Annotated in this window: 49 protein-coding genes and 1 pseudogene (2 of these 50 only partly in view); 32 read left to right on the top strand and 18 right to left on the bottom strand. The window is 65.9% G+C overall.

Features of this window, described 5'->3' with window-relative positions; all coding sequences use genetic code 11:
• Together AB3X99_RS17635 and AB3X99_RS17630 are read right to left on the bottom strand one after the other, a co-directional pair.
• On the bottom strand, positions 1-1,143 hold the 5' portion of the coding sequence (locus tag AB3X99_RS17635) for a DEAD/DEAH box helicase (protein WP_368617651.1). The gene continues 570 nt to the left of window position 1, outside the view; only the first 1,143 of its 1,713 coding nucleotides appear in the window; the start codon lies at positions 1,141-1,143; its stop codon lies off the left edge, out of view.
• Between the two features lie 412 nt (positions 1,144-1,555).
• Complete coding sequence (locus AB3X99_RS17630) at positions 1,556-1,825, bottom strand: acyl-CoA-binding protein (protein ID WP_028204087.1); 270 nt, start codon at positions 1,823-1,825, stop codon at positions 1,556-1,558.
• A gap of 196 nt (positions 1,826-2,021) precedes the next feature.
• Between AB3X99_RS17630 and tsaB the strand changes: the two genes are divergently transcribed.
• Genes tsaB through AB3X99_RS17610 form a run of 4 tightly spaced genes read left to right on the top strand, consistent with a single transcriptional unit; the run spans position 2,022 to position 5,374 of the window.
• Positions 2,022-2,831: a tRNA (adenosine(37)-N6)-threonylcarbamoyltransferase complex dimerization subunit type 1 TsaB gene (tsaB, locus tag AB3X99_RS17625; RefSeq protein ID WP_368617650.1), complete on the top strand. Its 810-nt coding sequence runs from the start codon at positions 2,022-2,024 to the stop codon at positions 2,829-2,831.
• A complete protein-coding gene (gene rimI / locus AB3X99_RS17620; protein WP_069265597.1) occupies positions 2,828-3,322 on the top strand; it encodes a ribosomal protein S18-alanine N-acetyltransferase in 495 nt (164 codons plus the stop codon). Before tsaB ends, rimI begins: the two co-directional genes overlap by 4 nt.
• On the top strand, positions 3,309-4,331 hold the full coding sequence (locus AB3X99_RS17615; protein ID WP_368617649.1) for a uracil-DNA glycosylase family protein: 1,023 nt from the start codon (positions 3,309-3,311) through the stop codon (positions 4,329-4,331). The genes rimI and AB3X99_RS17615 overlap by 14 nt, the downstream gene beginning before the upstream one ends.
• Positions 4,328-5,374 carry a DUF1853 family protein gene (locus tag AB3X99_RS17610; protein ID WP_368617648.1) on the top strand — a complete coding sequence of 349 codons (1,047 nt, stop codon included), beginning with the start codon at positions 4,328-4,330 and terminating at the stop codon, positions 5,372-5,374. The genes AB3X99_RS17615 and AB3X99_RS17610 overlap by 4 nt, the downstream gene beginning before the upstream one ends.
• 16 nt (positions 5,375-5,390) lie before the next feature.
• Here AB3X99_RS17610 and thiD read toward each other — a convergent pair whose 3' ends face one another.
• Both thiD and lplT read right to left on the bottom strand, forming a co-directional pair.
• Positions 5,391-6,197: a bifunctional hydroxymethylpyrimidine kinase/phosphomethylpyrimidine kinase gene (gene thiD / locus AB3X99_RS17605; RefSeq protein ID WP_368617647.1), complete on the bottom strand. Its 807-nt coding sequence runs from the start codon at positions 6,195-6,197 to the stop codon at positions 5,391-5,393.
• Between the two features lie 116 nt (positions 6,198-6,313).
• The gene (gene lplT / locus AB3X99_RS17600; RefSeq protein WP_069265601.1) at positions 6,314-7,624 is read right to left on the bottom strand and encodes a lysophospholipid transporter LplT; all 1,311 of its coding nucleotides are present in this window, start codon (positions 7,622-7,624) and stop codon (positions 6,314-6,316) included.
• Between the two features lie 220 nt (positions 7,625-7,844).
• On the opposite strand from lplT, the gene alr reads away from it, so the two are divergent.
• The 3 genes from alr to AB3X99_RS17585 all read left to right on the top strand — a co-directional run bounded on the left by alr (position 7,845) and on the right by AB3X99_RS17585 (position 10,713).
• Positions 7,845-8,915, top strand: a complete 1,071-nt coding sequence (gene alr / locus AB3X99_RS17595; RefSeq protein WP_368617646.1) for an alanine racemase — start codon at positions 7,845-7,847, stop codon at positions 8,913-8,915.
• A 16-nt stretch (positions 8,916-8,931) separates the two neighbouring features.
• A complete protein-coding gene (gene radA, locus AB3X99_RS17590) occupies positions 8,932-10,308 on the top strand; it encodes a DNA repair protein RadA (RefSeq protein WP_069265603.1) in 1,377 nt (458 codons plus the stop codon).
• Between the two features lie 141 nt (positions 10,309-10,449).
• The gene (locus AB3X99_RS17585) at positions 10,450-10,713 is read left to right on the top strand and encodes a DUF2866 domain-containing protein (RefSeq protein ID WP_042265827.1); all 264 of its coding nucleotides are present in this window, start codon (positions 10,450-10,452) and stop codon (positions 10,711-10,713) included.
• A 68-nt stretch (positions 10,714-10,781) separates the two neighbouring features.
• On the opposite strand, the gene AB3X99_RS17580 is transcribed toward AB3X99_RS17585, so the two are convergent.
• Complete coding sequence (locus AB3X99_RS17580; RefSeq protein ID WP_368617645.1) at positions 10,782-12,020, bottom strand: CaiB/BaiF CoA transferase family protein; 1,239 nt, start codon at positions 12,018-12,020, stop codon at positions 10,782-10,784.
• A gap of 66 nt (positions 12,021-12,086) precedes the next feature.
• The gene (locus tag AB3X99_RS17575; RefSeq protein WP_368617644.1) at positions 12,087-14,036 is read right to left on the bottom strand and encodes an ATP-binding cassette domain-containing protein; all 1,950 of its coding nucleotides are present in this window, start codon (positions 14,034-14,036) and stop codon (positions 12,087-12,089) included.
• A 161-nt stretch (positions 14,037-14,197) separates the two neighbouring features.
• Between AB3X99_RS17575 and AB3X99_RS17570 the strand changes: the two genes are divergently transcribed.
• Positions 14,198-14,680, top strand: coding sequence for a glutathione peroxidase (locus AB3X99_RS17570; RefSeq protein WP_069265605.1), 483 nt, complete (start codon positions 14,198-14,200; stop codon positions 14,678-14,680).
• Between the two features lie 24 nt (positions 14,681-14,704).
• On the opposite strand, the gene cls is transcribed toward AB3X99_RS17570, so the two are convergent.
• The 6 genes from cls to dapC all read right to left on the bottom strand — a co-directional run bounded on the left by cls (position 14,705) and on the right by dapC (position 21,008).
• The gene (gene cls, locus AB3X99_RS17565) at positions 14,705-16,147 is read right to left on the bottom strand and encodes a cardiolipin synthase (protein ID WP_342945842.1); all 1,443 of its coding nucleotides are present in this window, start codon (positions 16,145-16,147) and stop codon (positions 14,705-14,707) included.
• A gap of 167 nt (positions 16,148-16,314) precedes the next feature.
• On the bottom strand, positions 16,315-17,211 hold the full coding sequence (gene prmB / locus AB3X99_RS17560) for a 50S ribosomal protein L3 N(5)-glutamine methyltransferase (protein ID WP_342945841.1): 897 nt from the start codon (positions 17,209-17,211) through the stop codon (positions 16,315-16,317).
• Positions 17,212-17,244: 33 nt separating this feature from the next.
• The gene (gene dapE / locus AB3X99_RS17555) at positions 17,245-18,384 is read right to left on the bottom strand and encodes a succinyl-diaminopimelate desuccinylase (protein WP_321925410.1); all 1,140 of its coding nucleotides are present in this window, start codon (positions 18,382-18,384) and stop codon (positions 17,245-17,247) included.
• A gap of 125 nt (positions 18,385-18,509) precedes the next feature.
• The gene (locus AB3X99_RS17550) at positions 18,510-18,875 is read right to left on the bottom strand and encodes an ArsC family reductase (RefSeq protein ID WP_028204073.1); all 366 of its coding nucleotides are present in this window, start codon (positions 18,873-18,875) and stop codon (positions 18,510-18,512) included.
• Positions 18,875-19,702, bottom strand: a complete 828-nt coding sequence (gene dapD / locus AB3X99_RS17545; protein ID WP_069265609.1) for a 2,3,4,5-tetrahydropyridine-2,6-dicarboxylate N-succinyltransferase — start codon at positions 19,700-19,702, stop codon at positions 18,875-18,877. Before dapD ends, AB3X99_RS17550 begins: the two co-directional genes overlap by 1 nt.
• Before the next feature lie 82 nt (positions 19,703-19,784).
• Complete coding sequence (dapC, locus tag AB3X99_RS17540; protein WP_342945840.1) at positions 19,785-21,008, bottom strand: succinyldiaminopimelate transaminase; 1,224 nt, start codon at positions 21,006-21,008, stop codon at positions 19,785-19,787.
• Positions 21,009-21,319: 311 nt separating this feature from the next.
• Here dapC and AB3X99_RS17535 point away from each other — a divergent pair, with 311 nt between their 5' ends.
• The 5 genes from AB3X99_RS17535 to def all read left to right on the top strand — a co-directional run bounded on the left by AB3X99_RS17535 (position 21,320) and on the right by def (position 30,437).
• The gene (locus AB3X99_RS17535) at positions 21,320-22,411 is read left to right on the top strand and encodes a DMT family transporter (RefSeq protein WP_368617643.1); all 1,092 of its coding nucleotides are present in this window, start codon (positions 21,320-21,322) and stop codon (positions 22,409-22,411) included.
• 169 nt (positions 22,412-22,580) lie between these two features.
• The gene (smc, locus tag AB3X99_RS17530) at positions 22,581-26,099 is read left to right on the top strand and encodes a chromosome segregation protein SMC (protein ID WP_368605062.1); all 3,519 of its coding nucleotides are present in this window, start codon (positions 22,581-22,583) and stop codon (positions 26,097-26,099) included.
• Between the two features lie 144 nt (positions 26,100-26,243).
• Positions 26,244-27,539, top strand: a complete 1,296-nt coding sequence (locus tag AB3X99_RS17525; protein WP_069265610.1) for a cell division protein ZipA C-terminal FtsZ-binding domain-containing protein — start codon at positions 26,244-26,246, stop codon at positions 27,537-27,539.
• Between the two features lie 298 nt (positions 27,540-27,837).
• A complete protein-coding gene (gene ligA, locus AB3X99_RS17520; protein ID WP_368617642.1) occupies positions 27,838-29,907 on the top strand; it encodes an NAD-dependent DNA ligase LigA in 2,070 nt (689 codons plus the stop codon).
• A complete protein-coding gene (gene def, locus AB3X99_RS17515) occupies positions 29,904-30,437 on the top strand; it encodes a peptide deformylase (RefSeq protein ID WP_069265612.1) in 534 nt (177 codons plus the stop codon). The genes ligA and def overlap by 4 nt, the downstream gene beginning before the upstream one ends.
• Positions 30,438-30,515: 78 nt before the next feature.
• Here def and AB3X99_RS17510 read toward each other — a convergent pair whose 3' ends face one another.
• From AB3X99_RS17510 to map, 5 genes and pseudogenes are all read right to left on the bottom strand, one after another.
• Complete coding sequence (locus AB3X99_RS17510) at positions 30,516-31,085, bottom strand: pseudouridine synthase (RefSeq protein ID WP_368610271.1); 570 nt, start codon at positions 31,083-31,085, stop codon at positions 30,516-30,518.
• A gap of 99 nt (positions 31,086-31,184) precedes the next feature.
• Positions 31,185-31,247 (bottom strand): annotated as a pseudogene (locus AB3X99_RS17505) (hypothetical protein); the annotation flags it as partial.
• Positions 31,248-31,450: 203 nt separating this feature from the next.
• Positions 31,451-32,461: a hypothetical protein gene (locus AB3X99_RS17500; RefSeq protein ID WP_368617641.1), complete on the bottom strand. Its 1,011-nt coding sequence runs from the start codon at positions 32,459-32,461 to the stop codon at positions 31,451-31,453.
• 308 nt (positions 32,462-32,769) lie between these two features.
• On the bottom strand, positions 32,770-35,349 hold the full coding sequence (locus AB3X99_RS17495; protein ID WP_368617640.1) for a [protein-PII] uridylyltransferase: 2,580 nt from the start codon (positions 35,347-35,349) through the stop codon (positions 32,770-32,772).
• A 271-nt stretch (positions 35,350-35,620) separates the two neighbouring features.
• Positions 35,621-36,442 carry a type I methionyl aminopeptidase gene (map, locus tag AB3X99_RS17490; protein ID WP_069265615.1) on the bottom strand — a complete coding sequence of 274 codons (822 nt, stop codon included), beginning with the start codon at positions 36,440-36,442 and terminating at the stop codon, positions 35,621-35,623.
• A 439-nt stretch (positions 36,443-36,881) separates the two neighbouring features.
• On the opposite strand from map, the gene rpsB reads away from it, so the two are divergent.
• The 16 genes from rpsB to AB3X99_RS17410 all read left to right on the top strand — a co-directional run bounded on the left by rpsB (position 36,882) and on the right by AB3X99_RS17410 (position 53,248).
• Positions 36,882-37,637 (top strand): 30S ribosomal protein S2, encoded by a 756-nt coding sequence (rpsB, locus tag AB3X99_RS17485; protein ID WP_069265616.1) that lies wholly within the window; start codon positions 36,882-36,884, stop codon positions 37,635-37,637.
• Positions 37,638-37,847: 210 nt separating this feature from the next.
• Entirely contained in the window at positions 37,848-38,729 is an 882-nt protein-coding gene (tsf, locus tag AB3X99_RS17480) for a translation elongation factor Ts (RefSeq protein ID WP_368617639.1), read from the top strand.
• A 256-nt stretch (positions 38,730-38,985) separates the two neighbouring features.
• Positions 38,986-39,702, top strand: a complete 717-nt coding sequence (gene pyrH, locus AB3X99_RS17475) for a UMP kinase (RefSeq protein ID WP_042265870.1) — start codon at positions 38,986-38,988, stop codon at positions 39,700-39,702.
• Between the two features lie 92 nt (positions 39,703-39,794).
• On the top strand, positions 39,795-40,355 hold the full coding sequence (frr, locus tag AB3X99_RS17470; protein WP_069265618.1) for a ribosome recycling factor: 561 nt from the start codon (positions 39,795-39,797) through the stop codon (positions 40,353-40,355).
• A gap of 71 nt (positions 40,356-40,426) precedes the next feature.
• Positions 40,427-41,203 (top strand): isoprenyl transferase, encoded by a 777-nt coding sequence (locus AB3X99_RS17465; RefSeq protein ID WP_069265619.1) that lies wholly within the window; start codon positions 40,427-40,429, stop codon positions 41,201-41,203.
• Positions 41,197-42,006, top strand: a complete 810-nt coding sequence (locus AB3X99_RS17460; RefSeq protein WP_069265620.1) for a phosphatidate cytidylyltransferase — start codon at positions 41,197-41,199, stop codon at positions 42,004-42,006. The genes AB3X99_RS17465 and AB3X99_RS17460 overlap by 7 nt, the downstream gene beginning before the upstream one ends.
• A 37-nt stretch (positions 42,007-42,043) precedes the next feature.
• On the top strand, positions 42,044-43,225 hold the full coding sequence (locus tag AB3X99_RS17455; RefSeq protein ID WP_042265799.1) for a 1-deoxy-D-xylulose-5-phosphate reductoisomerase: 1,182 nt from the start codon (positions 42,044-42,046) through the stop codon (positions 43,223-43,225).
• 109 nt (positions 43,226-43,334) lie between these two features.
• The gene (rseP, locus tag AB3X99_RS17450; RefSeq protein ID WP_368617638.1) at positions 43,335-44,723 is read left to right on the top strand and encodes an RIP metalloprotease RseP; all 1,389 of its coding nucleotides are present in this window, start codon (positions 43,335-43,337) and stop codon (positions 44,721-44,723) included.
• Between the two features lie 68 nt (positions 44,724-44,791).
• A complete protein-coding gene (gene bamA / locus AB3X99_RS17445) occupies positions 44,792-47,098 on the top strand; it encodes an outer membrane protein assembly factor BamA (protein WP_342945832.1) in 2,307 nt (768 codons plus the stop codon).
• Between the two features lie 71 nt (positions 47,099-47,169).
• On the top strand, positions 47,170-47,718 hold the full coding sequence (locus AB3X99_RS17440; protein ID WP_141710716.1) for an OmpH family outer membrane protein: 549 nt from the start codon (positions 47,170-47,172) through the stop codon (positions 47,716-47,718).
• Between the two features lie 37 nt (positions 47,719-47,755).
• Positions 47,756-48,829 (top strand): UDP-3-O-(3-hydroxymyristoyl)glucosamine N-acyltransferase, encoded by a 1,074-nt coding sequence (gene lpxD, locus AB3X99_RS17435; RefSeq protein ID WP_368617637.1) that lies wholly within the window; start codon positions 47,756-47,758, stop codon positions 48,827-48,829.
• Positions 48,830-49,069: 240 nt separating this feature from the next.
• Positions 49,070-49,534 (top strand): 3-hydroxyacyl-ACP dehydratase FabZ, encoded by a 465-nt coding sequence (gene fabZ / locus AB3X99_RS17430; RefSeq protein WP_028204052.1) that lies wholly within the window; start codon positions 49,070-49,072, stop codon positions 49,532-49,534.
• Positions 49,535-49,612: 78 nt separating this feature from the next.
• Positions 49,613-50,401 (top strand): acyl-ACP--UDP-N-acetylglucosamine O-acyltransferase, encoded by a 789-nt coding sequence (lpxA, locus tag AB3X99_RS17425; RefSeq protein WP_342921362.1) that lies wholly within the window; start codon positions 49,613-49,615, stop codon positions 50,399-50,401.
• A gap of 3 nt (positions 50,402-50,404) precedes the next feature.
• Complete coding sequence (gene lpxB, locus AB3X99_RS17420) at positions 50,405-51,574, top strand: lipid-A-disaccharide synthase (protein WP_368617636.1); 1,170 nt, start codon at positions 50,405-50,407, stop codon at positions 51,572-51,574.
• Positions 51,571-52,359 carry a ribonuclease HII gene (gene rnhB, locus AB3X99_RS17415; RefSeq protein WP_368617635.1) on the top strand — a complete coding sequence of 263 codons (789 nt, stop codon included), beginning with the start codon at positions 51,571-51,573 and terminating at the stop codon, positions 52,357-52,359. Before lpxB ends, rnhB begins: the two co-directional genes overlap by 4 nt.
• Positions 52,360-52,462: 103 nt before the next feature.
• Positions 52,463-53,248, top strand: coding sequence for a TrmH family RNA methyltransferase (locus AB3X99_RS17410; protein ID WP_368617634.1), 786 nt, complete (start codon positions 52,463-52,465; stop codon positions 53,246-53,248).
• Positions 53,249-53,315: 67 nt separating this feature from the next.
• Here AB3X99_RS17410 and AB3X99_RS17405 read toward each other — a convergent pair whose 3' ends face one another.
• Positions 53,316-54,131: a pyruvate, water dikinase regulatory protein gene (locus AB3X99_RS17405; RefSeq protein ID WP_028204047.1), complete on the bottom strand. Its 816-nt coding sequence runs from the start codon at positions 54,129-54,131 to the stop codon at positions 53,316-53,318.
• Between the two features lie 399 nt (positions 54,132-54,530).
• On the opposite strand from AB3X99_RS17405, the gene ppsA reads away from it, so the two are divergent.
• The 3 genes from ppsA to AB3X99_RS17390 all read left to right on the top strand — a co-directional run.
• Positions 54,531-56,930, top strand: a complete 2,400-nt coding sequence (gene ppsA, locus AB3X99_RS17400; protein ID WP_069265628.1) for a phosphoenolpyruvate synthase — start codon at positions 54,531-54,533, stop codon at positions 56,928-56,930.
• A 143-nt stretch (positions 56,931-57,073) separates the two neighbouring features.
• A complete protein-coding gene (locus AB3X99_RS17395; protein ID WP_141710708.1) occupies positions 57,074-57,559 on the top strand; it encodes an NfeD family protein in 486 nt (161 codons plus the stop codon).
• A 55-nt stretch (positions 57,560-57,614) separates the two neighbouring features.
• On the top strand, positions 57,615-57,671 hold the beginning of the coding sequence (locus tag AB3X99_RS17390; RefSeq protein WP_069265629.1) for an SPFH domain-containing protein. Its footprint extends 903 nt past the window's final position; 57 of the gene's 960 nt are visible here — the first part of the coding sequence; its start codon is at positions 57,615-57,617; the stop codon falls past the right edge of the window.

The following is a 57,671-nucleotide window of genomic DNA, read 5'->3' as shown; positions in this document are numbered from 1 at the left end:
CGTGATGCCGGGGATGTCGATACCGCGCGCCGCGACGTCGGTCGCGACGAGTACGCGCACGCGACGCTCGCGCAGCGCACGGATCGTGCGGTTACGCGCGCCTTGCGGCAGGTCGCCGTGCAGCGCGGCGCTTTCGAAGCCAGCGTCGGCGAGCTTGCCGGCGAGCTGGTCAGCGTCCATCTTGGTCGCCGTGAACACGACAGCCTGGTCGAGGCTCTCGTCGCGCAGCAGATGGTCGAGCAGACGATCCTTGTGATCGCGGTCGTCCACGTAGTGCACGGTTTGCGCGATGTTCGAGGCTGCCTCGACCTTGCGCACGATCTCGATGCGCTCCGGGTCCTTCAGCAGGCGGCCGGTGATCGAAGCGATCTTGCCGTCGAGCGTGGCCGAGAACAGCATCGTCTGACGCGTTTCGGGCGTAGCGGCGACGATCGTGTCGATGTCGTCGATGAAGCCCATGTCCAGCATGCGGTCGGCTTCGTCGAGCACGAGCATCTTGAGTTCGGACAGGTCGATGCGGCCGCGCTCGAGGTGATCGAGCAGACGGCCCGGGGTCGCCACGAGAATCTCGGGGTTCTTTGCGAGCAGCATCAGCTGCTGGCCGTAAGCCACGCCGCCGAGAATGCTGACCGTGCGCAGGCGGCGCAGGTGCTTGCCGTACGTCGAAGCAGCCGTGGTCACCTGCATCGCGAGTTCACGCGTGGGCGTGAGGACGAGGAGACCGGGGCGTGCCACCGGTTGCGGACGGCGCTGGCGGCGATCGCCTTGCGGGCCGTTCGCGCCTTGCGGGCGCGGCTCGCGCGGCTGGGCGGCCAGGGCCTTCTGGATCTGCGCGAAGCGCTCGATGGCGGGCAGCATGAAGGCTGCGGTCTTGCCCGAACCGGTCGGGCTCGAGACCAGCAGGTCGCGTCCGGCGATGGCGACAGGAATGGCGCGTTCCTGCACCGGCGTCGGAGCCTTGTAGCCCGCTGCGATCAGCGCGGAGACGATCTCCGGCGACAGACCGAGTGCCGCGAACGCCGCACCGTCGGTCACATCGGCGGCCTGCGCGGGGGCTTCAACGGAAGCGTCGGCGGCGGCGGAAAGACCGAGGGCCTGATCGGCGATTGCGTCCAGGGGGCTTTGGGTATTGCTCGAAGTCATGAAAATCCTTGTTACACAGGAAATAGAACGTCGGCGCCAATCGGCATACCCAAGTCGTCGGATTTTGCGAACAAATCGAAAAACGGGGGCAATCCGCACACAATGGCGGATTTTTCGTTAGAAGCTGTTTTGGGTGCGGCTCAGGCCGGGATTGGCCAGCCGCCAGCCTGATATTGACGGCCCCAAAAAAAGGGCCATGGCAGGGGGGGACAGGTTCTAAACTGGATTGGAGCTTAACGCTACGAGGCGTTGTGCTGATCGAACGAGCGACCGGAGCACAACGCAGCGCGCAGTATATCTCGTTTTGTTGCGACGCGCCAGAGCGACACACCGCGAGGGCACGGGTGCGGCGGTGTGACGCAGTGGGCGGGGCGCCTCAACTCGTCACGCGCGCCTTGTCAGTTGCGCGCGTTCAGCTCGTGGCGCCGCTCTTGAGCGATTCAACCAATTCTACGTATTGCTGCCTGGCCGTTTCCTGCGCGGTGCCTTGCAGCGCGGCCCACGCTTCGTACTTGTACTTGCCGACGATATCCGTGAAGCCGGGCTTGTCGCCGTGCACGTCGCCTTCGGTGGCCTGCTTGAAGAGTGCATAGAGGCGCAGCAGCGTCAGATTGCCGGGGCGCTCCGGCAGTTGCTGCACGTCTTGCTGGGCTTGGGCGAACTGAGTGTTCACGTCGCTCATGATTGTTTCCTCCGCATAGTGGTTCAGGTCAGCGCGCCGATGGTAGCAGCGCAAACCCCGGAAAAGCTGGAGCGATTCCTCCACTCGTGCCGGGCACGGGTGGGCCAGAGGAGGCCATGACGCCTGACCCTTGTGCATCCGCCGGTTGGCGAGAGCCCTGGGCCCGCGCGGAGGGCGGGGCATTACAATAGCGCTCATGACCGAAACCGTGCTGCTTGCCCTCGATACTTCGACCGAATATTGCTCGGTCGCGCTGCTTCGCGTCGCCCCTGGCGGCGCAGATCTTTCTCCCTCTACCGGCGGCGAGGCTGCTACCGCGTCGCGCTCGGAAGTCAGCGTCTGGGTGCGCCACGAAGCCACCGGTGCCGTCTCCAGCACGCGGCTCCTGCCGGCCATTGGCGAATTGTTCGACGAAGCCGGCCTCACGCTCGCCGACTGCGACGCGATCGCGTTCGGCGCGGGCCCGGGCTCCTTCACGGGGCTGCGCACGGCGACGGGCGTGGCACAAGGGCTTGCGTTCGGCCTCGATATCCCGGTGGTGCCCGTGGGCACGCTGCTCGTGTGTGCGGAGAGCGCGAGGCTGCGCGATCCCGCCGCGACCCGCGTGCTGGCCGCGCTCGACGCGCGCATGGACGAAGCCTACTGGGCCGACTACGCGTGGGATGCCGCAGCCGGCGACTGGCGCACGCTGCAGGCCGCATCGCTCGACTCGCCGGAGCATATCGCCGCGCCCGACGCGCCGTTCACGCTGGCGGGCAACGCCGCCGCAGCGTTCGGCGCGCGCCTGACGGCCGCCGCCGCCGCGCGCACGATCGACGCCGAGGCGCTCCCGCACGCGCTGCCGCTGGCGCACGCGGCGTTGCGCGCGTATCGCGCGGGCCACACGCAACCCGCCGACCAGGCTGCGCCCGAATACGTGCGCAACAAGGTCGCGCAGACCACGGCCGAGCGCCTGGCCGCGAAGGCTGCCGCTCACGGTGGCGCAGGCGGAGAGGGCGCGCAATGAGCGGCGTGCTCATGACCGACCGCTACCTGTCGCCGATGACCGAAAGCGACCTGGACGAAGTCGCGATCGTCGAGCGTTCCGCCTATGAGTTTCCGTGGTCGCGCGGCAACTTCGAGGATTCGCTGCGCAATGGCTACTACGGGCTGTGCATGCGCCATGTCACCGGCACGCTGATCGGTTATTGCGTGCTGATGCCCGTGGTCGACGAGATGCATCTGCTGAATCTGTGTGTTGCGCCTCAGGCGCAGGGCGCGGGCGCGGGGCTCGCCATGCTGCGCGAGGCGGTGCGCATTGCGCGCACGCAGGGGCTCGAAGGCCTGCTGCTCGAAGTCCGGCCTTCGAATCACCGGGCAATCCGGCTGTACGAACAGTTCGGCTTCGTCACGATCGGCCGCCGCAAGAACTACTATCCGGCCCGGCACCACAGCCGCGAGGACGCACTCGTGATGCGTTTTTCTTTTGCAGGGGAGGGCGCGGATGTCGCTCGATGAGATCGCGCTGGAGGAGCTTGGGCTCGCGCCGCGCTGGGTGCGCAAAGGGGCGCGGCGTGCTGCGCCGCTCGAAGCAGTGCGCGAAGATGAGGCCGCTGCGCCGCTCGAAGCAGCGCGCGAAGATGAGGCCGCTGCGCCGTCGTCCGCGGTGACACGCGCGCAAGCCGAGGCGCCGGCGGCGCCGGTGGTGCCGGTCGTGCATCGTCCGGTCGCTGCGGCGGAGCGGTCCGAAATACACCCGGCCGCCGCGGAGCGCTCGCAAGCACCGCAGCCCGTTGCGCGCGCTGCTTCGCCATCGACGCCCACACCGCGTTCATCGGACGAACCGCCGCCCCTCACCGACGAAGATTTCGCCTGGTTCGACACAGTGGCCCAGCCGGTTCTGCCTCACGACGCCGAGCCGGCGCAGGCTGACGGCGCACCGCGCAACGATGTCGCGACGCTCGACTGGGACGCGCTCGCCGAATGCGTGGCCTCGTGCACGCGTTGCCGCCTGTGCGAGAAACGCACCAACACCGTGTTCGGCGTAGGCGATCGCGCGGCCGACTGGATGCTGATCGGCGAGGCGCCCGGCGAGAACGAGGACCGCCAGGGCGAGCCCTTCGTCGGGCAGGCCGGCAAGCTGCTCGACAACATGCTGCGCGCGCTCTCGCTCGCCCGTGGCGAGAACGTCTATATCGCGAACGTCATCAAGTGCCGCCCGCCTGGCAACCGCAATCCGGAACCCGACGAGGTCGCGCGCTGCGAGCCGTATCTGCAGCGGCAGGTGGCGCTCGTGAAGCCGAAGATCATCGTCGCGCTCGGGCGTTTCGCGGCGCAAAGCCTGCTCAAGACCGATGGCAGCATCGCGTCGCTGCGCGGACGCGTCCACGAATACGAGGGCGTGCCCGTCATCGTCACCTATCACCCCGCTTATTTGCTGCGCAGCCTGCACGACAAGGCGAAGGCCTGGACCGACCTCTGTCTCGCCCGCGACACCTGGCGTGCGGCGTCCGGCGGCGAGCAATGAACGCCGCGCGGCCCGCGAACGTATCCGGCGCACAATGTGCCGGGGGCGACGGCGGGCCGCAAGACGATGCAGGTTCTCAGCGTGTGCCTGGTAGCGGCGCGAACCGCGACATACTCGATCGCCTCGCCGATCCGGCCGTGCGCGATCTCGCGTGGCTGCTTTTCAGTGCGGATCTGTTGCGTGCGCAACCACCGCTCGCTCCATTGGCGCAATGGTGCGCCGATGCCGATGAAGCGCGCGCCACACGCGACTGGCTCGCGCAACTCGATCGCGATCCGGCGCGGCTGCATGAAGCGCTCATGGCCGCGCCGACGCACCGCCTCGGCCGCTATGCCGAAAATCTGCTGGGATGGTTTCTCGCGCATGGACCGGCGGCGCAGCTCGTCGCGCAGAACGTGCCGCTGCGCCGTGCGGGGCTCACGCTCGGCGAGTGCGATTTTCTCGTGCGCACGCGGGCCGGCGAACGTCTGCATTGGGAGCTGGCGGTGAAGTGCTACCTGCACGCAGGACCGAGCGATGACACACGTGCGTCGCTCGCCGAATTCGTCGGGCCGAATCTGCGCGATCGCTTTGATCTGAAACTGACGCACCTGCGCGACCGTCAACTGCGTTTAAGCGCACACGAAGAATTCGCTTCGCTGGGCTACGAAGGCCATTGGCTCGCGCAGATGTTCGTGAAAGGCTGGCTCTTCTACCGGGCGGGAGAGGGGGCGCCGTCACGGGTGGAGGACGCCTCCGAGCTGACCGCAGATCATGGGCGTGGCTGGTGGGTGACGTGCTCGAACTGGCCGGCGTTCGCCGGGCAACAGGCCGCCGATGGCTGGAGCGTCCTGCCGAGGCTCGCATGGCTCGCGCCGCGCAGGCTGGCGGACGCGCCCTGCGTCGACCCCAACGCGTTACTCGATGCGTTAGCCCGGCCAGACGAGCCCGCGCTGATCGCGGCATTCACGCCCGACACCGCAGGCGGCTACCGCGAACAGTCGCGCGGCTTCATCGTTCCCGACGACTGGCCTGCGCGCGCCGCGGCATTTGCACGTCAATAAGCGCGCGCAAGCACGCTCACCACCAGCGCCAGAAGTGATGCACGGGTCCGACGCCATGACCGACGTCGAGCCGCTCACTGGCCTCGAGCGCCGCCGTCAGATACTGCTTGGCTTCGCCAATGGCCATTGCGAGCGTCCCGCGCTGCGGCCACAGTGCGGCAATCGCAGACGAGAGCGTGCAGCCCGTGCCGTGCGTATTCGAGACCGGCACGCGCGGGCCGCCCAGGCGCAGCGTGCCGCCGGCTTCGATGAGCCAATCGGGGCTGTCCGCGCTGCCCAGATGCCCGCCTTTCATGAGCACCGCCTGCGCCCCGAGCGCGCGCAGCGCTTCGCCTTGCTCGACCATTGCGGCTTCGTCTGCGGCGGCCGGCACGCCGAGCAGCGCCGCGGCCTCCGGCAGATTCGGCGTGACGACGCCCGCTAGCGGCAGCAGCTCCTCGCGCAGCGCAGCGACGGCTTCGGGCGCGAGCAGGGCGTGATTGCTCTTCGAGATCATCACGGTGTCGAGCACGACGCGCGGCGGCTGATGGCGGCACAGCGCGTCGGCGACGGCGCGCACGATCTGCGCGTTGGCGAGCATGCCGATCTTCACGGCGTCGATGCGGATGTCGTCGAACACAGCGTCGAGCTGCGCGGTGACGAAGCCCGCGTCGGGCGCGTGGATTGCGGTGACGCCGCGCGTGTTCTGCGCGGTGAGCGCCGTGATGACGCTCGCGCCGTACGCGCCGAGCGCGGAGAACGCCTTGAGGTCGGCCTGAATGCCCGCACCGCCGCCCGAGTCGGAGCCGGCGATCGTGAGAACGTTGGAAATCGGTGAAGTCATGGCAGCGTCAGGTGCGCGTCGCGCGCGGCCGGGTCGACAAGACGTGCCGCGCGTGCGCAGGGAAGGATCGATTCAGCAGAGGTGTTGGCCGGACGGTGTGCGGTCAGGCGCGCCCATCAATGCCTGTGATTTTCGCCGATCAGCGCGACCGAGTCGAACGAGCGTTGATTCGCCTGGTGGCGGCGCATCACGAGCCACATCATCAGACAGACGAACGTGCCGAACAGCACGATCACGATCGTCACCGGCACGTCGAGCCAGACGAGCACGGCGTAGAGGCACAGCATCACGAGCACCGAGAGGTTCTCGTTGAAGTTCTGCACGGCGATGGAGTGGCCCGCGGAGAGCAGCACGTGGCCGCGGTGCTGGAGCAGCGCGTTCATCGGCACGACGAAGAAGCCCGAAAGGCCGCCTACGACCATGAGGAAGATGTACGCAAAAATCAGGTAGCCGGGAATGCGCATGTGGCCGATATGCAGGCCCCAATGCGGCGGAAAGAGATGGCGCGTGTAGAACGCCATGAGCATGACCGCGAGACCCATGATGATGCCGACCGGCAGCACCGAGAGCGACTTCTTGAGCGGCACGCGCGCGGCCGCGATCATGGCGCCGGCCGCCACGCCCACTGCCACCACGGCCTGCAGCACAGCGCCTTCGGAGAGCGACATGCCGAGTGAGACTTCGGCCCACTTGAGCACGATGAATTGCAACGTCGCGCCCGCGCCCCAGAAGAGCGTCGTGACCGCGAGCGAGATCTGCCCGAGCTTGTCGCGCCAGAGCGTGTTGAAGCAGTCGGCGAAGTCGCTGATGAGGCGGATGACACCGTGCTGCTGGCGCGGGTAGCGTGCGCCGGTGTCGGGAATGCGCAGATTGAAGAGGGCGGCGATTACGTAAATCACCATGATGACGACCATCGCGGCTTCGGCGGGCGTGCTGATCGCGGCGGGCGTATGGCGCAGCACATGCGACGCGATGTGGGGGCTGATCAACGCGCCGCCGAGCACGGTGCCGAGAATGATCGAGCCGACTGTCGTGCCCTCGATCCAGCCGTTGGCGGCGACGAGGCGCTCAGGCGGCAGCAGCTCGGTCAGGATGCCGTACTTGGCGGGAGAATAAGCCGCAGCCCCGAAACCCACAACGCCATAGGCGAACAAGGGATGGGTGCCTGCCAGCATCATGGCGCAGCCCACGACCTTGATCGTGTTCGTGATGAACATCACGCGGCCCTTAGGGCGGGAATCTGCGAAGGCGCCGACGAAGGCGGCAAGAACGACGTAGGAGAGGACGAAGAACAGCTTGAGCAGCGGCGTCATCCAGTTCGGGGCGTGGAGGTCTTTCAGCAGTGCAATTGCAGCGATGAGGAGCGCATTGTCGGCCAACGACGAAAAAAACTGCGCGGCCATGATGGTGTAAAAGCCTTTTTTCATCTGATGCGATGCTTTCCTCGCTGCGGTCCGTCCGCCCCGGACGGGTGGGAGGCATCCGGGCTTATTACGTTCGAAATGGGTTGTGCGCAGGGCTTTATATCACGAAAATAGGTGTATTCGGACTAGCACAATCCTTGAGCGCCCGTCAGGCGGGCCTGCGGGGCGCTGAAAACACCCTGTAAGCTCCTGATTCGAAAGCGTCTTTGCGAAAAAATCTCCCATGCCGCGCCCCCTCTCAGCAACGATTCACACCGCCGCTCTCGCCAATAACCTCGCCGTCGTCCGCCAGTACGCGCCAAAGTCGAAAATCTGGGCCGTGGTGAAGGCCAACGCCTACGGGCACGGGCTTGCGCGCGCGTTCCCCGGCCTGCGCGCAACCGACGGTTTCGGCCTGCTCGACCTCGAGGAGGCCGTGAAGCTGCGCGAACTCGGCTGGGCGGGGCCGATCCTGCTGCTCGAAGGTTTCTTCCGGCCGACCGACATCGACGTGATCGACCGCTACAGCCTCACGACCGTCGTGCACAGCGACGAGCAGATGCGCATGCTCGAAATGGCGCGTCTGTCGAAGCCGGTCAACGTCCAGCTCAAAATGAACAGCGGTATGAACCGGCTCGGCTACACGCCGGAGAAGTACCGCGCCGCATGGGAGCGTGCGCGTGCCTGTGCAGGCATCGGCCAGATCACGCTGATGACGCACTTCGCCGACGCCGACACGCCGCGCGGCGTCGGCGAGCAAATGGAAACGTTCGAGCGCGGCGCGCAAGGCATTGCCGGCGCGCGCAGCCTCGCCAATTCGGCCGCCACGCTGTGGCATCCTTCGACGCACTTCGACTGGGTGCGCCCCGGCATCATTCTGTATGGCGCTTCGCCATCGGGTTTCGCCTCGGCGCTCGAAGGCACAGGCCTGCAACCGGCCATGACGCTCGCGTCGGAACTCATCGCCACGCAGCATGTGGCTGAAGGACAGACCGTCGGCTACGGCTCGATTTTCACGGTGCGCAAGCCCATGCGCATCGGCGTGGTGGCGTGCGGTTACGCCGACGGCTATCCGCGCGTCGCGCCCGAAGGCACGCCCGTGATCGTCGACGGCGTGCTCACGCATGTGGTGGGCCGCGTCTCGATGGACATGCTTACCGTCGACCTTACGCCAGTGCACACCGCGGGCGTGGGCGCGCGCGTGGAGCTGTGGGGCAACAATCTGCCCATCGACGACGTCGCGAAAGCCTGCGGCACGATCGGCTACGAGCTGATGTGCGCCGTTGCGCCGCGTGTTCCTGTGCGGGCCGAATAACGCCATGGCAAAGAGCATGGCGAAGGTCAAGACACTGTATACATGTACCGAATGCGGCGGGCAGGCTCCCAAATGGCAAGGCCAGTGCCCCGCGTGCGGCGCGTGGAACACGCTCGTGGAGGGCGTTGCCGAAACGGCGAGCAGCCACCGTTTCCAGTCGCTCGCGAAGAGCGCCCCGGTGCGGCGTCTCGCCGATATCGAGGCGTCCGACGTACCGCGCTTCACGACCGGCGTGGGCGAGTTCGACCGCGTGCTGGGCGGCGGCCTCGTCGCAGGCGGCGTGGTGCTGATCGGCGGCGACCCCGGCATCGGCAAATCGACGCTACTCTTGCAGTCGCTCGCGCAAATCGCGGCCGAGCGTCGTGCGCTCTATGTGAGCGGCGAAGAATCGGCGGCGCAGATCGCGTTGCGCGCGCAACGACTGGCGCTGCTCGACCCCGGCTCCATGGCGAGCGAGCTGCAACTGCTCGCCGAGATCCAGCTCGAAAAGATCCAGGCGACGATCGAGGCCGAGAAGCCCGACGTCGCGGTCATCGACTCGATCCAGACGATCTACTCCGAAGCGCTGACTTCCGCGCCCGGCTCGGTCGCGCAGGTGCGCGAGTGCGCGGCGCAGCTCACGCGCATCGCGAAGCAGTCGGGCACGGCGATCATCATGGTCGGCCACGTGACGAAGGAGGGCAACCTGGCGGGTCCGCGGGTGCTCGAGCACATCGTCGACACCGTGCTGTATTTCGAAGGCGACACGCATTCGTCGTTCCGGCTCGTGCGCGCGTTCAAGAACCGCTTTGGCGCGGTCAACGAGCTGGGTGTGTTCGCGATGACGGAGAAGGGCCTGCGCGGCGTGGCGAATCCCTCGGCGCTCTTTCTCTCGCAGCACGAGCAGAGCGTGCCGGGCTCCTGCGTGCTCGTGACCCAGGAAGGCTCGCGTCCGTTGCTCGTCGAAGTGCAGGCGCTCGTCGATACGGCGCACGTGCCGAATCCGCGACGCCTCGCCGTCGGCCTCGAACAAAACCGGCTCGCCATGCTGCTGGCGGTGCTGCATCGCCATGCCGGCATCGCGTGCTTCGATCAGGACGTGTTTCTCAACGCCGTGGGCGGCGTGAAGATCACGGAGCCGGCTGCCGATCTCGCCGTGCTGCTCGCCATTCATTCTTCGATGCGTAACAAGGCGTTGCCCAAGGGTCTGATCGTTTTTGGCGAAGTCGGGCTCGCGGGCGAAATCCGACCCTCCCCGCGCGGGCAGGATCGCCTGAAGGAAGCGGCGAAGCTCGGGTTTTCATGCGCCCTGATTCCCCGCGCCAATGCGCCGAAACAGCCGATCGAAGGTTTACAGGTGATTGCGGTGGAGCGCCTCGAGGAAGCGATCGACCGGATACGCGAACTGGATTGAGCGCGCCGCGCACGTGCAGAAGGCCTGTACTGGCGCGTAATGATTAGTAACAACCCTGGTTCCGGCTGTAACCATTTCAGACTGCGATTTCCCTATCCTTGGCGCGGTGTTCAACCCGTGTCGAGCGGAAAGGATAGCGACTTGAAACAGACTGATACGTCCTTCGGCGGTCGTTCGATCGTCGTGCGCGGCTGCCGGGTGTCCGAGCCGCTCATGCAACCTTGGGGCAGCACGTGCCGCATCGTCGAGTGGATCGATGGCGACGGGCGCATTTCGCGCCGCGTGGTAGCGGAAGACGTGACGGCGGCCGAAGTGCGCAGCACCATTGCGCACCACGTGGAAGGCCGCAAGTACGTCATGTACGACGACGAGCGGTCGCCGCGGCAAACGCTGCCGCGACGCTAAACAAATATGGGCGCTGCGATGCGCCCATTTTTCATTGTGCTCAGGGGTGATGCGGGTTACGGCGAGGACTAGCCCCAGGGGCCGTAAGTGAAGGGCTTCTTGCCGCCAGGCGCGCCCGGCGTGTCGGTGCCTTGGCCTGGTTGGGCGGGTTGGACCGGTCGGGCAGGTTGGGCGGCATGCGTACCTTGCGGGTGACTACCTGGCTGAAAAGGCGCTGCCTGCATACCGGGGTCGGCCTGCTGGGTTTGCCTCGCGGCCATTTCGTCCATCATGGCTCGCAGCACGTCGGCGTTGAAGAGGGGATGGCGCGACGCCTCGCCTGGCGTGAGGACGGGCGATACACAGGTGTCGATCGCCTCCAGACGGTCGATCCAGGTCTGCAGCGACTCCGACTCGATAATGGCCGCCAACTCGCGCGTGAGCGCCGCGGCATCCGCGCCGCCGATTGCCTGACCGAGACTCCAGTGCCGCTCGGCCCAGTCGTCGCGGCCAAGGGCCTGGCACAGCGTCTGCCAGAACTTCAGCTCGAGCGCGCCGACGGCGAGCCACCGCCCGTCTTGCGTGCGATAGAGGTTGTAGCAGGGCACGCCGCCGTTGAGCAGACCGCCGCCCGGCTGCAGCGCCGCGGCGTCGTCGTTGGCGAGCGCGACCTGGGCGACCACGTTGTGCGCGTAGCTCGCGTGCGCCATCGAAACATCGACGAAACGACCCTCGCCGCCGCGCGCCACCTGCCAGAGCGCCGCGAGAATCTGGGTGACCGCACTGAGTGCGCCGCCAAGCAGGTCGGCAATCTGGAAGTTGGGCAGCACCGGCACGCCGTCGCGCGCGGCCAACTGGTCAAGCACGCCCGAATAGGCGACATAGTTGATGTCGTGGCCAGGATGGCCGGCGAACGGGCCGGTCGTGCCGTAGCCCGTGATCGCGCAGTAGACGAGTTTCGGATTGACCTTGCGCAATGCGTCGTAGCCTACGCCGAGGCGGTCCATCACACCGGGCCGGAAGCTTTCGACGAGCACGTCGGCGTCGCGGGCAAGCGCAAACAACACCGAACGGCCGCTCTCGGTCTTCAGATCGACTCGCGTTTCGCGCTTGCCGCGATTGACGAGGCGATAGAACGCGCCGGGGCGCGCGGCCACTTCGTCCACTGCGCTTTGCATCATCACGCGCGCCGCGTCGCCTGCACCGGGCGGCTCGATTTTCAGGACATCGGCGCCCATTTCCGCGAGCCGCAACGTGGCCACGGGCCCAGGCAAGAGGCGGGTCAGATCCAGTACGCGAAGGCCCTGCAATGCGGCGGGTGACGACACTCGTGGCTCCCTGGCGAAAATACCTGGCGAAAGCGCCTGGTGGCGCGATGGTGAAGCAGCGTTGCGCTAGCCGATCTGCTCGAGTTCCTCGTGCGCATCGAGCCATTCGGCTTCGAGCGTTTCGAGGCGCGAGGCGACTTCGGCCTGGCGGCGAATCGCGTCGGTCAGGCGGCTCTTCTGCTGAGGCTCGTAGCTCGCCGGGTCGGCGACGAAGGCGTCGAGCGTGCTCTTTTCGCTGTTGAGCGCATCCATTTCCTTTTCGATCTTGCCGATTTTCGCCTGTAACGGCTTCTTCAGGTGCGCAACCTTCTGGCGCTGCCCGGCTTCCTGGCGGCGCTGTTCCTTGCGATTGACGCCATCGGCGGCACCTGCGCCATTTGCCGCATCCGCCGTGCCGGAAGCGGCCTCCTTGAGCGCCGCGCGTTGCTCGGCCGCGTGTTGCAGCAGCCAGTCGCGGTAGTCGTCGAGGTCGCCGTCGAACGGCTGCAGACGGTGCTTCGCCACCAGCATGAACTGATCGGTCGTGGCGCGCAGCAAATGCCGGTCGTGCGACACGAGGATCAGCGTGCCTTCGAACTGCGCGAGCGCCATGGTGAGCGCATGCCGCGTTTCGAGGTCGAGGTGGTTGGTCGGCTCGTCGAGCAGCAGCAGGTTGGGCTTTTGCCAGATGATGAGCGCGAGCGCGAGGCGCGCCTTCTCGCCGCCCGAGAACGGCGCGATGGGCGCCGTGGCCATTTCGCCGGGGAAGTTGAAGCCGCCGAGGAAGTCGCGCAGCTCCTGCTCACGCGTGTCGGGTGCGAGACGGGCGAGATGCTGGAGCGGCGAGTCGTCCGGGCGCAGCGTTTCGAGCTGGTGCTGCGCGAAATAGCCGATTTGCAGGCCCTTGCCCGTGCCCATCTCGCCGGAGAGAGCCGCGAGCGTGCCCGCGAGCGTCTTGATGAGCGTGGACTTGCCCTGGCCGTTCGCACCGAGCAGGCCGATACGCTGGCCGTTCTGGATCGAGAGCGTGACGCGCTCGACGATGGGCGTTTCGCTGCCATCTTCAGCCCGATAGCCGCAGCGCACGTCTTCCATCACGAGCATGGGGTTGGGCGCGGAGTCGGGCGTGCGGAATTCGAACGTGAACGGCGAACTGGCGTGCGCCGGCGCGATCAACTCCATCTTTTCCAGCGCCTTCACGCGGCTTTGCGCCTGGCGCGCCTTGGTGGCCTTGGCCTTGAAGCGGTCGATGAAGCTTTGCAGATGGGCGACGGTGCGCTGCTGCTTTTCATAGGCGCTTTGCTGGAGCGCCAGTTGTTGCGCGCGCAGGATCTCGAACTGCGAGTAATTGCCGCCGTAACGCTTGATCTGCTGGTTCTCCAGATGCAGCGTGACGTTGCAGATCGAGTCGAGGAATTCGCGGTCGTGCGAGATTACGACGAGCGTGCCGGGATAGCGGTGCAGCCAGTCTTCGAGCCAGACGATCGCGTCCAGATCCAGGTGGTTCGTGGGCTCGTCGAGCAGCAGCAGGTCGGAGCGGCACATGAGCGCCTGCGCGAGGTTCAGGCGCATGCGCCAGCCGCCCGAGAAGCTCGAGACGCTCTGGCGCGTTTGCTCGAGCGTGAAGCCGAGGCCGAGGAGCAGCGCTTCGGCTCGCGCGGGAGCCGTGTAGCCGTCGGCGTCGGCGAAGGCACCGTGCGCTTCGGCTTCCGCCGCGCCGTCGTGCGCCGCCGAGGCCGCGGCGATGCGGGCCTCGATTTCGCGCAGCGCGGCGTCGCCGTCCAGCGCGTAGTCGAGCGCGGTGCGCTCGACCGCCGGCGTTTCCTGCGCGACGTGCGCGATGCGCCAGGACGGCGGCAGCGAGAAGTCGCCGGCGTCGGCGTGCAGTTCGCCGCGCAGCACGGCGAACAGGGTCGATTTGCCCGCGCCGTTCGCGCCGATGAGACCGACCTTTTCGCCGGGGTTCAGCGTGAACGAGGTCTGTTCGAAAAGCGGCTTGGTGCCGCGGGCAAGACTGAATTGGTTGAAGCGGATCACGACGGCGCCGGCGGGAAGAAAACGAAAGAAAGCGCTATTTTAAACCGGGGCGCGCAGCCTGGGCGCGCTCAGGCCGGCATTGGCCGAACGGCTAGCCGTCTGGTCGAGTGCTAATTGCGCGTTTTCTCACGTAGACTGGCGCTTTTCCACGGGAGAGCCAGATGACATCGATCTATTCGTTTTCGGCGCAACCGCTCGGCGGCGGCGAGCCGGTGAGCCTCGAGCGCTATACGGGCAAGGTGCTCCTGATCGTCAATACCGCGAGCGAATGCGGATTCACGCCGCAGTACGCGGGCCTGCAAACGCTGTATGACCAGTACGCCGCGCGCGGGCTCGCGGTGCTCGGCTTTCCGTGCAACCAGTTCGGCAAGCAGGAACCCGGCGACGCCGCGCAGATCGGCAGCTTCTGCGAGAAGAACTACGGCGTCACGTTCCCCATGTTCGAAAAGATCGACGTGAAAGGGGCGAACGCGCATCCGCTGTATCGCTGGCTCACGGGCGAGGCGCCGGGGCTGCTCGGGCTCGGCGGCATCAAGTGGAATTTCACGAAGTTCCTGGTCGACCGCAACGGCGATGTGGTGAAGCGCTATGCGCCGATGACGAAACCCGAGGCGATTGCAGCGGACATCGAGAAGCAGCTCTGAGCGCAGCCTGGCGGCGCAGGCGCGCTAGAGAATCGGCGCGAAGAGCCGCGCGAGATGCATCGTGATCTTGCGCCACGCGGGCGCGTCGCGGTATTCGCTGCGATCGATCTCGAACGCTTCGTCGAAATCGCGCAGCAGCATCGCTTCGACTTCGGCCGCGAAGCCGCGATGCACGGTCAGCACCATGATCTCGAAGTTCAGGCGAAACGACCGGTTATCCAGATTCGCGCTGCCGATCGCCGCAGCCACGTCGTCGATCAGCACGACCTTCTGGTGCAGAAAGCCCGGCTTGTAGCGAAAGATGCGGATGCCCGCGCGTACCGCATCGAAGGCGTACAGCATCGACGCCTCGAAGACCACGTAATGGTCGCGCCGGCTCGGGATCATGATGCGCACGTCCACGCCGCGCAGTGCGGCGAGGCGTAGAGCCGAAAACACGGCTTCGTCGGGCACGAGGTAGGGCGTCGTGATCCACAGGCGTTTTTTTGCGGCGTTGATCGCCTCGACGAAGAAGAGCGAGCAGGTCTCCTGGCGGTCGGCCGGCCCCGTGGGCAGAACGAGGCAGTACATGTCGTCGCCGTCCCGCGGCACGACCGTGGGCGGCTCGCAGCCGGGCAACTGCTGGGTGGCCCAGTACCAGTCCTCGGTGAAGGCGAACTGCACGTTGGCGACCGCCGGTCCGCGCAGTTCGATATGCGTGTCGCGCCACGGAGAAAGGCGCGTGTTCGCGCCCAGGTATTCGATGCCCACGTTGTGGCCGCCCACGAATGCGTGCTGGCCGTCCACCACGACGATCTTGCGGTGGTTGCGGAAATTGAGCTGGAAGCGATTCACGAAGTGACGTTTCGTCGAGAACGGGTGCACTTCCACGCCGCCGTCCTGCAACTCGTGCACGTAACTGGCGGGCAGGTCGAACGAGCCGATGCTGTCGTAGAGGAAGTACACGCGTACGCCGCGTTTCGTGCAGTCGAGCAGCACATCCTTGAGCATGTCGCCGAGCGCGTCGGCGCGCACGATGAAGAACTGCACGATCACGTAGTGCCGGGCTTGCTCGATCGCATCGAAGATGGCGGAGAAGGTCGCTTCGCCATTCACGAGCGTGCGCACGGCGTTGCCCGGCACGAGCGGCATCCCGCCCAGGCGCGCGAACGTGCGGATCACGCGTACGCCCAGCTCGTCGGCAGGCCATTCGCCCGCGCGGACGAGCTTGTCCCAGTCGGGCGCGTGAGCGCGTGAGCGCAAGGTTTCGTTGCGCAGCCGCCGCGCGTCCGCATAGCCCGCGAACTTGCTGCGGCCAAGAAAGAGATACGGGACGAGCGTGAGGTAGGGCATCGTCGCGAGAGAGACGGCCCAGGCAATCGCGCCTTGCGAGGTGCGCGTGTTGAGGATGGCGTGGCACGCTGCGATCAGTCCGAGCAAATGGATGATCGCGAGCAGCGTGCCGAGATGTGACCAGTCGAATCGCATAGATGCGTGGGACGCTCCTTCAGCCGGACGCAGGACCGGCCCGCGCCGGGAAGCGCACGGCCGGAGGGCTCAATCTTACCGAACCCGCTGCGATGACGGCGAGCGCCCCGGTCCTGCGCGCGGCGAGGCACGGCGCACAGGCGCCGCGGCTCTTTCGCACAGGACGATCAGACCGGCAGATCGCAGGCCTGGATCAGGAAGACCTGGTCGTCGCCGGCGCTCGTCGAGAGCCAGACGAGATCGAGGCCGCCGAACGCCGCTTCCACGTTCTCGCGTTCGTTGCCAATTTCGATCACCAGCACACCGTCGTCGGTGAGCCAGTTGCGTGCGTCCTTGACGATGCGGCGCACGATGTCCATGCCGTCCGCGCCGCCCGCGAGCGCCAGTTCCGGCTCGTGGCGGTATTCGGGCGGCAGCGCCTGCATCGAGTCGGCGTTCACGTACGGCGGGTTGGTGATGATCACGTCGTAGCGGCGCTCGGGCAGCGGCGCGTACAGGTCGCCTTCGAAGAGGGCGATGCGCTCGTCGAGATCGTGTTCGTGCACGTTGCGCCGCGCCACTTCGAGGGCGGGTGCGGACAGATCGACCGCATCGATGTCGGCGTTCGGAAACGCGTGCGCCGCGAGAATCGCAAGGCTCGCCGAGCCGGTGCATAGCTCCAGCACCGCCGTGACTTGTTCGGGATCTTCCACGTAGGGCTGCAGGCCGTCTGCGAGCAGCTCGCCAATGAACGAGCGCGGCACGATGACGCGCTCATCCACGTAGAAGCGCAGGCCGTGCATCCACGCTTCCTGCGTGATGTAGGCCGCGGGGACGCGGTCGGTCGCGCGGCGCTCGATCACGCCGAGCACCTTGTCGATTTCCTCGCTCGTGAGGCGCGCGTCGAGAAACGGGTCGAGCAGGTCGAGCGGCAAATGCAGCGTGTGCAGGATCAGGTACGCGGCTTCGTCGTAGGCGTTGTTCGAGCCGTGGCCGAACGCGAGTTGCGCGGCCGAAAAGCGCGAGACACCGTAGCGCAGCAGGTCGCGAACGGTGGCAAAGGTAGCGGCGAGCGGATGGGTCATGTTCTGGACTCCAGAGCGTGTTCGGTGGGCCGGTCAGGCGATCAGCTGTTCGAGCACGCGGCGATAGACGTTCTTGAGCGGATCGATGAATTTCACTTCGATATGCTCATCGATCTTGTGGATGCTGGCGTTCGGCGGCCCGAACTCCACGACTTGCTCGCACATGCGGGCGATGAAGCGGCCATCGGATGTGCCACCTGTGGTCGAAAGCTCGGTTGTGACGCCGGTTTCGTCGTGGATCGCTTTTTCGAGCGCATTCGAGAGCGCGCCGCGCGGCGTGAGGAAGGGCAGGCCGCTCACGCTCCAGTGCAGGTCGTATTCGAGGCCGTGCTTGTCGAGGATCGCGTGGACGCGCTTTTGCAGGCCTTCCACCGTGCTCGCGGTCGAGAAGCGGAAGTTGAACATCACATCAGCGTGGCCCGGAATCACGTTGCTCGCGCCGGTGCCGCTGTGCATGTTCGACACCTGCCACGTGGTGGGCGGGAAGTACTCGTTGCCGTCGTCCCACTTTTCGGCGACGAGTTCGGCGAGCGCGGGCGCCAGCAGATGCACCGGGTTCTTCGCGAGATGCGGATAGGCGATATGCCCCTGCACACCCTTCACGACGAGCTTGCCCGACATCGAGCCGCGGCGGCCGTTCTTCACGCAGTCGCCGAGCGTATGCGTCGAAGTCGGCTCGCCCACGATGCAGTAATCCATCTTCTCGCCGCGCGCCTGCAGCGCCTCGACGACCTTCACGGTGCCGTCGGTGGCCGGGCCTTCTTCGTCGCTCGTGATGAGAAATGCGATGGCGCCGCGATGCTGCGGATGCGCCGCCACGAACTCTTCGCTCGCCACCACGAAGGCCGCGAGCGAGGTTTTCATGTCGGCGGCGCCGCGGCCATAGAGGATGCCGTCGCGATGCGAGGGCTGGAACGGCGGCGAACTCCATTGCTCGATGGGGCCGGTGGGCACGACGTCGGTGTGGCCCGCGAAGGCGAGCAGCGGGCCTTGCGCGCCCGCAGTGCCGCGCTTGACGGCCCACAGGTTGGTCACGCCGTTGGATTCGATCGTTTCGCACGCGAAGCCGAGCGCACCAAGGCGTTCGGTCATGATGCGCTGGCAGTGCTGGTCGTCGGGCGTGACGGACGCGCGCGCGATCAGGGCTTCGGTAAGGGCGAGGGTGGCGGACATAAAAAGACCACTTTCAATAAAAATGCCGGCGCCGCTGATGGAGCAGGGGCCGGCAACAACGTGTCATGACCATGTGCGCCCAAGCTGCCATCAAGCAGTTCAGACGCACCGGTCTCATGCGGCGCTCAAGCGAACAGCTCCGCATACTGGTCGGCGGAAAAGCCGAGCGTCTTTACGCGGCCGTTCACCACGACGACGGGCCGCTTGATGATCGACGGCTTGTGGATCATCAGCGCGATCGCGCCGGCGGTCGTGTCGGCTTCGGCCTTGTGCACGTCCGACAGGCCGCGCCAGGTCGTGCCGCGCTTGTTGATCAGCTGATCGAGCGACACGTCCTTGAGCCAGTCCTGGACGAGCGCATTCGAGACGCCCGCTTTCTTGAAGTCGTGAAACTCGAACTCGACGCCGTGCTCTTCGAGCCACACACGGGCCTTCTTCACGGTGTCGCAGTTCGGAATGCCGTAGACGACGGTCTTGGCGGACTTCGCCATCAGTCGCCTCGCAGCAGCTCGTTCAGGCCGACCTTGGCGCGCGTCTTGGCGTCGACCTTCTTGACGATCACGGCGCAGTACAGGCTGTGCGAGCCGTCCTTCGAGGGCAGGTTGCCCGCGACCACGACCGAGCCTGCCGGGATGCGGCCGTACGAGACTTCGCCGGTTTCGCGGTCGTAAATCTTGGTCGACTGGCCAAGGTAGACGCCCATCGAGATGACCGAGTTCTCTTCGACTATCACGCCTTCCACGACTTCCGAGCGCGCGCCGATGAAGCAGTTGTCTTCGATGATGACCGGGTTGGCCTGCAGCGGCTCCAGCACGCCGCCGATGCCGACGCCGCCCGAAAGGTGCACGTTCTTGCCGATCTGCGCGCACGAACCGACCGTGGCCCACGTATCGACCATCGTGCCTTCGTCGACGTACGCGCCGATGTTGGTGTACGACGGCATCAGCACGACGTTCTTCGCGATGAACGAGCCGCGGCGCGCGATGGCCGGCGGCACGACGCGGAAGCCGCCCGCGGCGAAGTCTTCGGCCGTGTAGTTGGCGAACTTCGAGGGCACCTTGTCGTAGAACTGGCTGTAGCCGCCCGCGGGCATCGGTGCGTTGTCTTCCAGGCGGAACGACAGCAGCACGGCCTTCTTCACCCATTGGTTGACGACCCAGTCGCCGTCCTTCTTCTCGGCGCAGCGCAGCGCGCCTTTGTCCAGCTCGGCGATGACATGGGCGACGGCTTCGCGCACGTCGTTCGGAGCCGACCTGGGCGAGAAGTCGGCGCGGTTTTCCCAGGCGGTGTCGATGATCTGCTGAAGTTGTTGCGACATGGCGGTGATTTCGTGAGATTGATGGTTGAAAGCGGTGTTGCGCGTCGCGAGGTGCAGGACCGCGGCGCGCACGAAAAAGGCTTTACGGTTTGAGCGAGCGGCAGAACTCGACGATGCGCTGCGCGCCTTCGATGCACTCCTCGACGTCGGCGACGAGCGCCATGCGCACGAAGTCTTTACCCGGATTCGTGCCATGCGCCTCGCGCGCGAGGAACGAGCCGGGCAGAACCGTCACATTATAGTCGGCGTAGAGACGCTGGGCGAACGCGGTGTCCGCGAGGCCGGTGCGCGCGACGTTGGCCCAGAGGTAGAACGCGGCGTCGGGCAATTTCACGTCGAGCACGTCGGCGAGCATGGGTGTGACGGTCGAGAACTTCTTCACGTATTTCGCGCGGTTTTCGCGCACGTGCGCCTCGTCGCCCCATGCCGCGATGCTGGCGGATTGCCAGACCGGCGACAGTGCCGCGCCGTGATAGGTGCGGTACAGCAGGAACTGCTTGAGGATGGCGGCGTCCCCGGCGACGAACCCCGAGCGCATGCCCGGCGCGTTCGAGCGCTTCGAAAGGCTCGACAGCATGACGAGGCGCTCGAAGCCGCGGCCCAGCTTGTGCGCCGCTTCGAGACCGCCGAGCGGCGGCGTGGCCTCGTCGAAGTAGATCTCCGAGTAGCACTCGTCCGAGGCGATCACGAAGCCGTAGCGGTCGGAGAGCGCGAACAGCTCGCGCCAGTCGTCGAGCGTGATCACGGCACCCGTGGGATTGCCGGGCGAGCACACGTACAGCAGCTGCGTGCGCGCCCAGACTTCTTCGGGAACCTGCGAATAGTCGCAGGCGAAGTTGCGGGCCGGATCGCTATTTACGAAGTACGGCTCGCCGCCGCCGAGCAGCGCGGCGCCTTCGTAGATCTGGTAGAAAGGGTTCGGGCAGAGTACGATCGCCCGCTTTGCCGGGTCTTTCACGCCCGCTGTCGGGTCGACCACGGCCTGCGCGAGCGCGAACAGCGCCTCGCGCGAGCCGGACACAGGCAGGATTTCCGTGTTCGCATCGATGGCCGGCAGCCCGTAGCGCGCCTTCACCCAGTTCGCAATCGACTCGCGCAGCGCAGGGGTGCCCGCCGTGGCCGGGTACGACGAGAGGCCGTCGAGCGAAGCGACGATGGCGTCGCGGATCAGCGCCGGCGTGGGGTGTTTCGGCTCGCCGATCCCGAAGCTGATGTGGCGCAGGCCGGCGTTCGGCGTGATGTCCTTGAAGAGCACGCGCAGCTTTTCGAAGGGATAGGACTGAAGGGTGTCGAGTAGCGGATTCACTTGGGGCTGGACAGGCGTGGGCGAAAGACGGATGGCGTGGCGCGCAGGATTCGGGTGGCCACTGCGGGCCGGCGGGCCGGTTGCACCGCGCTCGGCGTACAAACACCGATGAACGGCGCGGCCTTGCGGCTGCAAGCGGTCGATTATAGCGTGGCGCCGCTGCTGCTGCGGGCGCCGGCCGGATCCCGCCCTGGCGCGGCCGGTGCCTGCCTGGCGACGAAATAAAGGAAAAGCATGAAATCTTCGAACGACGTTTCGAACCAAGGCGCAGGCGCTGCGAACGCGCGGCCGGGCCAAGGGCAGCGCAAGCCATGAGCCAGAGCACGGGCTTGCGCGCCGCCTGGCCGACGCTCGCCATCATGATTGGCGCGTCCGTCTGGGGTTTTGTCTGGTATCCGCTGCGCATGCTGGCGGCCGCCGGGCTCACCGGTACGGCCTCGAGCGCGGCAACGAGCGCGGCCGGCTGTCTCTTCGTGCTGGTGCTGCGCTGGCGCTCGCTCGCGAGCGTGCGCTGGCACTGGGTGCTGCCGATGCTCGGACTCGCCGCGGGCGTGACCAACGTCGGGTTCGTGTGGGGCGCAATCCACGGCGAAGTGATGCGCGTGCTGCTGCTCTTTTATCTGACCCCGGCGTGGACGGCGATCTTCGCGCACTTCATCCTGCACGAGCGCCTGAACTGGGCGGGCGGCGCGCTGGCGGCGCTCTCGCTGCTGGGTGCGGTGCTGATGCTCTGGTCGCCGCGGCTCGGCGTGCCGCTGCCCGCCAACGCTGCCGAATGGGCCGGTCTCATCGGCGGCATGGGTTTCGCGATGAGCAACGTGCTCGTCGTAAAGACGAGCCGCGTGCTGCCGCACATGAAGCCCGAGATGCGCACGGCCGTGATCTTCGCGGGCGCGGCGCTGTTCGGCTTGCTGACCTCCTGTTTCGAGCCGATGTCGGCCGCACCGGCGGGCGAGCATCTCGCACGCGTCGTGCTGCTCGTGCTCGCGCTCGGCATCGTGCTCGGCAGCAACAACATGCTCGTCCAGTACGGGCTCGCCCGCGTGCCGGCGAACCGCGCCTCGATCATCATGCTGTTCGAGATCGTCGTGACGGCGCTCACGTCGTGGCTCTTCGCCGGCGAGACGCCGGGCCCGCGCGAATGGGCGGGCGGCGCCTGCATCGTGCTGGCTTCCCTGTTGTCGAGCTGGGTGCACCGGGCGCAGGATGCGCGCAAGGGCGGCGCGCATGCGAGCGCCGATGCGAGCGTCATGACCCACGCCGACGCCAGCCGCACCCATGACGCGGACGACGCCGACGGCAGCGGCCCCGGCGGCGATGATGGCAACGGCGATGGCAGCGCAGGCGGCGGAACGGGCGCAGGGCCTTCCCGCGCGCGGAATGGCGCGCGTGCGATGGTATGATTGCCGCTGATTCCCGCCGGCCGCACGCGTGCATGCGCGTTCGTACGGCGAGCCGTGGCGGCTGCCCAGTACGCACTCCGCCGTCGCGCGATCGATACCGGATGCGCGGCGGCAAGCGACGTACGGCACGGGCGGTCCCGTTCACCACTATTCAAACAGCGATATCGCCGTGCGTCTGACCTCGATTAAACTCGCTGGCTTCAAATCATTCGTCGATCCCACGCATTTCCAGGTTCCGGGCCAACTCGTCGGGGTGGTCGGGCCAAACGGCTGTGGGAAATCCAACATCATCGACGCGGTGCGCTGGGTGCTGGGTGAATCCCGGGCGTCCGAGCTGCGCGGCGAGTCGATGCAGGACGTCATCTTCAACGGTTCCACCGCGCGCAAGCCGGGCAGCCGCGCGAGCGTCGAACTGGTGTTCGACAATGCGGACGGCCGCGCCGCGGGGCAGTGGGGCCAGTATGCCGAGATTGCCGTGAAGCGCGTGCTCACGCGCGACGGCACGTCGAGCTACTACATCAACAACCTGCCGGCGCGCCGGCGCGACATTCAGGATATTTTCCTGGGTACTGGCCTCGGCCCGCGCGCCTACGCGATCATCGGGCAGGGCATGATCGCGCGGATCATCGAGGCAAAGCCCGAAGAGCTTCGCGTGTTCCTCGAAGAAGCCGCGGGCGTGTCGAAATACAAGGAACGACGCCGCGAGACCGAGAACCGCCTGCACGACACGCGCGAGAACCTGACGCGTGTCGAGGACATCGTGCGCGAGCTGTCCAGCAACCTGGAAAAGCTCGAGGGCCAGGCGGTCGTTGCCACGAAATATCGCGAGCTGCAGGCCGAGGGCGAGGAAAAGCAGCGCCTTCTGTGGCTCTTGCGCAAGAACGAGGCAGCGGGCGAGCAGCAACGCCAGCAGCGCGCGATCGAGCAGGCGCAGATCGACCTGGAGCGCCATACCGCGCAGCTGCGCGAAGTGGAAGCGCAGCTCGAAACGCTGCGCGTGGCCCACTACTCGGCAAGCGACGCCATGCAGGGCGCGCAGGGCGCGCTTTACGAAGCGAACGCCGAGGTGAGCCGTCTCGAGGCCGAGATCAAGTTCATCGTCGAGTCGCGCAACCGCGTGCAGGCGCAGATCGCCGCGCTCACCGCGCAGCGCGAGCAATGGCAGGTCCAGGCGCAGAAGGCGCAGGACGATATCGAGGACGCCGAAGAACAACTGGCGATCGCCGAGGAAAAGGCTGCGCTGGCCGAGGAAGATGCGGCGGCGAAGCAGGAAGCGCTGCCCGCGCTCGAAAACCGCTGGCGCGACGCGCAGGCGCAACTGAACGACGAGCGCGCGGGCATCGCGCGCACCGAGCAGGCCATCAAGCTCGAAGCCGCGCATCAACGCAACGCCGACCAGATGCTTCAGCAGCTTCAGCAGCGCCACGAGCGTCTGAAGTCGGAGGAAGGCGGCCTCGACGCGCCGGACGAAGCCCAGCTCGAAGAGCTGCGCATGCAGCTGGCCGAGCAGGAGGAAGTCCTGCACGAAGCGCAGGCGCGCCTCGCCGACGCGCAGGAAACGGTGCCGCGCCTCGACGCGGAACGCCGCGCCGCACACGAGCGCGTGCAGGCGGAAAACGCACAGATCCACCAGTTCGAAGCCCGTCTCGCTGCACTCAAGCAACTGCAGGAAAACGTGCAGACGGAAGGCAAGATCCAGCCGTGGCTCGAACGTCACGAACTGGGCGCGTTGCCGCGGCTGTGGAAAAAGCTGCACGTCGAAGCCGGTTGGGAAACGGCGCTCGAATCGGTGTTGCGCGAGCGGCTCGCCGCGCTCGAGGTGTCGAACCTCGACTGGGTGAAGGCATTCGCGAGCGACGCTCCGCCTGCGAAGCTCGCGTTCTATTCGCCGCCGGCCGCGGGTCAGGCAAGCGCTGCGGCCGCGGGACTCACGCCGCTGCTCTCGCTCGTCCGTATCGACGATGCAGGCTTGCGCGCGGTGCTCACCGAATGGCTCGGCTCGACCTACGTTGCGAACGATCTCGCCGAAGCGCTCGCCCAGCGTGCGCAGCTGCCAGGCAGCGGCGCGTTCGTCGTGAAGGCTGGCCATACGGTGACGCGCGTAGGCGTGCAGCTGTACGCCGCCGACACCGAGCAGGCCGGCATGCTCGCGCGTCAGCAGGAAATCGAGAATCTCGAGCGCCAGGTGCGCGCCCAGACGCTGCTCGCCGACGATGCACGCACGGCTGTCGTGCGCGCGGAAGCGGCGCACACGCAGGCCGCCCAGGTGCTCACGGATGTGCGCCAGCAGGCCGAGCGCGCGACCCAGCGCGTGCACGCGCTGCAGATGGATGTGCTCAAGCTGACGCAGGCGCATGAACGCTACACGGCGCGCAGCACGCAGATCCGCGAAGAGCTCGACGAGATCCGCACGCAGATCGAAGAGCAGCGCGCATTGCGGGCAGAATCGGAAGCGAACTTCGAGCGCCACGATGTGGAACTCGCCGAACTGCAGGCCCGCTTCGAGGACAACCAGCTCGCCTTCGAGTCGCTCGACGAGGAACTCGGCGCGGCGCGCAATGAGGCGCGCGACCTCGAACGTGCGGCGGCCGACGCGCGCTTTGCCGCGCGCAACATGGCGAACCGCATCGAAGAGTTGAAGCGCAACATTCAGGTCGCGCACGATCAGAGCGAACGCGTGGCCGCGTCGCTCGAAGACGCGCGCGCCGAGCTGGAAACGATCAACGAGCAGACCGCGCACACGGGCCTGCAGGACGCGCTGGAAATTCGCGCCCAGAAGGAAGATACGCTGCGTGCCGCGCGCGCCGAACTCGACGATCTGAGCGCGAAGCTGCGGGCCGCCGACGAAACCCGCCTCGCCGCGGAGCGCGCGTTGCAGCCGTTGCGCGACCGCATCACCGAGCTTCAGCTCAAGGAGCAGGCCGCGCGCCTGAACGGCGAGCAGTTCGTCGAGCAACTGCAGGCCGCGGGCGTCGACGAGGCCGCGCTGCAGGAAAAGCTCACGGCCGATATGAAGCCGTCGTATCTGCAAGGCGAGGTTACGCGCATCAACAATGCGATCACGGCGCTTGGGCCTGTGAACATGGCCGCGCTCGACGAACTGGCCGCGGCGAAGGAGCGCAAGACCTTCCTCGACGCGCAGTCGGCCGACCTCACGAGCGCAATCGAAACGCTCGAAGACGCGATCCGCAAGATCGACCAGGAAACGCGCACGCTGCTGCAGGGCACCTTCGACGAGGTGAACCGTCATTTCGGCGAGCTGTTCCCGCGCCTGTTCGGCGGCGGTCAGGCGAAGCTCATCATGACCGGCGACGAGATTCTCGACGCCGGCGTGCAGGTGATGGCGCAACCGCCCGGCAAGAAGAATTCGACGATTCACCTGCTCTCCGGCGGCGAGAAAGCGCTCACGGCCACGGCCCTCGTGTTCGCGATGTTCCAGCTCAACCCGGCGCCGTTCTGCTTGCTAGACGAAGTGGACGCACCGCTCGACGACGCGAACACCGAGCGCTTCGCGAACCTTGTTCGCGCGATGTCGGACAAAACACAGTTCCTGTTCATTTCGCACAACAAGATCGCCATGGAGATGGCGCAGCAGCTCATTGGCGTGACGATGCAGGAGCAGGGCGTTTCGCGCATCGTCGCGGTCGACATGGAAACGGCAGCGGGTTTCGCCCAAAATACGGTCTAATCGATTTATACGGTCTAACGGACGGCGCGCGATGCGCGGCCGGCGGCGCCATCAGTGAGGCAGCCGCCGCGCGCAATGCGCGCGCCAGAGCAACGGCGCATGCAATGAGCACGCCGTCGAAAAAGAATTGCTGATGGAGCATGCATGGATGAATTGACTCTCGGGTTGATCGGCGCGGGCGCCGTGGTCGTCGGGGGCGTGGTGGTGTACAACGCGTGGCAGGGCGCGAGAGTGCGCCGGCGCATGCCGCGCCCGATGCCCGAAGAGGCAGTCGAAGCGCCGCAGCGCGACGAGTTCCAGGAGCCGAGCCCGTTCATCGAACCGGCCCATGCTCCGTCGCGCCGCGAGCCGTCGCTCGCGGGCAGCACGCAAGCCGGGCGCGTGGAGCCGGGTTTCGGCACTGCTGCGCCGCTCGACACGCCAGCCGACATCCAGGCGGAAACGACGACACCCAACGGCTTTCCGGAAGCTGAATCCGACGCACACGAAGTTGCCGAGAAGGCTGCCGACAAGGCGCCGGCTGCAACTGCGGCTGCCCCGCAATCCGCAAAGGACGATGGCGACGAAGCGGAGCGCATCGAGCCGGTCATGCCGGCGGCCACGACGATCTCTTCGGCGCCGCCCGCCGTGGTCGACCGTCGCATCGACTGCATCGTGCCGATCCGGCTTGGTGCGCCGGTGGCAGGCGAGCGGGTGATTCCGTTTGCGCAGCGATTGCGCCGCGCGGGCAGCAAGCCGGTTCATATCGAAGGCAAACCCGAAGGGGGCGACGGCTGGGAGTTGCTCCAGAGCGGCGTGCGCTACGAAGAACTGCGCGCGGCTGCGCAACTCGCGAATCGCAACGGCCCGCTCAACGAACTCGAGTTCTCGGAATTCGTGACCGGCGTGCAGCAATTCGCCGACGCGCTCGACGCCGCGCCCGAGTTTCCGGACATGATGGAGACGGTCGCCATGGCGCGCGAACTGGACGGCTTCGCGGCGCAATGCGACGCCCAGCTTTCCGTGAACGTGATGTCGGACGGCGCGCCGTGGTCGGCAAACTACGTGCAGGCGGTGGCGGCGCAGGACGGCTTGCTGCTTTCGCGCGACGGCACGCGCTTCGTCAAGCTCGATGCGAAGCAGAGCCCCGTTTTCATGCTGCAGTTCGGCGACACCAACTTCCTGCGCGACGACCTCACGTACAAGGGCGGTGAACTGATCACGCTGATCCTCGACGTGCCCGTGGCCGACGAAGACATCCTGCCGTTCCGCCTGATGTGCGACTACGCGAAATCGCTTGCCGAGCGCATTGGCGGGCGCGTGGTCGACGACCAGCGCCGGCCGCTGCCGGAATCGGTGCTGCAGTCGATCGACAAGCAGCTGATGACGCTCTACGCGAAGCTGGAGCAGGCCGGTATTCCGGCGGGCTCGCCGGCCACGCGGCGACTGTTCAGCCAGTAACGCCGAAGGCGTGCAGCGGGCCTGCAGACAAGGCGCGACGCCGTAAAGGCGCCGCGCCTTTTTTGCGCGCAGGCGGTACAGCGCAGAGGGTATCGGCACGCGTGTTGCAGTGCATTCGAGCTCAGCCCACCGGGCCCTGGATGCCAGAGCGACGCACGCAGCGTTGGCGATTCGGCCAGGACGCTGGCGAGACCCGTTCGGCGGCGCACGCAGATAGCCGCTCGTCCGATGCGACACGCGCGGCTTCCTGAGATAATCTGACGTCCGAAATCATTTTCAACAGCGAGTTGCCCAAGGCATGGTCCGTACTTCCGCCCGTCCCCCCGAAGAAGCCACCGCTGCACAGCGCGCGGTGTGGTTGCGCGCCGAACTCGAGCGTGCGAATCACGCCTACTACGTGCTCGACCAGCCGGAGCTGCCTGACGCGGAATACGACAAGCTGTTCGGCGAACTTCAGCAAATCGAAGCCGATCATCCCGACCTCATCACGCCCGATTCGCCCACGCAGCGTGTGGGTGGCGAAGTCGCCGGGGGCTTCGAGCCCGTGGTCCACGACGTGCCGATGCTGTCGCTCAACAACGGCTTTGCCGACGAAGACATCGTCGCGTTCGACAAGCGCGTGGCCGATGCGCTCGGCAAGATCGAAGGCGCCGGAGTCGTCGAGGTCGAATACGCCGCCGAACTCAAGTTCGACGGCCTCGCCATCTCGCTGCGCTACGTCGACGGCGTGTTCGTCCAGGCCTCCACGCGCGGCGATGGCGCGACCGGCGAGAACGTCACGGAGAACGTGCGCACGATCCGCTCGCTGCCCTTGCGCCTGAAGGGCAAGCGCGTGCCGAAGGTGCTCGACGTGCGCGGCGAGGTGCTGATGTTCCGCCGCGACTTCGAGCGCATGAACCAGCGTCAGCGCGATGGCGGCCACAAGGAATTCGCGAACCCGCGCAACGCGGCGGCGGGCAGCCTGCGCCAGCTCGATCCGAAAATCACGGCGCAGCGGCCGCTCTCGTTTTTCGCTTACGGCATTGGCGTGCTCGAGGGCGAGCCGATGCCGGCCACCCATAGCGAACTGCTCGACTGGTACGCGGAAATGGGCCTGCCGGTCAATGCCGAGCGTGCGGTCGTGAAGGGCGCGCACGGTCTGCTGGAATTTTTCCGCACGGTGGGCGAGAAGCGCGACGGCCTGCCGTACGACATCGACGGCGTGGTCTACAAGGTGAACCGCCGCGACGAGCAGGATGCGCTCGGCTTCGTCTCGCGCGCGCCGCGCTTCGCGCTCGCGCACAAGTTCCCGGCCCAGGAAGCGCTCACGAAGCTGCTGGCGATCGACGTCCAGGTGGGCCGCACGGGCGCGATTACGCCGGTCGCGCGGCTCGAGCCGGTGTTCGTCGGCGGCGCGACGGTGACCAACGCCACGCTGCACAACGAAGACGAAGTGCGGCGCAAGGACATCCGCATCGGCGACACGGTGATCGTGCGGCGTGCCGGCGACGTGATTCCCGAGGTGGTCAGTGCGCTCACGGACCGCCGTCCGGCCGACGCCCACGAGTTCGTGATGCCGACCGAATGCCCGGTCTGTGGGTCGCGCATCGAGCGGCTGCCCGACGAGGCAATCGCGCGTTGCACGGGCGGACTGTTCTGTCCGGCCCAGCGCAAGCAGGCGCTCTGGCACTTCGCCCAGCGCCGCGCGCTCGATATCGACGGCCTGGGCGAGAAGATCATCGACCAGCTGGTCGACCAGAACCTCGTGCGCACGCCCGCCGATCTGTTCAATCTCGGCTTCGGCACGCTCGCGCAACTCGAGCGCATGGCGGACAAGTCGGCGCAGAACCTGCTCGACTCGCTCGAGAAGGCCAAATCGACGTCACTTGCGCGCTTCGTTTACGCGCTCGGCATCCGGCACGTGGGCGAATCGACGGCGAAGGATCTTGCGAAGCACTTCGGCTCGCTCGATCCGATCATGAACGCGACGGTCGAGGAATTGCTCGAAGTCAACGATGTGGGCCCTATCGTCGCGCTTGCGATCCACGAGTTTTTTGCGGAAGAGCATAACCGCACAGTGATCGAGCAACTGCGCGCGCCGGGCAAAGTGACATGGGCGGAAGGGCCGCCCGCGCCCAAGGCGCCGGTGGGCGTGCTGGCCGGCAAGACGGTGGTGCTCACGGGTACGCTGCCCACGCTCTCGCGCGACGAGGCAAAGGAGATGCTCGAAGCAGCCGGTGCGAAGGTCGCCGGCTCGGTATCGAAGAAGACCGATTACGTGGTGGCGGGCGCCGACGCGGGCAGCAAGCTCGCAAAAGCCGAGGAACTCGGCGTGCCGGTGCTCGACGAAGAAGGAATGCGCAAGCTCCTGGAGGGGCAAACGACATGATTCGCGAAATTCTCAGAATGGGCGATCCGCGCCTGCTTGGCATTGCGAGGCCGGTCGATCACTTCGATACGCCCGAGTTGCACGAACTCATTGCCGATATGTTCGACACCATGCACGCGGCGAACGGCGCCGGACTCGCCGCCCCGCAGATCGGCGTCGATTTGCAGGTGGTGATCTTCGGTTTCGAGCAGAACGAGCGCTATCCCGAGGCGCCGGCCGTGCCGCAGACGGTGCTCATCAACCCGGTCATCCATCCGCTGTCGCACGACATGGAAGAGGGCTGGGAGGGGTGTCTTTCGGTGCCGGGCCTGCGCGGCGCCGTGAGCCGCTATTCGATGATCCGCTACGACGGCTTCGATCAGTACGGCACGCCCATCGAACGTGTGGCCGAGGGCTTTCACGCACGGGTCGTCCAGCACGAATGCGATCACCTGATCGGCAAGCTGTATCCCATGCGCATTACCGACTTCTCGAAGTTCGGCTTTACGGAGGTCCTGTTTCCGGAACTCGACCCAAACCGCGACGACTGAAAGTCGAAGCATCAAGAAAAACGGGAGCCAACTGGCTCCCGTTTTTCATACAGTGCGGCGTTTGACGCCGATGTGGCGCTAGAACGCTTCGTTGGCGGCCAGATAGCGCCATTGGCCCTGCGGCAGCGCGCCGAGCAGCACGCGGCCCATGCGCACACGCTTGAGGCCCACGACCTTGAGGCCGACCAGTTCGCACATGCGACGGATCTGGCGCTTCTTGCCTTCGCGCAGCACGAAACGCAACTGCTCGCCGTTTTGCCAGCTCACCTGCGCGGGCTTGAGCGGCACGTCGTCGAGCGACAGGCCGTGGCGCAGCTGAGCGAGCAACTCGGCCGGGAAGTGCTGATCGATTTCGGTCTCAATGTCGTTGTAGGTGACGCGCACGAGGTACTCCTTGTCGATGTCCGAGCTCTCGCCGATCAACTGCTTGGCCACGCGACCGTCCTGGGTCAGCACGAGCAGGCCGGTCGAGTCGATGTCGAGGCGGCCGGCCGGCGCGAGCGTGCGCAGATGCTTCGCCGAGAAGCGGATGCCCGAGTGGTCGCCGTCCCAATGATTCTCGCCCGTGATGAGCGTGGCGGCGGGTTCATAGCCGTCCTCGGCCTGGCCCGACACGTAGCCCACCGGCTTGTGCAGCAGGATCGTCACCTGGCGCGCCTGCGCGGCGAGCGCGGCCGGATCGACTTCGATGCGCTGATTCGGCGTGACCTTGGCGCCGAGCGTGTCGACGACTTCGCCGTCCACATAAACCCAGCCTTTTTCGATCCATTCGTCGGCTTCACGGCGCGAGCACAGGCCCAGTTCGGACATGCGCTTGGAAAGGCGCAGGGTGTTGTCGCCATCGACTTCTTCGCGCGGTGTGCGGCGCCGTGCGGATTCGGCGTCGTCGGTGGGGCGCGGGGGCTTCCCAACCGGTTTGACAGGGCTGGCGGTCTTGCGGCTGCCACCGCCTTCTTCGGTACTGCGGCGAGCGCGCGGCGCAGCGCCGCCGCGGTCATCGCTCCAGGCGGATTTCACCGGGCGCGCGAAACGACGCTCCGTGCCCTCGTCGCGGGTGCGTGCGGGGCGGCGGTCGTCGCTGTCACTGCGCCGTTCGAAGCGCCCCTCGCTGCCTTCGCCGCGGCTACGCGGCGGGCGGCGATCATCGCCTTCGCTGCGCCGTTCGAAGCGACGCTCGCCACCTTCCTCGCGGCTGCGCGGCGGGCGGCGGTCATCGCCCTCGGGGCGGCGTGCACCGCCTTCTTCACGGCTACGCGGCGGGCGGCGGTCATCGCCATCGGTACGACGCGTGAAGCGCCGGTCGCCTCCGTCTTCGCGGCTGCGCGGCGGGCGACGGTCATCGCCTTCGGTGCGTCGTTCGAAACGACGTTCGCCACCGTCTTCGCGGCTGCGCGGCGGGCGGCGGTCATCACCCTCGGGGCGGCGTGCGAAGGGGCGCGCACCGCCGTCTTCACGGCTGTGCGGCGGGCGGCGGTCATCGCCTTCGGTACGACGCGCGAAGCGCCAGTCGCCACCATCTTCGCGGCTGCGCGGCGGGCGTCGGTCGTCGCCCTCGGCACGCCGCGCGAAGGGGCGTGCGCCGCCTTCATCGCGGCCACGTGCGGTGCGGCGATCATCGCCTTCGGTGCGTCGTTCGAAGCGACGCTCGCCACCTTCTTCACGGCTACGCGGCGGACGACGATCATCACCCTCGGCACGGCGCGCGAAGGAGCGTGCGCCACCTTCTTCACGGCTGCGCGGCGGACGTCGGTCATCACCCTCGGGGCGGCGTGCAAAGGGGCGTGCGCCACCTTCTTCGCGGCTACGCGGCGGACGACGATCATCACCCTCGGCACGGCGCGCGAAGGAGCGTGCGCCACCTTCTTCACGGCTACGCGGCGGACGTCGGTCATCACCCTCGGGGCGGCGTGCAAAGGGGCGTGCACCACCTTCGTCGCGGCTGCGTGGCGGGCGGCGGTCGTCACCCTCGGCGCGGCGCGCGAAGGGGCGTGCACCACCTTCGTCACGGCCGCGTGCAAATCCACGCGCCTCATCGCCGGAGCGACGGGCTGGGCGGCGCTCGTCGCCGAATCCGCCTTCGCGAGCCGGCCGCGCCGGGCGCGTATCGCCAGTGCGAGGCGCGGTGCGTCCGGTTGAGGCGCGCACGGGCTTCCCGGCGGAAGTCTTCGCGGCCGATGTCGGCCGAGCGTCCGTCGCCCGCACCTCCGCCGGCCGCACCGGCTTACGCGCGGTCGTACTGCCGCGGCGGACGGGGGCGCGTTCCGGAGTGGTCGGGCGCGGATGTTTGGCTGTCAGTTTGGCTCGCATGGATCTGGTCTTTCGCTTGGGTCATTCACACTGCGATCGCGCGCAGCAATTCGGTTTCGACATGAATCTGCTGACGGTTGTCGGAGAGCCCCGAGCCGTCGAGCAGAAACACGTCTTCCACGCGTTCGCCGAGCGTATTGATCCGCGCCGCATGGACGCCGACCTGATGCTCCGCGAGCACGCGCGCGATGGAATAGAGAAGGCCCGGCCGGTCGTTCGCCGACACGGACAGGATGTAGTATTGGCCGCGCTCGTCGGCCCGCAGGTCGACGCGCGGCGTCACCGGGAAGGTGCGTGACAGGCGCGAGAGACGGCCCTTCGACGGCTCGGGCAAGGCATTGCCCGTCGCCTTCAGACGCGCCGCGAGTTCCTGCTCGACGAGGTTCGCGATATCGCGGTAATGCACGTCGCCCTCGGTGTGGGCGACGATGAAGTTATCGAGCGCGTAGCCGTGGCGCGTGGTGCTCACGCGCGCGTCGAGCACGGAAAGACCGCTGCGGTCGAAGTACGCGCACATCGTCGCGAACAGGTCGGGGCGGTCCTGCGCGTAGACGAGCACCTGCAGCGCCTCGCCGATCGGCGACGGGCGCGCACGCACGACCGGCTCCGGCGCCTCGACGTGGCGGTAGAGCACGCGCGTTTGCCAGGCGATATCGGCGGCGTCGTGGCGCAGGAAGTAGCCGACGTCGAGCTTGTCCCAGAGCGCGCGGTGCGCGTGCTCCGGCACGGTCTCGAGACGCAGCAGCGCAAGCGCCAGCTCCTGACGCGTCTTGAGCTCCGAGTGCGCGTCGGGCTTGGCGCCGCCGAGCACGGCGAGCGTCGAGCGGTAGAGGTCTTCGAGCAGCTTGCCTTTCCAGTTGTTCCAGACCTTTGGGCTCGTGCCGCGAATGTCGGCGACCGTCAGCAGGTAGAGCGCCGAAAGACGCCGCTCCGTACCGACGAGCTCCGCGAAGCGCTTCACGACCTCAGGGTCGGTGATGTCCTGCTTCTGGGCGACCTGGCTCATCGTCAGGTGCTGCTGGACGAGCCAGACGACCAGGTCCGCGTCGTCGCCGGTGATGTCGTGCTCGCGGCAAAAGCGCCGCGCGTCGGCCATGCCGAGCTGCGAGTGGTCGCCGCCGCGGCCCTTGGCGATGTCGTGGAACAGCGCCGCGACGTAGAGCACCCACGGACGCTCGAAGTTGGCGATGAGCTGGCTGCAGAACGGATACTCGTGCGCATGCTCGGCCACGGCGAAGCGGCGCATATTGCGCAGCACCATCAGGATGTGCTGATCGACCGTATAGACGTGATAGAGGTCGTGCTGCATCTGCCCGACGATGCGGCGGAAATTCAGCAGATAGCGCCCGAGCACGCTCGTCTGGTTCATGAGGCGCATGGCGTGCGTAATCCCGGCCGGCTGCTTGAGGATCTCCATGAAGAGCCGGCGGTTTTCCGGGTCGCGGCGCCAGTTCTGGTCCATGGTCTCGCGCGCGTTGTAGAGCGCGCGCAGCGTGCGCGCCGACAGGCCCTTCACGCCGGGCACCTGCTCGTAGAGCAGGAACGCCTCGAGGATTGCGTGCGGCTCGCGCTCGAACACGTCGTCGCTGACGATCTCCAGCATCCCCTGCTTCTCGACGAAGTGTTCCGAGAGCGTGCGCGTGATGCCGCTCGTGCTCGGGAAGAGCTGCGCCTCGATGTTCTGGATCAGGATGGTAGAAAGCTGAGTGACCGCCTTCGCGGCCCAGTAGTAGCGGCGCATGAGCTGCTCGCTCGCGCGCCGCGCGCTGCTCGCCTTGTAGCCGAAGCTTTCGGCCACGGCCGTCTGCAGGTCGAACACGAGGATGTCCTGGCGGCGGCCCGCGATCACATGCAGGCGCGCGCGCAGCGCCTTGAGAAATGCCTCGTTGCGGCGCAGTTCGCGCGCCTCGCGCCCGGTGATGAGGCCGCGCTGGTCCAGCTCCTTCCAGCTGCTGCCGAAGGCGGCGGCCTCGGTGATCCAGAGGATCAGCTGCAGGTCGCGCAGGCCGCCGGGGCTTTCCTTGACGTTGGGTTCGAGCGAATAGGGCGTGTCCTGGAAGCGCGCATGGCGCTGGCGCATTTCGAGCACCTTCGCCTGGAAGAATGCGCGCGGGTCCATGGCGTCGCGATAGCGCTGCGCGAAGTCGCCGAACAGCGTCGCGCTACCCGTGATGCGGCGCGCCTCGAGGAGCGACGTGCGCACGGTGACGTCATTGGCGGCTTCTTCGAGGCATTGCGAGACGCTGCGCACGCTGCTGCCGATATCGAGTCCGAGGTCCCATGCAAGGCCGATAAAACGCTCGATGCGTTCTTCGAGCGGCGCGAGCGGCTCGTCGTCCGGCAGCAGCACGAGGATGTCGACGTCGGACCAGGGCGCAAGCTCGCCGCGCCCGAAGCCGCCCACCGCCACGAGCGCCAGCGTGGCCGGCAGCTCGCACCGGTCCCAGGCACTGCGCAAGGTGTCGTCGGTGGTGCGGGCGAGGGCGCGCATCAGCGAGTCGACATTGGTCGCGGTCTTGAAACGCTCGAGCAACTGGGCCTTGGCGGCCTTGTAGTCGGACTTCAGCGACGACGTATCGGGAACGGCGACAGCGGGAACACTCATGGGCTCGGGTCGTGTCTGGCGTGGTTGGGCAGGCGGCTGGTCGTGCGCGCGGCGCGCCTCGCGATGGCGGCTGGCCGCGTTGGTTCGTCGGTTAATGCGTCGGCTGCTTTGCGGGCTGCCTCATCGTGCTGCGGGCGCCGGGCGGCGTCCGCATTGGGTGCATCGCTCGCGCTGGACGTACTGCCTCGAGGCCGCAGGCCGATGTTCTACGAGCCTATCCATTTTGCGCCGGATCGCGCCACGAAGCGCTTTCCGGCACTTAGTCGGGCGCTCAGGCCGCGGTGCCCGCCATCTGCGCGACGATGGCAGGCTTGGCGGGCGTACCCGCCGAGACCGTCAGGACTTCGTAGCCGGTTTCCGTCACGAGTACCGTGTGTTCCCACTGTGCCGAGAGGCTGCGGTCCTTCGTCTTGACGGTCCACTGGTCCGGCATGGTGCGAATGTCGCGGCGGCCGGCATTGATCATCGGCTCGACGGTGAAGATCATGCCGGGCACGAGCTCGATGCCGGTGCCGGGGCGGCCGTAGTGCAGGACCTGCGGATCTTCGTGGAACACCGTGCCGATGCCGTGGCCGCAGTATTCGCGCACCACGCTGTAGCCCTGGCTTTCGGCGTAGCGCTGAATGGCGTGGCCGATGTCGCCCAGATGGCCGCCGGGACGCACCTGGTCGATGCCGAGCCACATGCATTCATAGGTGGTCTGCACGAGGCGCTTCGCGAGGATCGAGCCTTCGCCGACGATGAACATGCGGCTCGTGTCGCCGAAATAGCCTTCCTTGATGACGGTGATGTCGATATTGAGCGCGTCGCCGTTCTTCAGCGCCTTGTCGCCGGGAATACCGTGACAGATCACGTCGTTCACAGAGGTGCAGATTGCCTTCGGGTAGGGCGGATAGCCCGGCGGCTGATAGTTCAGCGGCGCGGGCACCGTGCCCTGCACGTTGGTCATGTACTCGTGGCAAAGGCGGTCGAGCTCACCCGTCGTCACACCCGCGGTGACGAACGGCGTGATGTAGTCGAGCACCTCGCTCGCCAGCCGGCAGGCGACGCGCATTTGCGCGATGTCTTGTTCGTTCTTGATCGAAATGGCCATGGTATGCGCCCGGAAATGCAGTCGAATATCGAATTATCGCACCTAATGCCAGGGGTCGCTGACTTTTGAGAAGGCGGGGCGCCATCAATGGCAAATGCGGCGCGCGCCGCATTGCCATTGATGGCGCCGTATTCCGCGGGTAATAGCTGTCTTGAGTAAGGGGCAGTTTGCGTGCTATACTCTTCGGCTAAGTCGCTTCCTATATCTTTCGGATTCGCGTTCGGAGTTCGTGGAAGTGGCTGAATCCGCCGTTGCCGCGGAGCGCTTTGCCAAAAACGCATTTTGGCGGGTGCGCGAAGAACATTCGGAAGCATCTTCTTCAGGCAGCACACTCGCAAGCCGGCGCACCCAGGGTGTCGGGCGCGTCGATCTCCGGAAATGGGAGGGCGCACCGATACGGCAGCCGGCTTCAGACCCAAACCCTAGCGGAGAATTTCTCATGGCAGTTACCATGCGCCAAATGCTGGAAGCCGGTGTCCACTTCGGTCACCAAACGCGCTTCTGGAACCCGAAGATGGCCCCCTTCATCTTCGGTCATCGCAACAAGATTCACATCATCAACCTCGAAAAGACGCTGCCGATGTACAACGACGCGCTGAAGTACGTGCGTCAACTGGCAGCGAACCGCGGCACGATCCTGTTCGTCGGCACGAAGCGTCAATCGCGCGACACGATCGCCGAAGAGGCGCAACGCGCTGGTATGCCGTTCGTGAACGCACGCTGGCTCGGCGGCATGCTGACCAACTTCAAGACGCTGAAGGTTTCGATCAAGCGCCTGAAGGACATGGAAGCAGCCGTGGAAGCGGGCGAGCTCGAGAAGATGAGCAAGAAGGAAGCGCTCCTGTTCGAACGCGAAATCGCCAAGCTGCAGAAGTCGATCGGCGGCGTGAAGGACATGGGCGGCATTCCGGACGCGATCTTCGTGGTCGACGTCGGCTACCACAAGATTGCCGTGACGGAAGCGAACAAGCTGGGCATCCCCGTGATCGCCGTGGTCGATACGAACCACTCGCCGGAAGGCATCGATTACGTGATCCCGGGCAACGACGACGCGAGCAAGGCCGTTGCGCTCTACACGCAAGGCGTGGCTGACGCGATCCTCGAAGGCCGTGCGAACGCGGTCAACGACGTGGTTGTCGCTGCGCGCGGCAACGACGGCGACGACGAGTTCGTCGAGGTCAACCCGGAGGCGTAAGCTGCCCCGTGTCCGGCAAGAAAAGGGGGCTTTCCATAGGCCCCTTTTTTTTAAGCCGCGACTTTCGTCGCCGCGTCATATGAGCGGCACCGTAGCCCTGTAGAAGCAGCTGTAAAAAAGCGTTTCACCGCAGGCGGAAACGGAAACGAATTTCTGCCGGCCGCGTCGAAAGGCGGGCGGCGTGTACCAGACAGACTCAAGGAGCGAATGATGGCGGCAATTACCGCAAGCATGGTGGCAGAACTGCGCGCGAAGACCGACGCGCCGATGATGGAATGCAAGAAGGCGCTGACGGAAGCCGACGGCGACCTCGCGCGTGCCGAAGAACTGCTGCGCGTGAAGCTCGGCAACAAGGCCAGCAAGGCCGCTTCGCGCGTCACGGCTGAAGGCGTGATCTCGTCGTTCATCGGCGGCGGCGCTGGCGCGATCGTCGAACTGAACTGCGAAACCGACTTCGTTTCGAAGAACGATGACTTCATCGGCTTCTCGAAGAAGATCGCCGAACTCGTCGCCACGCAAAACCCGGCTGACGTCGCCGCTCTGTCGGCGCTGGCGCTGGACGGCTCGACGGTCGACGCAGTGCGCCTCGCACTGGTCGGCAAGATCGGCGAAAACCTCTCGATCCGCCGTTTCGCGCGTTTCGAAACCGCCAACCAGCTGGCTGCGTACCTGCACGGCACGCGCATCGGCGTGCTGGTCGAGTACACGGGTGCCGACGAGCAAGTGGGCAAGGACGTCGCGATGCACATCGCCGCGATGAAGCCGGTCTCGCTGTCGTCGGACGACGTGCCTGCCGACCTGATCGCCAAGGAGCGCAGCATCGCCGAGCAGAAGGCTGCGGAATCGGGCAAGCCGGCTGAGATCGTCGGGAAGATGGTCGAAGGTTCGGTCCAGAAGTACCTGAAGGAAGTCTCGCTGCTGAACCAGCCGTTCGTTAAGAACGACAAGCAGACGATCGAGCAGATGCTCAAGGCTGCTGGCACGACGGTGCAGAAGTTCGCCCTCTTCGTGGTCGGCGAAGGCATCGAGAAGCGCCAGGACGACTTCGCTGCCGAAGTGGCCGCGCAAGTCGCTGCTGCAAAGCAGCAATAAAGATCGGTCAGCCCGTCTCGCCGCGCCCAGCGCGGCAGGCGGCGACTGCAGTTGTTGCAGCACCGCAGTTTGTTCAGTGGTAAGCCGTGGCGGAGCAATCCGCCGTGGCGGGCAGCGTAGCGGCGACGCGCATGGTAGTCCCCCGCCGTGCGCGGCGTCGGAAATCTTCGCTATTTCTGGCGGCGCTTGCCCGAAGCCGTATTTCACCCCTACAGTTTCAAGTTATTGCCCTTTGCGCGCGATCCTGGATACCTCCATGCCCACACCCGCCTATAAACGCGTCCTGCTCAAACTTTCCGGCGAAGCCCTGATGGGCGATGATGCCTTCGGCATCAATCGCGCCACGATCGAACGTATGGTGGCAGACGTGGCCGAGGTGGTGCGTCTGGGCACCCAGCTCGCAGTCGTGATCGGCGGCGGCAACATTTTCCGCGGTGTCGCGGGCGGCGCAGCCGGTATGGACCGCGCCACGGCCGACTATATGGGCATGCTGGCCACGATGATGAACGCGCTCGCGCTGCAGGACGCCATGCGTCACGCGGGCATCGAGGCGCGCGTGCAGTCGGCGCTGCGCATGGACCAGGTCGTCGAGCCGTACATCCGCCCCCGCGCGATTCGCCAGCTCGAAGAAGGCAAGGTCGTGATCTTCGCCGCCGGCACGGGTAACCCGTTCTTCACCACCGACACGGCTGCTGCGCTGCGCGGCTCGGAAGTCGGCGCCGAAGTCGTGCTGAAGGCCACCAAGGTCGACGGCGTCTATTCGGCCGACCCGAAGAAGGACCCGGCCGCCACGCGCTACTCGACGATCAGCTTCGATGAGGCAATTGGCCGCAATCTGCAGGTGATGGACGCCACCGCGTTCGCGCTGTGCCGCGACCAGAAGCTGCCGATCCGGGTTTTTTCCATCGTCAAGCCGGGTGCGCTCAAGCGCATCGTTCTGGGCGAAGACGAAGGTACGCTCGTCCACGTGTAAACTCTCGTTTCACGAGAGGTTCGAACACGGGCCGCGCCGCCCATCAGCGCGCCGGCGGGCCCGTTCCGTTATGAAGGTTCGGAGGTATCAAAATGGCTGTGGCTGACATCAAGAAGGGCGCTGAGCAGAAAATGCAGCGCTCGATCGAAGCGTTCAAGAGCGATCTGGCGAAAATCCGCACGGGCCGCGCCCATACCGGTTTGCTCGACCACATCCAGGTCGACTACTACGGCTCGCCCGTGCCCATCTCGCAGGTCGCGAACCTCACGCTCGTCGACGCGCGCACGATCGGCGTGCAGGCGTGGGAAAAGAAGATGGTGCCGGTCATCGAAAAGGCGATCCGCGAGTCGGATCTCGGCCTGAACCCGGCCACGCACGGCGACCTGATCCGCGTGCCGATGCCCGCGCTGACCGAAGAACGCCGCAAGGAGCTCACGAAGGTCGTCAAGAACGAAGGTGAAACGGCGAAGGTCGCCGTGCGCAACCTGCGTCGCGATGCCAACGAGCAGCTCAAGAAGCTCGTGAAGGACAAGGAAATTTCCGAAGACGACGAGCGCCGCGGCGGCGACGAAGTCCAGAAACTGACCGACCGCTTCGTGACCGAAATCGAAAAGCTCGTCCAGACGAAGGAAGCCGAGATCATGACGGTCTGAGGCCTCAGGCCTCCAGATTCGCCAGATTCCAGGCGGTTTCCCTTTCTTATCGCAGTTACAGTCCGACGGCCATGACCTATACCAGCTCAACCGTTCGCGTGCCCGACGTGGCGGCCGTGCCGCGCCACATCGCGATCATCATGGACGGCAATGGCCGTTGGGCAACCCAGCGGCGCCTGCCGCGCGTCGCGGGCCACACGCGCGGCGTCGACGCCGTGCGCTCGGTCGTCGAATCGTGCGTGCAGCGCGGCGTCGAATACGTGACGCTCTTCGCGTTCAGCTCCGAGAACTGGCGCCGCCCGACCGACGAAGTGTCGTTCCTCATGCGCCTCTTCGTCACTGCGCTCGAGCGCGAGGTGGCGCGCCTGCACGCGAACGGCATCCGCCTGCGCGTGGTCGGCGACCTGTCGATGTTCAATGAGCGCATCCAGGACCTGATTCGCCGCGCGGAAACCAAAACCGCGCGCAACACCCGTCTCACCCTCACGATCGCCGCGAACTACGGCGGCCGCTGGGATATCCTGCAGGCCACGCGCAAGCTGGTCGAGGAAGCCGCGGCCACGGGCCAGCCGGTTCCCGTCACCGAAGACACGCTGTCCCAGCATCTGGCCATGGCCTACGCGCCCGAACCGGATCTCTTCATTCGCACGGGCGGCGAGCAGCGGGTGAGCAACTTCCTGCTCTGGCAACTCGCCTACGCGGAGTTCTATTTCACCGATACGTTCTGGCCGGATTTCGACGCCGAAGCGCTCAGCCGCGCCATTGCCTCGTATGCGGAGCGCGAGCGCCGCTTCGGCCGCACGAGCGCGCAGGTCGTCGCCCAGAACGCCGATTCGCTTTCATGCTGAAGACCCGCGTCATTACGGCGCTCGTCCTGCTGGCAGTCTTCCTGCCGATCACGCTGTTCGCGCCTGTGGCGGCGTTCGGCGCGCTGATCGGCGTCGTGGTCGTCTTCGCCGCATGGGAGTGGGCGCGTCTGCTGAAGGCGGGCGCGACCGGCTCGATCGTCTACGCCGTGATCGCGGCGGCCGCCGTGGCGCTCAGTACGCGCCTGCCGGCGCCCCGGCCGCTCTTTCAGGCGGCGGGCGTGTTCTGGATCATTGCCGGCCCTTACGTGCTGCTGCGCAAGCCGGTGCTCGCCGCGGGCGCCTGGCGCGCCTTCCTGCTGGCCGCCGGGCTCGTCGTTTTCGCGGCCTGCTGGCACGCCCTGGTGGCCGCGCGCACGGCCGGCGTGGCGTTTGTTCTGTCCCTGTTGCTCGTGGTCTGGCTGGCCGATATCGGCGCATACTTTGCAGGTAAGGCATTCGGAAGGCATAAGCTTGCGCCTGCGATCAGCCCCGGCAAGACCTGGGAGGGCGCCGTGGGCGGCTGGGCGGCCGTGATGGTGGTGTCCGGAGCGGCAATCGCGCTGCACGCGTTCGAACCCACGCTGTATTCCGCGCTCGCCGCCCAGATCGGGCTCGGCCGTGCGCTTTTCGTACTTACCGTGCTGGTCGCGTTCAGCGTGATCGGCGATCTGTTCGAGTCGATGATGAAGCGCCAGGCCGGCGTGAAGGATTCGAGCGGGCTTCTGCCGGGCCACGGCGGAGTCCTCGACCGCATCGACGCACTGCTGCCCGTGCTGCCGCTCGCCATGCTGCTGCTCGGCTAAAGGCGTCTGGCCGGGACGCCAGGTTAGAGATTTGAATATGCAAAAACGACTCACACTGCTCGGTTCCACGGGCTCGATTGGAGACAGCACGCTCGACGTCGTCGCGCGTCATCCGCAACGCTTCTCGGTCTATGCGCTCACTGCGCATCGCAACGGCGAGAAGCTCGTCGAACAATGCCTGCGCTTCGCCCCCGAAGTGGCCGTGGTCGGCGACGCCGACACCGCCGCACAGGTCGAGCGCAAGCTGCGCGCGGCCGGCTCGAAGACCGTCGTGACCTACGGGCCGCAGGCGCTCGTCGAAGTCTCGAAGAGCGACGGCTGCGACACCGTGGTCGCGGCCATCGTCGGTGCGGCGGGTCTCGCGCCCACGCTCGCAGCGGCGAAGGCCGGCAAGCAGATCCTGCTCGCCAACAAGGAAGCGCTCGTGATGTCGGGCGACATCTTCATCGATGCCGTGTGCGACAGCGGCGCCGTTCTGCTGCCGCTCGACAGCGAGCACAACGCCGTGTTCCAGTGCTTCCCGCGCGAAAACGCCGAGCGCGACGGCGTCACGAAGATCATCCTGACCGCCTCCGGCGGCCCGTTCCGCACCCGCGAGCCCTCGACGCTCGTGAACGTGACGCCCGACGAGGCCTGCAAGCACCCGAACTGGTCGATGGGCCGCAAGATCTCCGTCGATTCGGCCACGATGATGAACAAGGGCCTCGAAGTGATCGAGGCGCACTACCTGTTCGACCTGCCGGGCGAGCGCATCGACGTGCTGATTCACCCGCAGAGCGTGATCCACTCGATGGTTTCGTACGCCGATGGTTCGGTGCTCGCGCAACTAGGCAACCCCGACATGCGCACGCCGATCGCGCACGCGCTGGCGTATCCGGACCGTGTCGATTCCGGCGTCGCGCAGCTGGATCTCGCGCAAATCGCGACGCTCACGTTCGAAAAACCCGACTACGCGCGCTTCCCGTGTCTCGCACTCGCGATGCAGGCATTGGCCGCCGGCGGCGTGGCGAGCGCGGCACTGAACGCCGCGAACGAAGTGGCAGTGGAGGCATTTTTGAACCGGCGCATCGGCTTCATGGCCATCGCCCAGACGGTGGATGCCGTACTGAACGCGCTCGAGAACCGCAATGCGTCGAGTCTCGAAGTCGTGCTCGAAGCCGACGCGGCGGCTCGCCGCGCGGCTCACACCATCATCGACAGCCTGCCGGTGCCGGCCTGACAGGTCAGCGAGGGGCTTGCGGAAGGGCCCTGGCGGCCCCTCAGGCACGCGAGCCTGACCTCGGGGCCGCTCCCGCACCGGTGCGCTGCTTCCAGCCCAGGAGGCGCTCATGAACCTGCTTACCGAACTGGTCGCATTCGTCGTGGCGATCGGCGTTCTGGTCGTCGTGCACGAATACGGGCACTACAGCGTCGCGCGTCTGTGCGGCGTGAAGGTCCTGCGTTTCTCGATCGGCTTTGGCCGGCCGCTCGTCCAGTGGGTCAGCAAAAAGAGCGGCACCGAGTGGACCATCGCAGCGCTGCCGCTCGGCGGCTACGTGAAGATGCTCGACGAGCGCGAATCGGCCGATCAGATTCCCGCAAGCGATTTGCCACATGCATTCAACCGCCAGTCGGTTGGCAAGCGCATTGCGATCGTCGCGGCGGGGCCGATCGCCAATTTCGTGCTGGCCATTGCGCTCTTTTCCGTGGTCTACGCGAGCGGGGTGACCGAGCAGAAGGCGATTGTCGCGGCGCCGCCCGCGCAAACGGCAGCGGCGCGTGCCGGCTTCCAGGGCGGCGAAACGATTCTTTCGGTGAGCGATGCAAACGGCAGCCGCACCGAGCCCGTGCGATCGTGGTCGGACCTGCGCTGGAAACTGCTCGCCACGGCGTTCGACCAGGGCCATGTCGTCCTTGCCGCGCGCGATGGCGAGGGCACCTACGATTTTCCGCTCGATCTCTCGCAACTGACCGGCAAGGATCTCGACGACGACTTCATGGCGAAGCTCGGCCTCGAGGCGGGCGGTAACACGCTCAAGGTGGCGGCGGTGGAGGCGGGTAGTGCGGCGCAACATGCCGGGCTGCAGGCGGGCGATCAGCTGCGCGCCGTCGATGGCCGGCCCGTGGACAGCGCAAGCACTTTCATCGCCTGGGTGAAGGCGCGTGCGGGCAAGCCCGTGCGGCTCACGGTCGCGCGCGGCGACGCTTCCCAGCACGCGCAGCAGACGCTCATGCTCACGGTCACTCCCGCCCTGCAGCGCGACGCGCAGACCGGTGAGGAAGTGGGCCGAATCGGCGCGGCGCTCTCGGCGCAGGCGCCTTCCGTGGACGTGCGTTACGGGCCGCTCGAGAGCGTGCGGCTCGGTGCGTATCGCACGTGGGACATTGCCGTGTATTCGCTGAGGATGTTCGGCCGCATGATCACGGGTGAAGCCTCGCTGAAGAATCTGTCGGGCCCGGTGACGATTGCCGACTATGCCGGCAAGAGTGCGAGACTCGGTCCCTCGGCGTTCCTGTCGTTCCTCGCTCTCGTGAGCATCAGCCTCGGCGTATTGAATCTGCTCCCAATTCCGGTATTGGACGGGGGGCATCTGTTATATTATGCGGTTGAAGCCGTAACGGGCAAAGCCGTCTCGGACCGCTGGCAGCTCGTACTGCAGCGCGCGGGACTTGCCTGCATCGTCGCACTGTCGGCGATCGCGTTGTTCAACGATCTGGCTCGGTTAATCCATTTTTAAAGATGTCTGGCGGCGTCCGTGGGCGGGCCGCCTGACCTGATGCAGCTATACATAATTGGGGAAGCACGTTGTTTAGACCTCATCGCTTGGTTCCAAAAACGGTTGCGGCCGCGGCGATCGCCGCACATGGACTCGTTGCCCACGCAGCAACGACGCCTTTCGTGGTTCAGGACATCCGCATCGAAGGGCTGCAACGCGTCGAGCCGGGCACGGTGTTCGCCTACCTGCCGATCAAGCAGGGCGACACGTTCACCGACGACAAGGCGTCCGAGGCCATCCGCGCACTGTATGCGACGGGCTTCTTCAACGACGTGAAGATCGCCACCGAAGGCGGCGTAGTGGTGGTGCAGGTGCAGGAGCGCCCGGCCATCGGCACGATCGACTTCGCGGGCATCAAGGAATTCGACAAGGACAACCTCACGAAGGCGCTGCGCGCGGTGGGTCTCTCGCAAGGCCGCTACTACGACAAGGCGCTCGTCGACAAGGCCGAGCAGGAGCTCAAGCGCCAGTACCTCACGCGCGGCTTCTATGCCGCCGAGGTCACGACCACGGTCACGCCGATCGACCGCAATCGCGTCGGTCTGCTGTTCTCGGTGGTCGAAGGTCCGAGCGCGAAGATCCGCCAGATCAACTTCATCGGCAACAAGACGTACAGCAGCGGCACGCTCCTCTCGGAGATGCAGCTGTCCACGCCGAACTGGTTCTCGTGGTACACGAAGAACGACCTGTACTCGAAGGAAAAGCTCACGGGCGACCTCGAGAACGTGCGCTCGTACTACCTGAACCACGGCTACCTCGAGTTCAACATCGACTCGACGCAGGTCTCGATCTCGCCCGACAAGAAGGACATGTACCTCACCATCGGCATTCACGAAGGTGAGCCGTACAAGGTGTCGGGCATCCAGCTGTCGGGCAACCTGCTCGACCGTGAGGCCGAGCTCAAGAAGCTCATCAAGATCAAGCCGGGCGACACCTTCTCGGCCGAGAAGCTGCAGGCCACGACCAAGGCTATCGTCGACAAGCTCGGCGAATACGGTTACGCGTTCGCGACCGTCAATGCGCTGCCGCAGATCGATCAGGCGAACCACACGGTCAACCTCACGCTGCAGGTCGATCCGAGCCGCCGCGTGTACGTGCGCCGCATCAACGTGGTGGGCAACACGCGCACACGCGACGAAGTCGTGCGCCGCGAAATGCGCCAGCTCGAAAGCTCGTGGTTCGATTCGAACCGCCTCGCGCTCTCGAAGGACCGTATCAACCGTCTGGGCTACTTCACCGACGTCGACGTGACCACGGTGCCCGTGGAAGGCACGGCCGACCAGGTGGACGTGAACGTGAAGGTCGCTGAAAAGCCGACCGGCGCGATCACGCTGGGTGCGGGCTTCTCGTCGACCGACAAGGTGGTGCTGTCGGCGGGCGTGTCGCAGGACAACGTGTTCGGTTCGGGCACCTCGCTCTCGCTGAACGTGAACACCGCGAAGACGTACCGCACGCTGGCTCTCACGCAGGTGGACCCGTACTTCACGGTGGACGGCATCAAGCGCATTACCGACGTCTACTACCGCACGTACCAGCCGCTGTACTACTCGACCGATTCGAGCTTCCGCATCATCACGATGGGCGGCGACCTCAAGTTCGGCATCCCGTTCTCGGAAGTCGACACGGTCTACTTCGGCGCCGGCTTCGAGCAGGACACGCTCGACATCGACTCGAACACGCCGCAGAGCTATATCGACTACGTGAACCAGTTTGGCCGCGTGTCGAACAACGTGCCGCTCACGGTGGGCTGGTCGCGCGACGCGCGTGACAGCGCGCTCGTACCGAGCAAGGGCTACTTCACGCAGGCGAACGCCGAGTACGGCACGCCGGTCGGCGGTACGCAGTACTACAAGGCCGATATTCAGGCGCAGTACTACTACTCGTTCGCGCGCGGCTTCGTGCTGGGCCTGAACTTCCAGGGCGGCTACGGTAACGGCCTCAGCGGCAAGCCGTACCCGATCTTCAAGAACTACTACGCCGGTGGTATCGGTTCGGTGCGTGGCTACGAGCCGAGCTCGCTGGGTCCGCGCGACAAGACGACGAACGACCCGATCGGCGGCTCGAAGATGCTGGTCGGCAACATCGAGCTGACCTTCCCGCTGCCGGGTACGGGCTATGACCGCACGCTGCGCGTCTTCACGTTCGTCGATGGTGGTAACGTCTGGGGCACGGAAGGCAACAGCATTGGCGCCAACGGCCTGCGTTACAGCTACGGTTTCGGTCTCGCGTGGATTTCGCCGATCGGCCCGCTGAAGTTGAGCCTGGGCTTCCCGGTGACCAAGCACACGGGCGACCAGTACCAGAAGTTCCAGTTCCAGATCGGGACGGCGTTCTGACGTATGTTTTGCCCGGCGATGGTTGCGCGCGCAGCGCACAGCGCCGGAATCCAGGAAACGAGAGGATGACTTTGCTAACGGGTATGTTTTCCAGACGGACGATCGGGGCGATGACCGTGTCGCTGGCGCTCCTCGGTTTTGGCATGGGCGTGGCGCAGGCGCAGGAAGCCAGGATCGCGGCGGTGAACTCCGATCGCATCCTGCGTGAATCCGCTCCCGCGAAGGCCGCGCAGACCAAGCTCGAAGCCGAGTTCGCCAAGCGCGACAAGGATCTGCAGGACATGGCGCAGCGCCTGAAGTCGATGTCGGATTCGCTCGACAAGAACGGCCCGTCGATGGCGCCGACCGATCGCGCGTCGAAGCAGCGCGACCTGTCCGCGCTCGACAGCGACTTCCAGCGCAAGCAGCGCGAATTCCGCGAAGACCTGAACCAGCGCCGCAATGAGGAACTGGCTGCGGTGCTCGATCGCGCGAACAAGGTGATCAAGCAGATCGCCGAGCAGCAGCATTACGACCTGATCGTGCAGGAAGCGGTGTACGTGAGCCCGCGCATCGACATCACCGACCAGGTGCTGAAGGCGCTCGCAGCGAATAGCGCGGGCGGTAGCAGCAGCAACTAAGGCAACGAAAAGCAACTAAGGCAGGAGCAGCACGCGCATGGCATTTACGCTTGAGGACATCGTCGGGCGGTTCGGCGGCGAGGTGGTGGGCGATGCGACGCAACGCGTCAGTTCGCTGGCGCCGCTCGACCAGGCTGGTCCGCAACAGCTCGCGTTCCTCGCCAATCCGAAGTATCTCGCGCAGGTCGAGACGACCCGGGCGGGCGCGGTGCTCATCAGCCCCGGCGACCTCGAGAAGCTCGCATCGCGCGAAGGACGCAACTTCATCGTCACACCGAATCCGTATGCTTACTTCGCGCGTGTCGCGCAGGCGTATATCGACCTCGCCGCGCCGAAGGCGCAGCCGGGCATCCACGCCAGCGCCCACGTCGACGCGAAGGCAGAGGTTGCCGCGAGCGCGGTGATCGGCCCGAACGTCACGGTCGAAGCGGGCGCCGTGATCGGGGAAAACGTACGGCTCGACGCGAACGTCTTCATCGGCCGCGGCACCCAGGTCGACGAGGGCTCGCACCTGTATCCGGGCGTGACCGTCTACCACAGCTGCAAGCTTGGCCCGCGCGCCATCGTGCATGCCGGCGCCGTGATCGGTTCGGACGGCTTTGGTTTCGCCCCCGATTTCACGGGCGAGGGAGCCGCGCGCACGGGTAGCTGGGTCAAGATTCCGCAGGTGGGCGGCGTGGCCATCGGGCCGGACGTCGAGATCGGCGCGAACACCACGATCGACCGTGGCGCGATGGCCGATACGATCATCGAAGAATGCGTGAAGATCGATAACCTCGTGCAGATCGGCCACAACTGCCGGATCGGCGCGTACACGGTCATCGCGGGCTGCGCCGGCATTGCGGGCAGCACGACGATCGGGCGTCATTGCATGATTGGCGGCGCGGTGGGCATCGCGGGGCACGTCACGTTGGGCGACTACGTGATCGTCACCGCGAAGTCGGGTGTCTCGAAGTCGTTGCCGAAGGCTGGCATCTACACGAGCGCTTTCCCGGCGGTCGATCATGCCGACTGGAACAAGAGCGCCGCGCTGTTGCGTAACATCGACAAGCTGCGCGACCGTATCAAGGCGCTCGAGGCGGCGGTAGCCCAGAAGCCGCAGGGCGAATAAGAAAGCAGTATCGAGGTAGCGGGCGGCGTGTCGCGGGAGCGGCGCGCCGCTTTGCGTCGCGGACGGCCGAAGCTGCTCGCCTGGGGGTTCCCCGCAGGGGGCCCTCCGCCCGGGGCAATACGCATGCACGGGAGCGCGGGCGTGGCGCATACTTCGCGTCAGCGCGGGCGTGTTTGGTCCGGCGCCTCGAATATCGAAATCGAAAGTCACACGCGCAATTCCTGCGTGAGCAGAACCACCATGAACATCGAAAAACTCAACTTCGACATCCACAAGATTCTCACGCTGCTGCCGCACCGCTATCCGTTCCTGATGGTGGACCGGGTCATCGAACTGGAGCCGCACAAGAGCATCAAGGCGTTGAAGAACGTGACGGTCAACGAGCCCTTTTTCACGGGACACTTCCCGCAGCGTCCGGTCATGCCCGGCGTGATGATTCTCGAGGCGCTGGCGCAAACCGCCGCGCTGCTCACGTTCTCGGAGGAAGAGCAGGACTTCGAGAATACGCTGTACTACTTCGTGGGCATCGACGGCGCGCGCTTCAAGCGCGTGGTCGAGCCGGGCGACCAGCTCATCCTCAACGTGACGTTCGAGCGCTACATGCGCGGCATCTGGAAGTTCAAGGCGGTGGCCGAAGTGGAAGGCTCCGTGGCCTGCGAGGCGGAACTCATGTGCACCGTCAAGAAAATGGACGCGGCGCAATAAGCAGCGCCGCCGCATGCCGCAGCGCGCCTTGACCTCGAGGCGCCGGCGCACGGAAACAGAATCGGAGAGCGAGGACGAATGAGCAGGATCCATCCCACTGCGGTCGTCGAGTCGGGCGCGCAGATCGACGAATCGGTCGAAATCGGACCGTTCGCGGTCATCGGTGCGAACGTCACCATCGGTGCACGCACGAAGGTCGGTTCGCATAGCGTGCTGGAAGGCCACACGACGATTGGCGAAGACAACACGATCGGCCACTACGCGTCGATCGGCGGCCGTCCGCAGGACATGAAGTACAAGGGCGAGCCCACCAAGCTCGTGATCGGCAGCCGCAACACCATCCGCGAGTTCACGACGCTGCATACGGGCACGGTGCAGGACACCGGCGTCACGATCATCGGCGACGACAACTGGATCATGGCCTACGTTCACGTCGGCCACGACTGCCGTCTGGGCAACAACGTCATCATGTCGAGCAACGCGCAGCTCGCGGGCCACGTGTTCGTCGAAGACCACGCGATCGTCGGCGGCATGACCGGCGTGCACCAGTTCGTGCGCATCGGCGCGCATTCGATGGTCGGCGGCGCCTCGGCGCTCGTGCAGGACGTGCCGCCGTTCGTGATCGCCGCCGGCAACAAGGCGGTGCCGCACGGCATCAACGTCGAAGGTCTGCGCCGTCGCGGCTTTTCGGCTGACGCGATTTCCGCGCTGCGCTCGGCGTATCGCACGCTCTACAAGAACGGGCTCTCGCTCGAAGAGGCGAAGGTGCAGCTCGCCGACCTCGCGCAGGCGGGCGGCGACGGCGACGTGCACGTGAAGGCGCTGCTCGACTTCGTCGAGCAGTCGCAACGCGGCATCATTCGCTGATCGATGGCGCTGCAAACGCGTCCGCTGCGCCTGGCAATGGTCGCCGGCGAGCCGTCCGGCGACCTGCTTGCGTCGTCGCTGCTTGCAGGTCTCAAAGCCCGCTTGCCCGACACTACGCGGTACTACGGAATCGGCGGCCCGCGCATGATGGCCGCCGGCTTCGATGCGCACTGGCCGATGGAAAAACTTTCGGTGCGCGGCTACGTCGAGGCGTTGCGGCACATTCCCGAGATTCTGCGCATCCGCAACGAGCTCAAGCATCAGCTGCTGGCCGAGCCGCCTGACGCCTTCATCGGCGTGGACGCGCCTGACTTCAACTTCGGCCTCGAGCACGCGCTGCGCGACGCGGGTATTCCGACCATCCACTTCGTCTGCCCGTCGATCTGGGCGTGGCGCGGCGGTCGCATCAAGAAGATCCAGAAGGCTGTGGATCACATGCTCTGCGTGTTTCCGTTCGAAACGGCGCTCCTCGAGAAGGCCGGGGTGGCGGCATCGTACGTGGGCCATCCGCTCGCCGACGAGATTCCGCTCGAACCGGACATGCCCGGTGCGCGCCGCACGCTGGGCCTGCCGGAAAGCGGCCCGGTGATCGCGGTGCTGCCGGGCAGCCGCCGCTCGGAAATCAACCTGATCGGGCCGACCTTCTTCGACGCGATGCAGATCATGCAGCGGCGCGAGCCGGCGCTGCGTTTCGTGATGCCGGCGGCAACGCCGGCCATCCACGCGCAGCTGCAGGAACTCGCGAACGCGCATCAGGGTCTCGCGCTCACGATCATCGACGGCCAGTCGCAACTCGCCATGACGGCCGCCGACGCAATCCTCGTGAAGAGCGGCACGGTCACGCTCGAAGCGGCGCTGCTCAAGAAGCCGATGGTCATCTCCTATAAGGTGCCCTGGCTCACGGGGCAGATCATGCGCCGTCAGGCTTACCTGCCGTATGTCGGCCTGCCGAACATTCTCGCGGGGCGCTTCGTCGTGCCGGAAATTCTGCAGCACTTCGCGACGCCAGACGCGCTTGCCGACGCGACGCTCACGCAGTTGCAGGACGAGGCAAACCGGCGCACGCTGACCGAGGTGTTCACGCAGATGCATCTGACCCTGCGCCAGAACACAGCGGAGCGCGCGGCCGAGGTGGTCGCGAGCATCGTCGAAGGCCGAAAGGGGCGGGCATGAGCGAGGGCACGATCAAGCGCACGGCCAGGCGCACGACAGCGCCGGCGGAGAAAAAACCGCCGTCGCAGGCGGCGCTCAAGCTCGCCGCGCGTCGCAAGGCGGCGCGCCAGGCCGGACTGCTGTTCGAATCGCCGGACGACGTGATCTGCGGCGTGGACGAGGCCGGCCGCGGGCCGCTCGCCGGGCCCGTGGTTGCCGCGGCCGTGATTCTCGATCCGGCCCGGCCGATTCGCGGGCTCAACGATTCGAAGGTGCTGACGGCACAGGCGCGGGAAACGCTCTACGAGCGCATCGTCGAACGCTCGCTCGCGTGGTGCGTCGCATCGGCGAGCGTCGAGGAAATCGACACGCTCAACATCCTGCACGCGACGATGCTGGCGATGCGGCGCGCGGTCGAGGGCTTGAGCCTCGTGCCGACGCTCGCGAAGATCGACGGCAATCGCTGCCCGGTGATGCCGGTGCGCAGCGAGGCAGTGATCGGCGGCGACGCGCTCGTGCCGAGCATTTCGGCGGCGTCGATCCTCGCCAAGGTTACGCGCGACCGCATGCTGGTCGATCTGCACCAACGCCATCCGTATTACGGTTTCGACGCCCATGTGGGCTACGGCACGCCGCAGCACCTCGAAGCGTTGCGCGTACATGGTCCGTGCGAGCATCACCGGCGCTCGTTCGCGCCCGTGCGCGACGCCTACGTGCTGCACGGCATCGTCCTGCCCGACGCTTCGACCGTGGTCAGCGACGCCGCCGGCCTCGAAGAAGACGACGCCTTCGCGCCGCTGCCTTGAGCCGCCGCTGACGGCGTCTCGCGCGAGCCGGCGCCGTCTCGCACGGTGCCGGCGCAGCCGTTTTTCTATCTCCCGATTCTCATTTGACACGCCTGAGCCGCCCGTGAAAGCCATTACCTCGCGCGACAATCCGCTCTACAAGCGTCTGAAGGCGCTCGCCGGCTCGACGCATCAACAGCGGCGCAGCCATCAGGCCTTGCTCGAAGGCTTCCATCTCGCGAGCGCGTGGCTCGACGGCGGCACACAGCCCGAGTACTGCGTCGTGACCGAAGGCGCGCTCGCGCACGAAGAAGCGCAGGCGATCGTTGCCCGCGTCGACGAGCGCCGCGTCATCACACTGCCCGATGCGCTCTTCGGGCAGCTTTCGAACGTCGTGCACGGCGTAGGGCTGCTACTGCTCGTCGATATGCCTGAAGCGCTGTTGCCCGAACGCGTTGCATCGACGTGCCTCGTGCTCGACGGATTGCAGGACGCCGGCAACGTCGGCTCGATCCTGCGCAGCGCGGCGGCCGCCGGCATCGACACGGTGTTCTGCACGCCGGGTACGGCCTATGTGTGGTCGTCGAAGGTGCTGCGCTCGGCAATGGGCGCGCATTTCCTCTTGCAGGTGTTCGAGAACGTGGAGGCCGAAGCGCTCGTCGAGATGCTCGGCGTGCCGGTCGTCATCACCGATTCGCATGGCGCGCAGGCGATCGACGAGGCCGATCTGACGGGCCAGGTCGCGTGGGTGTTCGGCAACGAAGGAGCGGGCGTCTCGCAGGTTTGGCGCGACGCGGCCGCGCTGCGCGTGACGATCCCGCAGCCGGGCGGCATGGAATCGCTCAACGTCGCGGCGGCGGCGGCGGTGTGCGTGTTCGAGCAATGCCGGCAGCAGCGTCACGCACGTTGACACTCGCGCCGGATAGCAATAAAAAAGCCCGCTCAGATGCGGGCCTTTTCGTTTCAGGCCGGGCGTTTCAATACGACGGCTTGTCGATGCGGATTTCCTGCAGGATCGTGGTGGCGATTTCCTCGATCGACTTGTGCGTCGACGAGAGCCACTTGATGCCTTCGCGCCGCATCATCGCCTCGGCTTCGTTGACCTCGTAGCGGCAATTTTCCAGCGCGGCGTACTTGCTGCCCGGGCGCCGCTCGTTGCGGATCTCGGTCAGGCGCTGCGGATCGATCGAGAGGCCGAAAATCTTCGTTCGATGCGAAAGCAGCGCATTCGGCAGCTTGCCGCGCTCGAAATCGTCGGGGATGAGCGGGTAGTTCGCGGCCTTCACACCGTACTGCATCGCGAGATACAGGCTCGTCGGCGTCTTGCCGCTGCGCGACACGCCCACGAGGATCACGTCGGCGTCGGCGAGATTGCGGTCGGACTGCCCGTCGTCGTGCGCGAGGGAGAAGTTGATCGCCTCGATACGGTTCTTGTATTCGTCGGTGTCGGCGTTCTGGTGGCCGCGGCCCATGGCGTGGCTCGACTTGAGCTCCAGCTCCTGCTCGAGCGGTTCCACGAAGGTCTGGAACATGTCCATCACGAGCGCATTCGCGCGCTTGACGATCTCGTTCGAGTTGCTGTCCACGAGCGTCGTGAACACGATCGGACGGCGGCCTTCCTGCACGGCGGCTTCGTTGATCTTCTCGGCGGTCGAGTAGGCCTTTTCGGACGAATCGACGAAGGGCACGCGCACGAGGCGGAATTTCTGGTCGAACTGCGACAGGATCGAATGCGCGAAAGTTTCGGCAGTGATCCCGGTACCGTCGGAGACGATGAATACGGTAGGCGGCATCGGTTGAGGCTGGGTACGTGAGCTGCAGGGCCGCTCGGGACAGGCTTGGGCGCCCGGAAAGCCCCGTCCGGCGGGACCGAGGGGCAATTCTCGCCGACTGGCACAAATTCGAGAGTCGGCACGGTAGAATAGCGGCAACCTGTTGGATAAGCAATTGCAGTGCAACCGCGCCAAACCGCCGCCTATCGCGGTGCATTCTGGTGTCAATTTGCAGCGATTCCGTCTAACTGCATGAAATCGCGTGCATCTTCGTGCTTTTCCATTGAAAGGAAATTCGCTCGGCTCTTGAGCGATTGCTTCTCCAACAGGTTGCGCAAGACGTGAATCCGCCTCCAATGGGCGGACCGCGTTCGAGCCCACTTGCGCAATCGTGAATTTTTTTCACACTTAGGGGCTTGTATGACTAACACCGTTGCCAAGGATCAGGCGTATGTAGTGCCTTTCGAGCAGTTGCGGATGACCGATGTCGAGATCGTGGGCGGCAAGAACGCCTCGCTCGGCGAAATGATCAGCCAGTTGGCTGAGGCAGGCGTGCGAGTGCCCACGGGTTTCGCGACGACGGCGCTCGCCTTCCGCGACTTCCTGAAACATAACAACCTGACCGAACGGATCGCGGCTCGTCTGGAGACGTTCGACGTCGACGACGTGAAGGCGCTGGCCGAAGCCGGCAAGGAGATCCGTCAGTGGATCATCGACGCGCCGCTGCAGCCGAAACTCGAAGCGGACATCCGCGCCGGTTTCGAGACGCTGCAAAACGGTTCGCCGTCCGAGCTCTCGTTCGCCGTACGTTCGTCGGCAACGGCGGAAGACCTGCCCGACGCATCGTTTGCCGGTCAGCAGGAAAGCTACCTCAACGTGGTCGGCATCGAAGACGTGCTCGATCGCCTCAAGCACGTGTTCGCGTCGCTCTACAACGACCGCGCCATTTCCTATCGCGTCCACAAGGGCTTCACCCACGCCGAAGTCGCGCTGTCGGCTGGCGTGCAGCGCATGGTCCGCTCGGACCGCGGCGCCGCAGGCGTGATGTTCACGCTGGACACGGAATCGGGCTTCAAGGACGCGGTCTTCATCACGTCGAGCTATGGCCTCGGTGAAACGGTCGTGCAGGGCGCCGTGAATCCGGACGAGTTCTACGTCTTCAAGACCACGCTCGCGCAGGGCAAGGCTCCGATCATCCGCCGCTCGATCGGCTCGAAGCTCATCAAGATGGAATTCACGCAGCCGGGCGAGCCGGGTCGCGTGAAGACGGTCGACGTCTCGCACGAACAGCGCAACCGCTTCTCGATCACCGACGAAGACGTGATCGAGCTGGCGAAGTACGCCGTCATCATCGAGAAGCACTACCAGCGTCCGATGGACATCGAGTGGGGCAAGGACGGCCTCGATGGCAAGATCTTCATTCTCCAGGCGCGTCCGGAGACCGTGAAGAGCCAGGCCGCCGGCAAGGTCGAGCAGCGCTTCAAGCTCAAGGGCCAGTCGCAGGTGCTCGCAACGGGCCGCGCGATCGGCCAGAAGATCGGCGCGGGCCGCGTGAAGGTGATTCACGACCCGTCCGAAATGGAACGCGTGCAGCCGGGCGACGTGCTCGTCGCCGACATGACCGACCCGAACTGGGAGCCGGTGATGAAGCGCGCCTCGGCGATCGTCACGAACCGTGGCGGCCGTACCTGCCACGCGGCGATCATCGCGCGTGAGCTGGGCGTGCCGGCCGTGGTGGGCTGCGGCGACGCGACCGACGTGCTGAAGGACGGCGCGCTCGTGACGGTTTCGTGCGCGGAAGGCGACGAAGGCCGCATCTACGACGGGCTGCTGGAAACCGAAGTCAGCGAAGTCCAGCGTGGCGATCTGCCGGCCATTCCGGTCAAGATCATGATGAACGTCGGCAACCCGCAGCTCGCGTTCGACTTCTCGCAGCTGCCGAACGCGGGTGTTGGCCTCGCGCGTCTCGAGTTCATCATCAACAACAACATCGGCGTGCACCCGAAGGCGATTCTCGAGTATCCGAATGTCGACGCGGACCTGAAGAAGGCCGTGGAAAGCGTGGCACGCGGCCACGCCTCGCCGCGCGCGTTCTACGTCGACAAGCTCACGGAAGGCATCGCCACGATCGCGGCGGCGTTCTATCCGAAGCCCGTGATCGTGCGTCTGTCGGACTTCAAGTCGAACGAGTACAAGAAGCTGATCGGCGGTTCGCGCTACGAGCCGGACGAAGAAAACCCGATGCTGGGTTTCCGCGGCGCGTCGCGTTACATCGCCGAGGACTTCGCGCAGGCGTTCGAAATGGAGTGCCTGGCGCTCAAGCGCGTGCGTGAAGAAATGGGTCTCGCGAACGTCGAGATCATGGTGCCGTTCGTGCGCACGCTCAAGCAGGCGGAGCGCGTGGTCGGTCTGCTCGAGAAGTTCGGCCTCAAGCGCGGCGTGAACGACCTCAAGCTGATCATGATGTGCGAAGTGCCGTCGAACGCGATTCTCGCCGAAGAGTTCCTGCAGTACTTCGACGGCTTCTCGATCGGCTCGAACGACCTTACGCAGCTCACGCTCGGCCTCGACCGGGACTCGGGCATGGAACTGCTGGCCGTCGACTTCGACGAGCGCGATCCGGCCGTGAAGTTCATGCTCAAGCGTGCGATCGAAACCTGCCGCCGTCTGAACAAGTACGTCGGCATCTGCGGTCAGGGCCCGTCCGACCATCCGGACTTCGCCCAGTGGCTCGCGGAAGAAGGCATCGCTTCGATCTCGCTGAACCCGGACTCGGTTGTCGAGACGTGGCAGCAGCTGGCGAAGTCGCAGTCGAAGTAAGCGCGGTGCCGAGGGCGTCACTCCTCGGCACATACGGAGCTTGATGCAGCTTCCCGTGCGTCACCGCACGCTGCGGAAAAAAGTGTCAGCTTCGTGCTATAACACCCCGGTCTATCCGGGGTGTTTTACTTTGGGAGGTCGTCGTGGGTCCGCATGGTTTGTTCTGGTGGATTGCCGCTGGCGTGCTCATCGTCGCCGAGCTGATGACCGGCACCTTCTACTTGTTGATGATCGCGCTCGGCTTTCTCGCCGGCGCGCTCAGCTATGAGCTTGGCTGGCCGCTCGACGGGCAACTGCTCGTCGCGGCGGCGGTCGGGCTCGCGGCCGTGGTCACGCTGCGGCGCTCGCGTTTTGGCCGCCGCCGGCGCATGACCGACGCCTCGACGGATCCGGGCGTGAACCTCGATATTGGCGCGACGCTTGCTGTCGCCGCATGGCGCGACGGCCGCGCGCGCACGATGTATCGCGGCGCCGAATGGGACGTCGAACTCGCGCCCGGCGAGCCCGAAGACGCGCCGCTCTATGAAATCAAGGCAGTGCGCGGCAGTTGCCTCGTCGTGGCGGCGAAGCGCGAACGGCGCGATGCCAATGCGCCCGGCGCCGCTCGCGACGACGCGCGCCACGCGTGACCGGCCGAATTCACCTCACACCAACACACCACACAGAAGCGAACGGAGGTCCCGTATGCAAGTCCCAGTCGTCGGCCTGATTCTGCTCGTGATCGTCGTCGTGCTGATCGCG

This window comes from Paraburkholderia sp. BR10882 (assembly GCF_040948855.1).
Classification (GTDB): domain Bacteria; phylum Pseudomonadota; class Gammaproteobacteria; order Burkholderiales; family Burkholderiaceae; genus Paraburkholderia; species Paraburkholderia nodosa_A.
The sequence above is the reverse complement of the archived record's forward strand: the minus strand, read 5'-3'. Positions and strand labels throughout refer to the sequence as shown.

Excerpts from the sequence above, each read along its gene's own strand:
- AB3X99_RS17535 (WP_368617643.1), top strand. The coding sequence starts at position 21,320 with ATGAGCCAGAGCACGGGCTTGCGCGCCGCCTGGCCGACGCTCGCCATC.
- AB3X99_RS17630 (WP_028204087.1), bottom strand. The coding sequence starts at position 1,825 with ATGAGCGACGTGAACACTCAGTTCGCCCAAGCCCAGCAAGACGTGCAG.
- AB3X99_RS17465 (WP_069265619.1), top strand. The coding sequence starts at position 40,427 with ATGACCTATACCAGCTCAACCGTTCGCGTGCCCGACGTGGCGGCCGTG.
- rnhB (WP_368617635.1), top strand. The coding sequence starts at position 51,571 with ATGAGCGAGGGCACGATCAAGCGCACGGCCAGGCGCACGACAGCGCCG.
- dapE (WP_321925410.1), bottom strand. The coding sequence starts at position 18,384 with ATGTCCGCCACCCTCGCCCTTACCGAAGCCCTGATCGCGCGCGCGTCC.
- rpsB (WP_069265616.1), top strand. The coding sequence starts at position 36,882 with ATGGCAGTTACCATGCGCCAAATGCTGGAAGCCGGTGTCCACTTCGGT.
- tsaB (WP_368617650.1), top strand. The coding sequence starts at position 2,022 with ATGACCGAAACCGTGCTGCTTGCCCTCGATACTTCGACCGAATATTGC.
- prmB (WP_342945841.1), bottom strand. The coding sequence starts at position 17,211 with ATGACCCATCCGCTCGCCGCTACCTTTGCCACCGTTCGCGACCTGCTG.
- pyrH (WP_042265870.1), top strand. The coding sequence starts at position 38,986 with ATGCCCACACCCGCCTATAAACGCGTCCTGCTCAAACTTTCCGGCGAA.
- AB3X99_RS17405 (WP_028204047.1), bottom strand. The coding sequence starts at position 54,131 with ATGCCGCCTACCGTATTCATCGTCTCCGACGGTACCGGGATCACTGCC.
- tsf (WP_368617639.1), top strand. The coding sequence starts at position 37,848 with ATGGCGGCAATTACCGCAAGCATGGTGGCAGAACTGCGCGCGAAGACC.
- thiD (WP_368617647.1), bottom strand. The coding sequence starts at position 6,197 with ATGACTTCACCGATTTCCAACGTTCTCACGATCGCCGGCTCCGACTCG.
- radA (WP_069265603.1), top strand. The coding sequence starts at position 8,932 with ATGGCGAAGGTCAAGACACTGTATACATGTACCGAATGCGGCGGGCAG.
- frr (WP_069265618.1), top strand. The coding sequence starts at position 39,795 with ATGGCTGTGGCTGACATCAAGAAGGGCGCTGAGCAGAAAATGCAGCGC.
- AB3X99_RS17460 (WP_069265620.1), top strand. The coding sequence starts at position 41,197 with ATGCTGAAGACCCGCGTCATTACGGCGCTCGTCCTGCTGGCAGTCTTC.
- dapD (WP_069265609.1), bottom strand. The coding sequence starts at position 19,702 with ATGTCGCAACAACTTCAGCAGATCATCGACACCGCCTGGGAAAACCGC.
- AB3X99_RS17610 (WP_368617648.1), top strand. The coding sequence starts at position 4,328 with ATGAACGCCGCGCGGCCCGCGAACGTATCCGGCGCACAATGTGCCGGG.
- lpxB (WP_368617636.1), top strand. The coding sequence starts at position 50,405 with ATGGCGCTGCAAACGCGTCCGCTGCGCCTGGCAATGGTCGCCGGCGAG.
- AB3X99_RS17455 (WP_042265799.1), top strand. The coding sequence starts at position 42,044 with ATGCAAAAACGACTCACACTGCTCGGTTCCACGGGCTCGATTGGAGAC.
- AB3X99_RS17615 (WP_368617649.1), top strand. The coding sequence starts at position 3,309 with ATGTCGCTCGATGAGATCGCGCTGGAGGAGCTTGGGCTCGCGCCGCGC.
- ligA (WP_368617642.1), top strand. The coding sequence starts at position 27,838 with ATGGTCCGTACTTCCGCCCGTCCCCCCGAAGAAGCCACCGCTGCACAG.
- rseP (WP_368617638.1), top strand. The coding sequence starts at position 43,335 with ATGAACCTGCTTACCGAACTGGTCGCATTCGTCGTGGCGATCGGCGTT.
- lplT (WP_069265601.1), bottom strand. The coding sequence starts at position 7,624 with ATGAAAAAAGGCTTTTACACCATCATGGCCGCGCAGTTTTTTTCGTCG.
- AB3X99_RS17525 (WP_069265610.1), top strand. The coding sequence starts at position 26,244 with ATGGATGAATTGACTCTCGGGTTGATCGGCGCGGGCGCCGTGGTCGTC.
- map (WP_069265615.1), bottom strand. The coding sequence starts at position 36,442 with ATGGCCATTTCGATCAAGAACGAACAAGACATCGCGCAAATGCGCGTC.
- AB3X99_RS17570 (WP_069265605.1), top strand. The coding sequence starts at position 14,198 with ATGACATCGATCTATTCGTTTTCGGCGCAACCGCTCGGCGGCGGCGAG.
- lpxD (WP_368617637.1), top strand. The coding sequence starts at position 47,756 with ATGGCATTTACGCTTGAGGACATCGTCGGGCGGTTCGGCGGCGAGGTG.
- def (WP_069265612.1), top strand. The coding sequence starts at position 29,904 with ATGATTCGCGAAATTCTCAGAATGGGCGATCCGCGCCTGCTTGGCATT.
- cls (WP_342945842.1), bottom strand. The coding sequence starts at position 16,147 with ATGCGATTCGACTGGTCACATCTCGGCACGCTGCTCGCGATCATCCAT.
- lpxA (WP_342921362.1), top strand. The coding sequence starts at position 49,613 with ATGAGCAGGATCCATCCCACTGCGGTCGTCGAGTCGGGCGCGCAGATC.
- rimI (WP_069265597.1), top strand. The coding sequence starts at position 2,828 with ATGAGCGGCGTGCTCATGACCGACCGCTACCTGTCGCCGATGACCGAA.
- AB3X99_RS17495 (WP_368617640.1), bottom strand. The coding sequence starts at position 35,349 with ATGAGTGTTCCCGCTGTCGCCGTTCCCGATACGTCGTCGCTGAAGTCC.
- AB3X99_RS17550 (WP_028204073.1), bottom strand. The coding sequence starts at position 18,875 with ATGGCGAAGTCCGCCAAGACCGTCGTCTACGGCATTCCGAACTGCGAC.
- ppsA (WP_069265628.1), top strand. The coding sequence starts at position 54,531 with ATGACTAACACCGTTGCCAAGGATCAGGCGTATGTAGTGCCTTTCGAG.
- fabZ (WP_028204052.1), top strand. The coding sequence starts at position 49,070 with ATGAACATCGAAAAACTCAACTTCGACATCCACAAGATTCTCACGCTG.
- alr (WP_368617646.1), top strand. The coding sequence starts at position 7,845 with ATGCCGCGCCCCCTCTCAGCAACGATTCACACCGCCGCTCTCGCCAAT.